General features: G+C 44.5%; 39 protein-coding genes, 1 tRNA gene and 2 rRNA genes (2 of these 42 cut by a window edge). 7 read left to right on the top strand and 35 right to left on the bottom strand.

Features of this window, described 5'->3' with window-relative positions:
• The 5 genes from ACWPVL_RS05920 to rpoE all read right to left on the bottom strand — a co-directional run.
• A 23S ribosomal RNA gene (locus ACWPVL_RS05920) occupies nucleotides 1–157 on the bottom strand; it reaches 2,741 nt to the left of the window's first position.
• A 126-nt stretch (nucleotides 158–283) separates the two neighbouring features.
• Nucleotides 284–356, bottom strand: a tRNA-Ala gene (locus ACWPVL_RS05915).
• Nucleotides 357–409: 53 nt separating this feature from the next.
• Nucleotides 410–1,956: ribosomal RNA gene (locus ACWPVL_RS05910) — 16S ribosomal RNA — on the bottom strand.
• Together the 16S and 23S rRNA genes with 1 tRNA gene alongside form the textbook arrangement of a ribosomal RNA operon.
• A gap of 295 nt (nucleotides 1,957–2,251) precedes the next feature.
• Entirely contained in the window at nucleotides 2,252–2,734 is a 483-nt protein-coding gene (locus ACWPVL_RS05905) for a sigma-70 family RNA polymerase sigma factor (protein ID WP_454387149.1), read from the bottom strand.
• A gap of 188 nt (nucleotides 2,735–2,922) precedes the next feature.
• Nucleotides 2,923–3,513 carry a DNA-directed RNA polymerase subunit delta gene (gene rpoE, locus ACWPVL_RS05900; RefSeq protein ID WP_015604416.1) on the bottom strand — a complete coding sequence of 197 codons (591 nt, stop codon included), beginning with the start codon at nucleotides 3,511–3,513 and terminating at the stop codon, nucleotides 2,923–2,925.
• Nucleotides 3,514–3,770: 257 nt separating this feature from the next.
• Between rpoE and ACWPVL_RS05895 the strand changes: the two genes are divergently transcribed.
• Nucleotides 3,771–4,736 (top strand): aromatic acid exporter family protein, encoded by a 966-nt coding sequence (locus ACWPVL_RS05895; protein ID WP_454387551.1) that lies wholly within the window; start codon nucleotides 3,771–3,773, stop codon nucleotides 4,734–4,736.
• 79 nt (nucleotides 4,737–4,815) lie between these two features.
• Here ACWPVL_RS05895 and ACWPVL_RS05890 read toward each other — a convergent pair whose 3' ends face one another.
• From ACWPVL_RS05890 to pnp, 8 genes are all read right to left on the bottom strand, one after another.
• A complete protein-coding gene (locus ACWPVL_RS05890) occupies nucleotides 4,816–6,663 on the bottom strand; it encodes an APC family permease (protein ID WP_454387549.1) in 1,848 nt (615 codons plus the stop codon).
• 443 nt (nucleotides 6,664–7,106) lie between these two features.
• Nucleotides 7,107–7,538 (bottom strand): DUF6892 domain-containing protein, encoded by a 432-nt coding sequence (locus ACWPVL_RS05885; protein ID WP_454387547.1) that lies wholly within the window; start codon nucleotides 7,536–7,538, stop codon nucleotides 7,107–7,109.
• 19 nt (nucleotides 7,539–7,557) lie between these two features.
• A complete protein-coding gene (locus tag ACWPVL_RS05880; protein ID WP_045497774.1) occupies nucleotides 7,558–7,950 on the bottom strand; it encodes a Mini-ribonuclease 3 in 393 nt (130 codons plus the stop codon).
• Entirely contained in the window at nucleotides 7,943–9,286 is a 1,344-nt protein-coding gene (gene cysS / locus ACWPVL_RS05875) for a cysteine--tRNA ligase (protein ID WP_454387545.1), read from the bottom strand. The genes ACWPVL_RS05880 and cysS overlap by 8 nt, the downstream gene beginning before the upstream one ends.
• A 17-nt stretch (nucleotides 9,287–9,303) precedes the next feature.
• On the bottom strand, nucleotides 9,304–9,825 hold the full coding sequence (locus ACWPVL_RS05870) for a dihydrofolate reductase family protein (protein WP_000301974.1): 522 nt from the start codon (nucleotides 9,823–9,825) through the stop codon (nucleotides 9,304–9,306).
• Nucleotides 9,826–9,833: 8 nt separating this feature from the next.
• Nucleotides 9,834–10,598 (bottom strand): nucleoside phosphorylase, encoded by a 765-nt coding sequence (locus ACWPVL_RS05865; RefSeq protein WP_454387543.1) that lies wholly within the window; start codon nucleotides 10,596–10,598, stop codon nucleotides 9,834–9,836.
• Nucleotides 10,599–10,774: 176 nt separating this feature from the next.
• Nucleotides 10,775–11,392: a serine O-acetyltransferase gene (cysE, locus tag ACWPVL_RS05860; RefSeq protein WP_005591130.1), complete on the bottom strand. Its 618-nt coding sequence runs from the start codon at nucleotides 11,390–11,392 to the stop codon at nucleotides 10,775–10,777.
• Between the two features lie 88 nt (nucleotides 11,393–11,480).
• A complete protein-coding gene (pnp, locus tag ACWPVL_RS05855; protein WP_454387541.1) occupies nucleotides 11,481–13,679 on the bottom strand; it encodes a polyribonucleotide nucleotidyltransferase in 2,199 nt (732 codons plus the stop codon).
• A 367-nt stretch (nucleotides 13,680–14,046) separates the two neighbouring features.
• Here pnp and pepF point away from each other — a divergent pair, with 367 nt between their 5' ends.
• Entirely contained in the window at nucleotides 14,047–15,843 is a 1,797-nt protein-coding gene (gene pepF, locus ACWPVL_RS05850) for an oligoendopeptidase F (RefSeq protein ID WP_454387539.1), read from the top strand.
• Between the two features lie 90 nt (nucleotides 15,844–15,933).
• Here the strand turns inward: pepF and ACWPVL_RS05845 are convergent, their stop codons facing one another.
• Complete coding sequence (locus ACWPVL_RS05845) at nucleotides 15,934–16,278, bottom strand: hypothetical protein (protein ID WP_045497799.1); 345 nt, start codon at nucleotides 16,276–16,278, stop codon at nucleotides 15,934–15,936.
• A gap of 221 nt (nucleotides 16,279–16,499) precedes the next feature.
• Between ACWPVL_RS05845 and ACWPVL_RS05840 the strand changes: the two genes are divergently transcribed.
• Nucleotides 16,500–17,168 carry an MIP/aquaporin family protein gene (locus ACWPVL_RS05840; protein ID WP_454387537.1) on the top strand — a complete coding sequence of 223 codons (669 nt, stop codon included), beginning with the start codon at nucleotides 16,500–16,502 and terminating at the stop codon, nucleotides 17,166–17,168.
• 87 nt (nucleotides 17,169–17,255) lie between these two features.
• On the opposite strand, the gene trxA is transcribed toward ACWPVL_RS05840, so the two are convergent.
• Together trxA and ACWPVL_RS05830 are read right to left on the bottom strand one after the other, a co-directional pair.
• Nucleotides 17,256–17,570, bottom strand: coding sequence for a thioredoxin (gene trxA, locus ACWPVL_RS05835; protein ID WP_001029581.1), 315 nt, complete (start codon nucleotides 17,568–17,570; stop codon nucleotides 17,256–17,258).
• Nucleotides 17,571–17,584: 14 nt separating this feature from the next.
• A complete protein-coding gene (locus ACWPVL_RS05830; RefSeq protein ID WP_045497807.1) occupies nucleotides 17,585–17,806 on the bottom strand; it encodes a DUF4649 family protein in 222 nt (73 codons plus the stop codon).
• A gap of 237 nt (nucleotides 17,807–18,043) precedes the next feature.
• Here ACWPVL_RS05830 and hslO point away from each other — a divergent pair, with 237 nt between their 5' ends.
• Both hslO and dusB read left to right on the top strand, forming a co-directional pair.
• Entirely contained in the window at nucleotides 18,044–18,916 is an 873-nt protein-coding gene (hslO, locus tag ACWPVL_RS05825) for an Hsp33 family molecular chaperone HslO (RefSeq protein WP_454387534.1), read from the top strand.
• On the top strand, nucleotides 18,903–19,880 hold the full coding sequence (dusB, locus tag ACWPVL_RS05820) for a tRNA dihydrouridine synthase DusB (RefSeq protein ID WP_125387936.1): 978 nt from the start codon (nucleotides 18,903–18,905) through the stop codon (nucleotides 19,878–19,880). The genes hslO and dusB overlap by 14 nt, the downstream gene beginning before the upstream one ends.
• Before the next feature lie 58 nt (nucleotides 19,881–19,938).
• On the opposite strand, the gene ACWPVL_RS05815 is transcribed toward dusB, so the two are convergent.
• The 9 genes from ACWPVL_RS05815 to ACWPVL_RS05775 form a co-directional block, all read right to left on the bottom strand.
• Entirely contained in the window at nucleotides 19,939–20,700 is a 762-nt protein-coding gene (locus ACWPVL_RS05815; RefSeq protein ID WP_454387532.1) for a hypothetical protein, read from the bottom strand.
• Nucleotides 20,701–20,933: 233 nt separating this feature from the next.
• A complete protein-coding gene (locus ACWPVL_RS05810; RefSeq protein ID WP_148888861.1) occupies nucleotides 20,934–21,722 on the bottom strand; it encodes an NUDIX domain-containing protein in 789 nt (262 codons plus the stop codon).
• 57 nt (nucleotides 21,723–21,779) lie between these two features.
• Nucleotides 21,780–22,595 carry a nicotinamide riboside transporter PnuC gene (pnuC, locus tag ACWPVL_RS05805; protein ID WP_454387529.1) on the bottom strand — a complete coding sequence of 272 codons (816 nt, stop codon included), beginning with the start codon at nucleotides 22,593–22,595 and terminating at the stop codon, nucleotides 21,780–21,782.
• Between the two features lie 21 nt (nucleotides 22,596–22,616).
• Nucleotides 22,617–23,675: an AAA family ATPase gene (locus tag ACWPVL_RS05800; protein ID WP_454387527.1), complete on the bottom strand. Its 1,059-nt coding sequence runs from the start codon at nucleotides 23,673–23,675 to the stop codon at nucleotides 22,617–22,619.
• A gap of 183 nt (nucleotides 23,676–23,858) precedes the next feature.
• Complete coding sequence (locus ACWPVL_RS05795; RefSeq protein ID WP_454387525.1) at nucleotides 23,859–24,260, bottom strand: DUF4430 domain-containing protein; 402 nt, start codon at nucleotides 24,258–24,260, stop codon at nucleotides 23,859–23,861.
• Nucleotides 24,244–24,726 carry an ECF transporter S component gene (locus tag ACWPVL_RS05790; protein WP_454387523.1) on the bottom strand — a complete coding sequence of 161 codons (483 nt, stop codon included), beginning with the start codon at nucleotides 24,724–24,726 and terminating at the stop codon, nucleotides 24,244–24,246. Before ACWPVL_RS05790 ends, ACWPVL_RS05795 begins: the two co-directional genes overlap by 17 nt.
• 85 nt (nucleotides 24,727–24,811) lie before the next feature.
• Complete coding sequence (locus tag ACWPVL_RS05785) at nucleotides 24,812–25,252, bottom strand: GNAT family N-acetyltransferase (RefSeq protein WP_454387521.1); 441 nt, start codon at nucleotides 25,250–25,252, stop codon at nucleotides 24,812–24,814.
• A gap of 14 nt (nucleotides 25,253–25,266) precedes the next feature.
• The gene (locus tag ACWPVL_RS05780; protein ID WP_454387519.1) at nucleotides 25,267–27,696 is read right to left on the bottom strand and encodes an ATP-dependent Clp protease ATP-binding subunit; all 2,430 of its coding nucleotides are present in this window, start codon (nucleotides 27,694–27,696) and stop codon (nucleotides 25,267–25,269) included.
• 4 nt (nucleotides 27,697–27,700) lie between these two features.
• On the bottom strand, nucleotides 27,701–28,159 hold the full coding sequence (locus tag ACWPVL_RS05775; RefSeq protein WP_454387517.1) for a CtsR family transcriptional regulator: 459 nt from the start codon (nucleotides 28,157–28,159) through the stop codon (nucleotides 27,701–27,703).
• 285 nt (nucleotides 28,160–28,444) lie between these two features.
• On the opposite strand from ACWPVL_RS05775, the gene ACWPVL_RS05770 reads away from it, so the two are divergent.
• Entirely contained in the window at nucleotides 28,445–28,795 is a 351-nt protein-coding gene (locus tag ACWPVL_RS05770; RefSeq protein ID WP_454387515.1) for a hypothetical protein, read from the top strand.
• A gap of 266 nt (nucleotides 28,796–29,061) precedes the next feature.
• Nucleotides 29,062–29,934: a helix-turn-helix domain-containing protein gene (locus ACWPVL_RS05765; RefSeq protein ID WP_454387513.1), complete on the top strand. Its 873-nt coding sequence runs from the start codon at nucleotides 29,062–29,064 to the stop codon at nucleotides 29,932–29,934.
• A gap of 109 nt (nucleotides 29,935–30,043) precedes the next feature.
• Here ACWPVL_RS05765 and ACWPVL_RS05760 read toward each other — a convergent pair whose 3' ends face one another.
• From ACWPVL_RS05760 to ACWPVL_RS05715, 10 genes are all read right to left on the bottom strand, one after another.
• Nucleotides 30,044–32,155, bottom strand: a complete 2,112-nt coding sequence (locus ACWPVL_RS05760) for an ATP-dependent Clp protease ATP-binding subunit (protein ID WP_454387685.1) — start codon at nucleotides 32,153–32,155, stop codon at nucleotides 30,044–30,046.
• A gap of 431 nt (nucleotides 32,156–32,586) precedes the next feature.
• Nucleotides 32,587–33,351 carry an amino acid ABC transporter ATP-binding protein gene (locus ACWPVL_RS05755; RefSeq protein ID WP_454387511.1) on the bottom strand — a complete coding sequence of 255 codons (765 nt, stop codon included), beginning with the start codon at nucleotides 33,349–33,351 and terminating at the stop codon, nucleotides 32,587–32,589.
• 12 nt (nucleotides 33,352–33,363) lie between these two features.
• The gene (locus ACWPVL_RS05750) at nucleotides 33,364–34,050 is read right to left on the bottom strand and encodes an amino acid ABC transporter permease (RefSeq protein ID WP_454387509.1); all 687 of its coding nucleotides are present in this window, start codon (nucleotides 34,048–34,050) and stop codon (nucleotides 33,364–33,366) included.
• Between the two features lie 3 nt (nucleotides 34,051–34,053).
• Nucleotides 34,054–34,746, bottom strand: coding sequence for an amino acid ABC transporter permease (locus tag ACWPVL_RS05745; protein WP_454387507.1), 693 nt, complete (start codon nucleotides 34,744–34,746; stop codon nucleotides 34,054–34,056).
• A gap of 21 nt (nucleotides 34,747–34,767) precedes the next feature.
• A complete protein-coding gene (locus ACWPVL_RS05740; RefSeq protein ID WP_454387505.1) occupies nucleotides 34,768–35,652 on the bottom strand; it encodes a transporter substrate-binding domain-containing protein in 885 nt (294 codons plus the stop codon).
• A gap of 15 nt (nucleotides 35,653–35,667) precedes the next feature.
• Nucleotides 35,668–36,666 (bottom strand): uroporphyrinogen decarboxylase family protein, encoded by a 999-nt coding sequence (locus tag ACWPVL_RS05735; protein WP_454387503.1) that lies wholly within the window; start codon nucleotides 36,664–36,666, stop codon nucleotides 35,668–35,670.
• Nucleotides 36,667–36,907: 241 nt separating this feature from the next.
• Complete coding sequence (locus tag ACWPVL_RS05730) at nucleotides 36,908–37,957, bottom strand: LLM class flavin-dependent oxidoreductase (protein WP_454387501.1); 1,050 nt, start codon at nucleotides 37,955–37,957, stop codon at nucleotides 36,908–36,910.
• Between the two features lie 111 nt (nucleotides 37,958–38,068).
• Nucleotides 38,069–38,599 carry a hypothetical protein gene (locus ACWPVL_RS05725; RefSeq protein WP_454387499.1) on the bottom strand — a complete coding sequence of 177 codons (531 nt, stop codon included), beginning with the start codon at nucleotides 38,597–38,599 and terminating at the stop codon, nucleotides 38,069–38,071.
• 100 nt (nucleotides 38,600–38,699) lie between these two features.
• Entirely contained in the window at nucleotides 38,700–40,511 is a 1,812-nt protein-coding gene (gene glmS / locus ACWPVL_RS05720) for a glutamine--fructose-6-phosphate transaminase (isomerizing) (protein WP_454387497.1), read from the bottom strand.
• Nucleotides 40,512–40,732: 221 nt separating this feature from the next.
• Nucleotides 40,733–41,127 carry the 3' portion of a YjdF family protein gene (locus tag ACWPVL_RS05715; RefSeq protein WP_454387495.1) on the bottom strand. The gene runs 19 nt beyond the window's last position, so 395 of the gene's 414 nt are visible here — the last part of the coding sequence; its start codon lies off the right edge, out of view — the gene reads right to left on this strand; the stop codon is at nucleotides 40,733–40,735.

Here is a 41,127-nt window from a genome sequence, read left to right as displayed (position 1 = left end):
CAGAGATGGGTAACAGGTAGTACCTGTTGGGTTCCCCCATTCGGACATCCCCGGATCTGCGCTTACTTACAGCTCCCCGAGGCATTTCGTCGTTTGTCACGTCCTTCATCGGCTCCTAGTGCCAAGGCATCCACCGTGCGCCCTTACTAACTTAACCTTATTTTTGACCTTTCAGTCTTAAACTCATTAATATTCACAGCGTTTCGGTTTATTTTCTTGTTACTATTTGATATAGTTATTCAATTTTCAATGGACAAGTTTAGAATAGTTATCACTATCCTAATGGAGCCTAGCGGGATCGAACCGCTGACCTCCTGCGTGCAAAGCAGGCGCTCTCCCAGCTGAGCTAAGGCCCCACAAGACCTCTCAAAACTAAACATGACGACCAATGGCTTCCGTTTTTCCTTAGAAAGGAGGTGATCCAGCCGCACCTTCCGATACGGCTACCTTGTTACGACTTCACCCCAATCATCTATCCCACCTTAGGCGGCTGGCTCCTAAAAGGTTACCTCACCGACTTCGGGTGTTACAAACTCTCGTGGTGTGACGGGCGGTGTGTACAAGGCCCGGGAACGTATTCACCGCGGCGTGCTGATCCGCGATTACTAGCGATTCCGACTTCATGTAGGCGAGTTGCAGCCTACAATCCGAACTGAGACTGGCTTTAAGAGATTAGCTTGCCGTCACCGACTTGCAACTCGTTGTACCAGCCATTGTAGCACGTGTGTAGCCCAGGTCATAAGGGGCATGATGATTTGACGTCATCCCCACCTTCCTCCGGTTTATTACCGGCAGTCTCGCTAGAGTGCCCAACTAAATGATGGCAACTAACAATAAGGGTTGCGCTCGTTGCGGGACTTAACCCAACATCTCACGACACGAGCTGACGACAACCATGCACCACCTGTCACCGGTGTGCCGAAGCAAAATCCTATCTCTAGGACGGGCACCGGGATGTCAAGACCTGGTAAGGTTCTTCGCGTTGCTTCGAATTAAACCACATGCTCCACCGCTTGTGCGGGCCCCCGTCAATTCCTTTGAGTTTCAACCTTGCGGTCGTACTCCCCAGGCGGAGTGCTTAATGCGTTAGCTGCGGCACTGAGTCCCGGAAAGGACCCAACACCTAGCACTCATCGTTTACGGCGTGGACTACCAGGGTATCTAATCCTGTTTGCTCCCCACGCTTTCGAGCCTCAGCGTCAGTTACAGACCAGAGAGCCGCTTTCGCCACCGGTGTTCCTCCATATATCTACGCATTTCACCGCTACACATGGAATTCCACTCTCCCCTTCTGCACTCAAGTTAAACAGTTTCCAAAGCGTACTATGGTTAAGCCACAGCCTTTAACTTCAGACTTATCTAACCGCCTGCGCTCGCTTTACGCCCAATAAATCCGGACAACGCTCGGGACCTACGTATTACCGCGGCTGCTGGCACGTAGTTAGCCGTCCCTTTCTGGTAAGATACCGTCACAGTGTGAACTTTCCACTCTCACACTCGTTCTTCTCTTACAACAGAGCTTTACGATCCGAAAACCTTCTTCACTCACGCGGCGTTGCTCGGTCAGACTTCCGTCCATTGCCGAAGATTCCCTACTGCTGCCTCCCGTAGGAGTCTGGGCCGTGTCTCAGTCCCAGTGTGGCCGATCACCCTCTCAGGTCGGCTATGTATCGTCGCCTTGGTGAGCCGTTACCCCACCAACTAGCTAATACAACGCAGGTCCATCTGGTAGTGGTGCATTTGCACCTTTCAATTGACTATCATGCAATAGTCAATGTTATGCGGTATTAGCTATCGTTTCCAATAGTTATCCCCCGCTACCAGGCAGGTTACCTACGCGTTACTCACCCGTTCGCAACTCATCCAGAAGAGCAAGCTCCTCCTTCAGCGTTCTACTTGCATGTATTAGGCACGCCGCCAGCGTTCGTCCTGAGCCAGGATCAAACTCTCATTAAAAGTTTGAGTTCTCACTCATTTCTGTCACTGACAGATTTATTGTTTTTTCTTTGTTCAGTACTACAACATTTGTTGTAGCGCCCTGCACATTGGTTCGTCTTGTTCAGTTTTCAAAGGTCTTTATCGCTCTCTCAAGCGACAACTATATCAGTATATCACCTATCCATTACCTTGTCAACACTTTTTTGAAATTTTTTTATCTTTTTTTCAATTTTATTTCCTAACACAATCAATATCACTGATAAATCAATAACTAAAAGGGAAAGGTAACCTCTTCTTCCCTCTCCCTTATTCTCTATATCACCGTGCTGCTAAAGTCTATTAAATATTCCTCTAACTCTCGCAACAGTCTTTTACGCCCCTTAAAACGTTCGCCGCCTAGTAAGCGGTGGTATAACTCTAGTTGTTCTTTGTCTAACTTGGAAGTGTAGGCTGCTAACGAACTTCGAAGAGCGACTAAATCATCTAAGGCTAGTTCGCGCTTGCTCAGTCTATGACTAATGGTACTGACTTCCTCATAGCATTGACGATCGAAGCGGCGTTTTTGGCTCTCTTGCTTTCGAAGAATGTCATGAATATGATTCCGAAATTTTGTCTTGAAGTAGCGATAGAGGCGGCTTTCATCTTGACTGATATCTGGATGACTTTCTTCCAGCTGGTGATAAACCAGCATACCCTCTTGTTCCCAGTCACTGTTTTCCCATAAATGTACATAATAATCCCGTGCACAGCGCCGGACGATCCACTGCACTTTCTCATAGCGTTCCTTGAAGTTCATGTTATCTCCTTTTTCTTTGATAATATGATTCTACAAGAAAAACTCTTCTCTCAGGCCTCCTGTCCCTATCCTGTCTATTTTATACCCTAACTGGTAATCAACGAAAATATTTATGACATCTCAGGGACTTTTTATGACATGTTAGAACGCAAAAACAACTGCTTCAAAAAGCAGTTGTTTTCTGGATATTATTCTTCGTCTTCAACATCCTGATCATCGTCAGAATATTCATCGTCTTCTTCATTTAACTCAACTTCTTCGCCGAGATCATCTGGAGCTATTTCATTGATTTCAGCATCGTAGGCTTCAACCTCACTCTTTTCATCATCTGGATTGTCTTCGTCATATGAAAGAGCTGGATCCTCTTCATATGAGTCCTCATCTTCAGGATCATCATCGCTGTAATCAATTGCATCTTCGTCGCCGTCCATAAAGGCATTAACGCGTTTTTTCTTGCGTTTCTTAGGCTCATCTTCCTCGTCCGTTTCTTCCAAAGCGATGATTTCTTCATCGACTTCGTCAATGGCATACCAAGAACGAAGACCCCATTTATTGTCACCAAGTGGAATGAAACTGCCATCTACATTCAGTTCTGTATAAAATAGAGGCAGCGCTTCTCGGATTTCGCTATTTGATTTTTCCAGATAATTTTGAATTTCATTGACAAGCTCATCGAAATACATTTCATGGTCACGCCCGCGCAATTCTAAGATGGCACGTGCTACCTCAATCATCGAAAGCTCACTTTTTTCTTGTCCTGCAAATACTTCTAATTCCAAAGTTATTCTCCTTAAGATTACACAGGCATTTAGCCAGGCGTTTTTTCGCTACTTTCTATTGTACGATAAATTTGCCGTCTAGTCAAAAAAATTTCACCTAGAGTATCCGACTTTTCAACTCCAGCCATTCTACCATAATCGTAGCATCTACGGAGCAATACCTTCCTGCAATTTTTAAACATTGGCATATTTGTCCTCACAAGTCTTCGACTAATCATGATATAATAGAAAAAACTTTATGAAATAGAAAGAAGCTTATGCCTCTCCTCCAACGTACCATCAAACTAGCTCTTGCAACATGTCTTGCTGCGGCTCTAGCTGCTTTTTTAGGTTTAAGCAATGCTATATCAGCCGGTATTATTGCTATCCTCAGTGTTTCTGACACCCGCAGAAGCACGATCAAACTAGCCCGCAACCGCCTTTTGTCTACTATTTTAGCACTAGCCATCGGGAGCTTATCTTTCATCCTTCTAGGATTTAACCTTTGGAGCTTAGGGATTTATATCCTGCTCTACGTTCCCTTAGCTTATCTCTTTGGCTGGGAAATAGGCATCACCCCCAGCACAGTTTTGGTCACTCATCTACTGCTGGCCCATTCTGTTTCTTGGTCTCTTTTGGCTAACGAAATGGCTGTTTTCTTTATCGGAACGGGATTCGCTCTCCTAGCTAATTTATATATGGTCTCAAACCAGCGAGATATTGATAACTATCATATTCAAGTTGAAGAGCAACTGAAGAAAATTCTACTGCGTTTTGAATATTTCTTAAAAGCTGGAGACGGTCGAAACGATGCAACTCTAATCAAGGAACTAGATACTATCCTTCAAGAAGCCTTACAACTGGTCTATCTGGACCACTCCAACCACCTCTTTCATCAGACCAACTACCATATTCATTATTTTGAAATGCGCCAGGCGCAGAATCGCATTTTAGAAGACATGGCAGGAAATATCAATAATTGCCAATTAGCAGCCAGTGAGAGCTTGATTTTAGCCCGTTTGTTTTCCAAGACAGCCCAGCAACTTAGTCAAGAAAATCCCGCTCACGAACTAGTTGAAGAAATCAAAGCCTGTTTGGATGTTTTTCGCGAGCGCCCACTTCCTAAGACTCGGCAAGAATTTGAAACTCGTGCCACACTTCTGCAACTTTTACGAGACTTGGAAACTTTTATTAAGATTAAAGTAGAATTTTATCAAAATTACCAAAAGGTACAAGCAAGTTAGCTCTGTGCTATTCCCAATAAATAATAAAAGGAGTTGAAAAATCTTCAACTCCTTTTTCTCATTCAGTAAAGGCGATCGCTTATTCTTTTAAGTGATAAGAATAGCTTGCAACCACGACATCCTCATACCATTTCAAATAGTATTTTAATTTTAAACTCATCTGGTTATGCAGAATATTCTGCCACCTCTTTTTAGGTATAAACTGAGGTACTAGGACTGTCACTGTTCGTCCTTCTTTTTTGGCTCGCTTGGCCACTTTAATCACATACTGAACTGTCGGACTAATGATATTGCGGTAGCTAGTCGTGACTGTCTCAAAGCGAATATCTGGGAAGTAGTCAGCAAATTCCTCGGCGACTTCAGCATCTTTTTCAGCAGTTTCTGCTGTAGAAACGTGCATTGCCACAACTTCATCTCCGATGCTGCGAGCATAGCTCATCGCTCCTACACTGACTCTGGTAACATTCCCGACCAAAACAATTACTGTATTACCAGTGTAATTCTGACGCTCAATGTGGTCATGCAATCTCAACTGTTTAGCGACTCTATTATAGTGCTGCTTGATAGACAAAAACAGCCAAGTCAAGACGATGATAATAGGAAAGAAAGGCCAGATATCTTGAAGACGGAACAAGAGCAAGATAAGGACAATCCCGTAACAAATGATCGCACCAAGGATATTCGCAATCGAATGCTTCAAGAAATTATTTCCATATTTTTTCTTCCAATGGACAACCATACCGGTCTGAGAGAGAGCAAAGGGTACGAATACACCAATCGTGTACAGGGGAATCAAACGTTCTGTATTTCCCTTAAAGATGAACAAAAGAGCAATGGCACCAAAAGCCAAAGTGAAAATACCATTAGAATAGCTGAGCCGATCTCCTTTTTCCATGTACATATGAGGCATGTATTTGTTCTTAGCCATATTGTAGGAGAGCATAGGAAAGGCTGAGAAGCCTGTATTGGCTGCCACTGCTAAGATCAAAGCAGTCGACAATTGGAAAACATAGAACAAGATACGACCAAGGGGAGAAGCCCCCAAAATCGCTTGCGCCATCTGAGCCAAGGTCGTTACACCTTTGACAGGCACGATGCCAATCCAATAATTCAAGAAGGTAATGCCCGCAAACATGATTCCTAGGATTAAGGCCATAATCGATAGGGTAGCTGCGGCATTATGGGCTTTGGGTTTCTTGAAAAAAGGGACCGAATTGGAAATAGCTTCCACTCCTGTCAAGGAAGCAGAGCCGCTGGTGAAGGCACGAAGCAGCAAGATTAAACTGACTCCAGTAATCGGACTACCAATCCGCGCAGTTGCGTGATAGTCTAAATTTCCTGTCAGGATTTGCACAAAACCAAAACCAATCAACAATAAGGTGCTGACAATAAAAAGATAGACAGGAATCATCAAGGAAGTGGCCGATTCTTTTAATCCTCGGAGATTCATTAGCATCAACAAAAGAACTAAGAAAATGGAAATATGTAGATTGTAAGGATGTAAGACGGGAATTGCAGAGGTAATTGCGTCCGCTCCAGAAGCGACCGAAACGGCTACTGTCAACATGTAATCTACCAGCAAGCTTCCGCCAGCAATCAAACCTGCCGTTGGAGATAGATTTTCTGTCGTCACCATATAAGCTCCTCCTCCTTGAGGATAAGCATGAATGACCTGACGATAGGAAATCGTTAAACTCGCTAACAAAATCAATACGACAATTCCTATGGGAAGCGACCACCAAATGGCACCAACAGAAACAGAAGTCAAGACTAAAACAACCTGCTCTGGTCCATAAGCAATCGAAGATAAAGCGTCACTGGAGAGCATGGCTAAAGCTTGCATCTTAGTCAATAAATGGCCATCTTCTCCCTCTTTTCCAGATTTTAATGGGCGTCCAATAAAAAAGCCTTTTAACTTGGCAAACATAAGTTCCTCCTTTAAAACATGAGCCATTCTACTCTTTTTCAGAAAACATGTCAATACTTTTCTGAAAATAAATTTTCGTAAATTTAAACTTTCTGCTTTTTATCCAAATGCTTGATGAAAACCATCTCAGTAAATATCAACACCATTCTCCAATCTTACTAGCAAAAATGAAGCTGAAGAAGGTAGGAATCTCAAGATCGGGAGCTAGAAAGTAGTCAAACAATCTATTTAAAGTTTCAAACACACTCTCCTACAAAATCTTCCATTTTTTTCTGGAGACAGCATGCTTGTTTATATAGGAGTATCAAAAAAACGAGCTTTATGTAAAACTCGTCTTTGATATATAAGTTTCTCAAACCTTCGTGGTTGTTAATAAAAGAGTTTAATCTCAGAATAAACAAGATGACAATCAATAGAAACCTTCAAAGCATTACTAGTTTATGTCACTCTTCAATCTCAATTCCTTTGGATTCGAATAAATCACGTACTTCTTTAGAAAATGGGAAAATTGTTCCGTCAATAGTTTTCAAATTCGAAAACTGCGATAGTTCTTTTTCAGTCACATATTCCAAATCAAATTGATCATCTTCCCCATCCCACAAAGGAATCAATTGTGCATAGATCTCATTTCCTCCATCAAAGAAGAGGCTTTCCACATTCTGCGCATACTCTTTAGGTATTTCCAACTGTTCGAAATAAGCCTCTACTTCAGGAATCGGTGTCTCATAGAAGTCTTCTGGATCTACTGATAAGTTCTCAGATTCACAAAAACTATAAACGTCAAATCGTGGCTCAAGTACATTTTGTTCATACATCAACTCCTGAATAATAGCCAACTTAAAATTAAAATTATCAAATTGTAAGAAATCACTCATAAATTACTTCCTTTCAAAATCAGGACGAAGCCTCTATTTTCCGAATACACCAGTCAATCAGCTCTTCCAGTCGCTCAATAGCTTCGGTCATATGCAGGTAACCCATGACTGCCTCAAAGCCAGTAGACATACGGTAGGTGACGATGTCCGTATTCTTAGCTTTGGTGTGGCTGTTGGCATTGCGACCGCGCTTGTAGATATCCTCTTCCTTCTCCGTCAGGATTCCTTCTTCCAGCATGAGAGAGATGAGATTAGCCTGAGCCTTGGCAGAAACGTACTTGGTCGCTTCCCTGTGCAGCTGATTTGGCTTGGTCAGCCCTTGAAAAATCAGGTGCCTCCGGATATACATGGAGTAGACAGCATCTCCCTCAAAGGCGAGAGCGATACCGTTAATCAGGTTGACATCAGTCACGGGTCCACCTCACTCCGTCCTTAGTATCCAAAAGCTTGATGCCCTGAGCGGCCAATTCATCCCGAATACGGTCTGCAGTCGCAAAGTCCCGATTAGCCCGCGCTGCCTGGCGTTCCTCAATCAAGCGCTCAATGTCCGCATCCAGGACTTCTTCTACAAAGACGATACCAAAAACTTCTAAGAGCTTGGCAAAGGCTGCCTTAACTTCAGCGGTGTAATTGCCAGAGTTGATCCACTTGGCTAACTCGAAGACAACCGTGATACCGTTAGCAGCATTGAAATCTTCGTCCATAGCAGCGGTGAACTTGTCCAGAAAACTCTGAAGCTGAGCAGAGTCTGCCTGACCAGTGAAAGACTGCCCATAGGTATTTTTCAAATACTTGAGATTGGTTGCTGCATCATGAACAGCTTTTTCTGTGAAATTAATCGGCTTGCGGTAATGCTGGGTAGCAAAGAAGAAACGCAACACCTGACCATCAATGGTCTTGAGGGCATCGTGGACAGTGATAAAATTGCCTAGAGATTTGGACATCTTGACGTCGTCGATGTTGACAAAGCCATTGTGCATCCAGTAGTTGGAAAAAGTCTGACCAGTCTTGGCCTCTGACTGGGCGATTTCATTAGTATGGTGAGGAAACTCAAGGTCGGCACCACCACCGTGGATATCAATGGTATCGCCCAAAATCTCTGTCGACATGACCGAACACTCGATATGCCAACCCGGACGACCAGGTCCCCAAGGACTGTCCCAAGAAATCTCGCCCGGCTTAGCCGCCTTCCAGAGAGCAAAATCTACCGGATTTTCCTTACGAGCAGTCTCATCATCTGTCCGACCAGAAGCACCCAACTCCAAGTCTGCCAAGGTTTTGTTGGCTAATTTGGCATAATCACGAGACTTTTCGACGCGGAAGTAGACATCGCCCTCTGACTCATAGGCGTAGCCTTTGTCAACCAAGTCCTCAACAAAACGGATGATGTCAGCCATAAACTCCACCACCCGCGGATGACGAGTCGCAGGTTTTACACCCAGAGCTGAGACATCCTCACGAAAAGCTGCGATATACTTGTCAGCCACTTCTTTTGGTGTGATGCCTTCTTCCTTGGCCCGATTGATAATCTTATCATCTACATCTGTAAAATTGGAAATATAGTTGACCTCAAATCCCCGATACTCAAAATAGCGACGAACCGTGTCAAAAGCTACTGTTGAGCGGGCATTCCCAACGTGAATATAGTTGTAGACGGTTGGCCCACAAACATACATCTTAACCTTACCGTCCTCGATTGGGACAAATTCTCGCAAATCACGAGACATGGTGTCGTAAATTTTAATCATGCGGTCCACTCCCTTCTCTATTTCTGACTTTTTCGGCTGAAAACCAGCTCTGCAAAAGGGCCAAATTGTCTGAGGCTATCCAGTTGGTAAAAGCGCTGCCCTTCCTCTTGGGTAAAGAGGGGAACCCCCTTTCCTAGGATAAGGGGTGCTATCTGAATAATGAGGTGGTCGAAAAGATCCGCATCCAAGAGCGGTCCTACCAAGGAATTACCACCAATTACAAAGACATTTTTGCCTTTGTCAATCTGGTGAACAAAGTCCACCACATCCCCAGCTACTGGCTGGTAATTGCTGACAGGCAGGTGCCTATCATGCGTAAAGACATAGTTTTCCGTAGCTTGATAAAAACTTTCTACGTCTTGCAAATCTTGGATTTCCTCAAAGGTCCGCTTGCCCATGATGGTGATATCCATTTGCCTGTAGAAGTCATCATAGCCTGTATCCTCTACAGAACCAAGTTGATGCAGCCAGTCTATCCTGTGCTGGCTGTCTGCCAAGTAGCCATCCATGGTGATACAGCCGTAAAAATATACTGCCATTCTTGTAGTTACCTTTCTAGTTCCTTTGCTATTGTCAAAGCGATAATGAAAAAAGTCATGGCATCAGCTGTCCGCTCTTCATGGCGGGCATCCCAGATTCTGTTATGGTGATCCACATAGTCAGCTGTGTAGAAGAACTGATAGACCTTGGTCTTGCGAAATTGACTCCAAGCCATGATCGCCGATGCTTCCATGTCCACCACTTGAGCCCCAGCAGCTAAGCGACGCTTGACCTTATCAGGCGTTTCCCGATAAAAGGCATCAGTCGTCCAGGACTTGGTGCGGATATGCTCAATATCGTGCTTGTCAAAGATGGCTTCTAGCTTAACTAACAGAGACTCGTCATAAGCGACTTCATCACCCGGTGGGGCATAGTGGTAGCTAGTGCCTTCATCTCGCAAAGCAGCAGCCGGCAGGATAATCTTGTCCGCCTCAATTGAGCGATCCAAAACGCCACAGGAACCCAGAATGATGAAATTCTTGAAGCCTCTGGCTGCCAACTCCTCCAGTTGACCAACTATCATGGGTGCCCCAATCGGAGCCAACATAACTGCAAGCTTGCTAGGTTCTTGCCCATAAATATACCATGGATGCTGTCCGTTTATGCTTTTCAAATAGCCTCCTGGATAGACATCTTCTGACTCAATCAAACGTTTCAGAATTTCTCCGTTAAAGGACAGGATGATCGTTTCGCATACCTCACCCTTGTCATGGACTGGCTTTTCAGTTGGCTCAATGACTGCTGCTACATCTTCAAATTCCTCTAATAACATAACTTCACTTTCTTTAAGACTTTAGCAAAGCCATCCTCGTCTTTTTCTTTGACAGCAAAGTTTGGTCTCATCTTTTCGGCTTCACTTATAGTGAGCCCATTGAGCTACAGTTTGCCAAATTATTCCTTGACAAGACCTCCGTAAGATGTCTTGTTACTGTTCAAAACAAGTCTTTCTTAGAGCTCCGACGAATGGTGGCTGGCTTCACGGGCATGCTCCAGCTTGTCCAAATAATATTCTCGCTGTTCTTCCACCTCGTGGATGGTTGGCTCATCTTTCTGACCATGAACACGCACGATCTTAGCCGGGATACCAACTACGGTTACATCACTAGGTACATCGGCCACAACAACTGCTCCAGCTCCAACTTTGGCATTTTCACCAATTTCAACTGGGCCAATGACTTGAGCATGAGCAGAGACCAAGGCGCCCCGACGCACAGTCGGATGCCGTTTTCCTGTATCCTTACCAGTTCCGCCTAAGGTCACGCCATGATACAGAAGCGCACCCTTTTCCACGATGGCCGTTTCACCGATAACCAATCCACCACCATGGTCAATGAAAACACCTGACTCAATCTGAGCACCTGGATGAATCTCAATCTGAGTCCAAAAGCGCCAAAATTGGCTGTGCATGCGTGCCAGTAGCTTAAAACCTCTCTTCCAGAGGAAATGAGAAAGACGGTGGGCTGCCAAGGCCTTGACACCTGGATAAGTCAGAATGACCTCCAGCGAAGTACGAGCAGCTGGATCATTTTCTTTTACAATCTCAATGGCTTCTTTCCACCAGCCCATCTTCTTCTCCTTTCATTAGGTAAAATAAGGGAGTAGGCCCTACACAAAGAAATTTGTAAGGTAATCGAGCCTGATCACTCCCTTTTCATTATTCTTCTGATTTAGCTTTAGGGGCTTCTTCATGTTTCTTATGAAAATGCCCTTTTTCCTGATGTTTATCGTGGTCTCTCTTTGGTTTGTCTGGCTTAGGCGGACGTGGCAAGAGAGCTTTCATAGAGGCATCTACACGGCCTTTTTCATCAATCTTAATGACCTTAACATCGACAAAATCACCAATTTGCACCAAGTCTTCGACATTGTTGGTTCGAGTCCAAGCCATTTCAGAAATGTGAACGAGGGCATCGGTCTTGTCAAAGAGGTTGACAAAGGCACCGAATTTTTCAATCCGAACAACCTTGGCATGGTAAACTTCATCCACTTTAGCTTCGCGGACCAAGCCAGCAATGATTTCCTTAGCACGATTAATGGCCGCTTGGTCGCTAGAGTAGATCGATACATTCCCTTCTTCATCAATGTCAATCTTAACACCGGTCTCAGCGATGATCTTATCGATGGTTTCCCCGCCTTTTCCGATGACAATCTTAATCTTGTCCACATCAATCTTGATGGTGTCGATTTTCGGAGCAGTTGGAGCCAACTCAGGACGTGGAGCCGGAATCGTCGCTTCAATCAAGTCCAGAATTTCAAAGCGGGCTTTCTTAGCCTGAGCCAGAGCCTCAGTCAAGATTTCCGCTGTAATTCCTTCAATCTTGATATCCATCTGCAGGGCGGTAATCCCTTCACGAGTACCAGCTACCTTAAAGTCCATATCGCCAAAATGGTCTTCCAAACCTTGAATATCCGTCAGAACCGTGTAGTTGCTGCCATCTGAAATCAAGCCCATGGCAATTCCGGCAACCGGTGCCTTAATCGGCACACCACCTGCCATCAGAGCCAACGTACCCGCACAGATAGAGGCTTGAGAAGAAGAACCATTTGATTCCAAGACTTCTGCTACCAGACGGATTGCGTATGGGAATTCTTCCAAGCTTGGCAAGACTTGCTCCAAGGCACGCTCCCCAAGAGCACCGTGTCCGATTTCACGACGGCCAGGAGCCCCATAACGACCTGTCTCCCCGACGGAATATTGCGGGAAATTATAGTGGTGCATGAAGCGTTTCTTGTATTCTGGATCCAAGCCGTCCACAATTTGCGTTTCCCCCATTGGTGCCAAGGTCAGGACAGACAAGGCTTGAGTTTGCCCGCGAGTAAAAAGACCTGAACCATGCACGCGCGGCAGGTAATCCACTTCCGCATCCAGCGGACGGATTTCATCAACCTTACGGCCATCAGGACGGATCTTATCTTCGGTAATCAAACGGCGAACTTCTGCATGCTCCATTTGCTCCAAGATTTCAGCTACATCACGCATGATACGGTCGAATTCTTCATGGTCCGCATATTTCTCTTCATAAACTGCTGTGACCTGGTCTTTTACAGCCTGAGTTGCGGCTTCACGCGCCAGCTTTTCTTCTACCTGAACAGCCTTTTGCAAATCGCTGTTGTAGGCTGCGACAATCTCCGCCTGCAGCTCCTCATCAACATGCAGTAATTCTACTTCTGCTTTTTCCTTACCGACTGCTGCAACGATTTCTTCTTGGAAGGCAATCAATTCTTTGACCGCTTCGTGCCCTTTGAGAAGAGCTTCCAGCATGATATCTTCAGACAGTTCCTTAGCTCCAGACTCTACCATATTGATAGCATCTTTGGTACCAGCAACTGTCAATTCCAAAAGCGAAACTTCCTTTTGTTCCTTACTCGGGTTGATGATGAATTCACCATCTACATAGCCAACCTGAACTCCTGCGATAGGACCGTTAAAAGGAATATCTGAGATAGAAAGAGCCAGAGAACTACCGAACATAGCGGCCATTTGAGGCGAAGCATCTTCGTCATAAGAAAGAACAGTATTGATAACCTGAACTTCATTGCGGAAGCCTTCTGCAAACATAGGGCGAATCGGACGGTCAATCAAGCGGGCAGTCAAAGTCGCATCTGTTGACGGACGGCCTTCGCGCTTGTTAAAGCCACCAGGATACTTCCCAGCCGCATACATTTTTTCCTCATAGTTGACCTGCAATGGGAAAAAGTCCCCAGTAGCCATCTTTTTGGACATGGTTGCCGCAGTTAAAACGGTACTTTCTCCATATCGAACAACGGCGCTGCCATTTGCCTGCTTTGCAACCTGACCGGTTTCAACTACCAGTTCACGACCTGCAAAAACGGTTTTAAAAACTTGTTTTGTCATAAAGACTCCTTGCCGAGCACATGCTCAATTTTTTTCATACGCCTTGGCTACAAAGATCAAGATACTAAACCTTTAAACAACTCATCGGACGTGTTCAGTTAGCACTTTGACTTTAATTTCATGATCTTAGTAGCTTATTATATCCTCATCTTTGTATCAAGCACGTATAGACCCTATTTTACCACAATTTCAGCCAAAAGAAAAAGACTGGAAATGGCTTTTTTCCATAAAAGTGTCGAAAATATATTTTTCTTTTTTATAAGCAGACATCTGAAATCATATTTCCCTAATTTTTTCCTATAAGCAAGGCATTTTGAAGGAATTTTTGCTATACTGAATATAGCTATTTAATCAAAAGGAGTAGACTATGGAACAAAAACATCGTTCTGAATTTCCGGAAAATGAACTCTGGGACCTAACGGCCCTTTACCAAGACCAGGAGGACTTCCTGCGAGCCATTGAGAAGGCCAGAGAGGACATCCAGAAATTCGTCCGTGATTACCAAGGCAAGCTCAGCACTTTCGAAGATTTTGAACGGGCATTTGCTGAGTTAGAGCAGATTTATATCCAAATCAGCCACATCGGCAACTATGGCTTTATGCCACAGACCACTGACTTTGGTGACGAGAGCTTTGCGCAGATTGCCCAAGCGGCCATGGAATTTGAGACAGAAGCCAATGTCGCACTCAGCTTCTTTGACGACGCCTTGGTCGGTGCAGACGAGGCTGTCTTAGAGAGACTAGGCCAAGAGCCCCATTTGACCTCAGCCATTCGCCAAGCTAAAATCAAAAAAGCCCACTATCTGGGAGCGGATGTCGAAAAAGCCTTGACAAATCTAGGCGAGGTCTTTTACAGTCCACAGGATATTTACACCAAGATGCGGGCCGGCGACTTTGCTATGGCTGACTTTGAAGTAGACGGCAAAGTTTACAAAAACAGCTTTGTCACCTATGAGAATTTCTACCAAAACCACGAAAATGCAGAAATCCGCGAAAAATCTTTCCGCTCTTTCTCTGAAGGGCTTCGTCAGCATCAAAACGCCGCTGCTGCTGCCTATCTGGCTCAGGTCAAGTCTGAAAAACTACTGGCTGACATGAAGGGCTATGACTCTGTCTTTGACTATTTGCTAGCTGAGCAAGAAGTTAATCGCTCTATGTTTGACCGGCAGATTGACTTGATTATGAGCGAATTTTCCCCAGTAGCCCAGAAATACCTCAAGCATGTCGCTAAGGTAAACGGACTTGAAAAAATGACCTTTGCCGACTGGAAGCTGGACTTGGACAGCGAGCTCAATCCTGAAGTCAGCATTGATGATGCCTACGATCTCGTCATGAAATCAGTCGAGCCACTTGGACAAGAGTATTGCCAAGAAATCGCCCGCTATAAAGAAGAACGCTGGGTCGACTTTGCAGCCAATGCAGGAAAGGACTCTGGAGGCTATGCTGCTGATCCTTATCGAGTTCACCCTTATGTTCTCATGAGTTGGACTGGCCGTATGAGCGATGTCTACACTCTGATTCACGAGATTGGTCATTCTGGTCAGTTTATCTTCTCTGACAATCACCAAAGCTATTTCAATGCCCACATGTCCACCTACTATGTGGAAGCACCGTCTACCTTTAATGAGCTCCTGCTCAGTGATTATCTGGAACACCAGTTTGACAATCCTCGCCAGAAACGCTTTGCCCTGGCTCACCGTCTGACGGATACCTACTTCCACAACTTCATCACTCACTTGCTGGAAGCTGCCTTCCAACGCAAGGTCTATACTTTGATCGAAGAAGGCGGAACTTTCGGGGCAAGCAAACTCAACGCTATCATGAAAGAAGTCTTGACAGAATTCTGGGGCGATGCCGTTGAGATTGACGACGACGCTGCTCTGACTTGGATGCGCCAAGCCCACTACTACATGGGGCTGTACAGCTACACTTACTCTGCAGGCTTGGTCATCTCTACCGCTGGCTACCTACATCTGAAAAATGACGAAAATGGTGCCCGTGACTGGCTTGAACTGCTCAAATCTGGCGGCAGCAAAACGCCGCTTGAGTCAGCTATGATTATTGGAGCAGACATTTCGACGGATAAACCACTCCGCGACACCATCCAATTCTTGTCCGACACAGTTGATCAGATTATTGCTTACAGCGAAGAGTTAGGCGAGTAAAAAAAACAAGACTGAGACATTTTTGTCTCAGTCTGTTTTTACATGATTCAATTAAATCTGCTCCTAGAGATAGACTTGGAAGCTAAATTTTTAAAAAAGTTTGAAGAAATATAGATAAACCAAAATATAGATTGTAAAACAGACGCTAAATATAAGCCACCTTATCCAGAACTGTGACTTACTATAATTTTTAGCACGTAGGAGGCCAATAAAGAACCAGATAAGACCCCAAAAAAACATTCCCAACAGTTGAGGAGCATAATATGAAATCAAAACCAAGCAAAAAAGGACAAAGCTTAATACAGCCATGATGCTTTTTTCCGTTATTTGCGACCTAGGAATCATCCAGCCCACAAAGAAACAGAAAATCGGCACCGCAATAAACGGTGTAAAAACCATCAAAATAAAGCCAAACTGCGATAATGACTCAAGCATAAACAGCGCCCTTTCCATACCTTATAATTTACCTTCTTCCTATTATAACCTAAAAACTATATTTTCCAACAAAAAAACTGAGAGTTAGGCTATTTCCTCTATAATCGCCTATAATAAAAAAGGATATTCCAACCAAAATATATGTTCAGAGCACTTTTCTTGAATCCACCTGTTTGTTTTGATAGACTAATACATAGATTTTTTTAAAAAGGAGATAGAAAATGAAAAAATTTGTCGCTGAATTAATCGGTACTTTCATGCTTGTGTTCATCGGAACAGGAGCTGTTGTTTTTGGAAATGGTGTTGAGGGTCTTGGACACCTTGGAATTGCTTTGGCATTTGGTTTGGCAATCGTAGTCGCAGCTTTCTCAATCGGAACTGTTTCAGGCGCTCACTTGAATCCAGCTGTTTCAATCGCTATGTTTGTAAACAAACGCTTGTCATCAAAAGACCTTGTCAACTATATCCTTGGACAAGTGGTTGGAGCTTTCCTTGCGTCTGGTGCGGTCTTCTTCCTCTTGGCGAACTCAGGCATGTCAACTGCTAGTCTTGGTGAAAATGCCTTGGCAAGTGGTGTAACTGTCTTTGGTGGTTTCCTGTTTGAAGTTATCGCAACTTTCTTGTTTGTTTTGGTGATCATGACCGTGACTTCAGAAAGCAAGGGAAATGGTGCGATTGCTGGTTTGGTGATTGGTTTGTCCTTGACAGCTATGATCCTTGTGGGATTGAACATCACTGGACTTTCAGTGAACCCAGCTCGTAGCTTAGCGCCTGCTGTCTTGGTAGGTGGCGCAGCCCTTCAACAAGTATGGATTTTCATCCTTGCCCCAATCGTAGGTGGTGTTCTTGCAGCTCTTGTTGCTAAAAACTGCCTTGGCACAGAAGAATAATAAACAAAAAGAGTCCTGTCCTCAGTTTGAGGAACAGGGCTTTTTCTATGAAAAAACACTCCCTTTTCGAATGGGAGTGCTTTGCTTTTAACTCAATTCCGCAACAATCGCCTTGATTTGTTCTGCAGTGTGAACACCAGCGACTTGCTTGACCACTTGGCCATCCTTCTTAAAGAGAAGGGTTGGGATAGACATGATTCCAAAGGCACGAGCTGTGTTTGGATTTTCATCAACATCCATTTTGACGATTTTCAAGACATCTTCTGAAAGCTCTTCAGACAATTTATCCAAGATTGGACCTTGCATACGACATGGGCCACACCAAGTTGCCCAGAAATCTACCAAGACCAAACCGTCTTTTGTTTCTTGTTCAAATGTTGCATCTGTAATTGCTTTTGCCATTGTAGTTCTCCTTTTTACTTATATTGGCTCAAATCCTGTTTCATCAGGAAAAAGTACACATCTCCATAAGTCCCATGGTAGTCCAAATCATGGCCATTATAAACTAACTTTTTAACTGGATGATAATCCGCCACCCCGATCAGGCAGGCTTGCTGTGATAGTTCAAACTCCTCATAAGACTCGAAAGTTATCTTCCGTTCTGACTTAGCTGCATCTAGATAAGTAATTTCAATCATAAACTCTCCTTTTTGATTCCATTCGTAATTTATGATTTAATTGTAACCAAAAAAGTTACATTTGTCAAATCAAACGCATCCGCTACTGCTAGATCGTAGGAGGATGCCTTTGAATCCTGATTGATCAATCTTCTCCTTTTTGTTTGACTTGATTCTAGCACAATGTAAAGAAGAAATCTTTGACAAAACAAGCACAAAGGCTACGTTTGTTTTTATTTTTATGTTAGAATAAAAGGTATGGACAAAATTATTAAAACTATCTCAGAAAACGGTTCTTTCCGTGCTTATGTGCTGGATAGCACAGAGACGGTTCGGACCGCTCAAGAAAAACATCAAACTCAAGCAAGTTCTACCGTGGCACTCGGCCGCACACTGATTGCCAGCCAGATTTTGGCGGCTAATGAAAAAGGCCAGACTAAGATTACCGTCAAGGTTCTTGGTAGCAGCTCGCTAGGCGCAATCATCACCGTGGCAGATACCGAGGGCAATGTCAAGGGCTATGTGCAAAATCCCGGTGTGGATATTAAAAAGACAGCCACTGGCGAAGTTATAGTTGGTCCCTTTGTCGGCTCTGGTCAATTTTTGGTTATCACGGACTACGGTACTGGCAATCCCTACAATTCTATGACACCACTCATCTCTGGTGAAATCGGCGAAGACCTGGCCTTCTATCTGACTGAAAGCCAGCAAACTCCTTCTGCCGTTGGCCTCAATGTTCTCTTAGATGAGCATGATAAAGTCAAGGTTGCTGGCGGTTTCTTGGTACAGGCTCTGCCTGGTGCCAAGGAAGCTGATATTGCTCGCTTTGAGAAGCGGATCCAAGAAATGCCTGCTATCTCAAAACTGCTAGAATCCGATGACCATATCGAAGCACTGCTGGCTGCCATCTATGGAGATGAACCCTACAAACGCCTGTCTGAAGAGGAAATTCGCTTCCAGTGCGATTGCAGCAAAGAGCGCTTCTTGAATGCCTTGGCTACCCTGCCAAAGGCTGACTTAGAAGAAATGCGTGATCAAGACCACGGGGCTGAAATCATCTGTCAATTCTGCCAAACAGCCTACCACTTTGACCAAAATGACTTGGAGGAACTGATTCGTGACAAATCTTAATACCCCTTTTATGATTGGGAATGTTGAAATTCCCAACCGTACGGTTCTGGCGCCTATGGCTGGCGTAACCAACTCTGCTTTCCGAACCATTGCCAAAGAGCTGGGAGCAGGCCTGGTCGTGATGGAAATGGTCTCTGACAAGGGCATCCAATACAACAACGAAAAAACCCTTCACATGCTTCACATCGATGAAGGCGAAAATCCTGTTTCTATCCAGCTTTTCGGTAGTGATGAAGATAGCCTGGCCCGCGCAGCGGAATTTATTCAAGAAAATACCAAGACGGATATCGTCGATATCAACATGGGCTGCCCAGTTAACAAAATCGTGAAAAACGAAGCTGGAGCAAAATGGCTCAAGGATCCTGAGAAAATCTATAAAATCATCAACAAGGTCCAGTCCGTTCTGGATATTCCTCTGACAGTCAAGATGCGGACTGGCTGGTCTGACAGCTCACTAGCTGTAGAAAATGCTCTGGCAGCTGAAGCCGCTGGCGTCTCAGCCTTAGCTATGCACGGCCGTACCCGTGAGCAAATGTATACAGGTCACGCAGACCTCGAGACCTTGCACGACGTAGCCCAAGCCCTGACCAAGATTCCCTTCATCGCTAACGGTGATATCCGCAGCGCGCAAGAAGCCAAACAACGTATCGAAGAGGTTGGTGCTGACGCTGTCATGATTGGCCGTGCAGCTATGGGAAATCCCTACCTCTTTAACCAAATCAACCACTATTTTGAAACAGGTGAAATCCTGCCAGACTTAACCTTCGAGGACAAGATGAAGATTGCTTATGAACACCTCAAACGCTTGATTAACCTCAAAGGTGAACACATTGCTGTTCGCGAGTTTCGTGGCCTAGCACCCCACTACCTTCGTGGGACATCTGGTGCAGCTAAACTTCGCGGTGCCATTTCACAGGCCAGCACATTGGCAGAGATTGAGGAACTCTTGCAACTCCAACATTAAAGAAATAAAAAAGGAAGCATCTACAAAGGTGCCTCCTTTTTTGCAAATTTCTTTTTTCTTATTTGATCAATTGAACACTGGCTACTTTACCGTCAGCGCCAGTAGTGATTTGGATGCCCAATTTAGGAGCAGATGGCTCAGCAGAACCCAGCTGAGCTGTATAGCGACCATCATCCAAAGTATAGGCATATGAAGCAACATGGTAAGTATTGACAGTTCCATTCGCTGACTTGACGCTAAATTGTCCGCCTGCTGAAACAGTCACTGTACTACCTCCTGCATCTGCCCAACTACCAGCCGCTGCAGAGAAATTTCCATCCACCATATTCAAAACGCCTTTATAGCGAGCATTTGTTTCTGCCTGCTTGTTTTGAAGCTGACGATCAGTGGCTGGATTTTGAGCTGGTTGACTTGGTTGAGCTGGCTGAGTTGCTTGATTTGGTTTAGTTGGTTGAGTCGGCGTAGTTTGTTGACTAGGAGCTTGTTGAGATTGGCTTGGTTGAGCCTGTGTATTTTGTTGAGCTTGAACTTGCTGATCCACTCCTTGTTGCGTTTGGTTTTGTGAAGGTTGAACGGATTCCACAGCTTTCTGTACTTGTTCTGCTTGCCCTACTGTTTTATTTGAAGAAGCATTGCTGCTGGCTTTTGGAGCGCTGCTAGCTTTGCTAGATGAAGTAACTTTAGAGCTAGAAGAAGTTTGTACTGTCTTATTAGCACTTGTGCTAGTCTTGGTTTCTTCTTTGTGACCACAAGCCCCTAAAAGTAAGCTAGAAGCTAGAACAGTAGCAGCCATCAATTTTGTATAAGTCTTAGTTTTCATTTTTTCTTCTCCTTCGTAACATTCGGAAATCTTTTTGTAATATTATTGTAACACTCGTAATAAAGTATGTCAACTAGATAAATGGAATTTCTCAAAAAATTTTGAAGCAAATAGCATCCAGAACTTAGGTCTCCTCTCTTCTTCAGCAGATATGTCGCTACTTTTATATTCGTAATAAAAATAAAAAAAGCAGAACATTTTTGTCCTGCAAGTAAACTATATCATCATTTTTTTTAATCCGATTTTTCTGTCTTCAGTTTATAAACTTTTCTTGGTTTCTTCTTTGGCACGCGCTTAACGCCAGCCTCTTCCAAATATTCTCCAAATTTTACTAGAAAATTATTGCTGACGATAGGCCGTCTAGGCGAGATGAGATTGACCAGCTCGGTTCCTTCGTAGACGGTAAAGGGCGATTCCAGCAGATGGAGAAAAGTTGGATTCCAGTCCAGTCGCCCCTGAATCCGCTTGATAGATTCCAGCAGGATTTGGTAGTGGTCAAAGGCAAAATCCTCTGCTGTTAGAAGCCGCTCGCCATCCATAAAACTCCTTGTCTTAAAGTCCACATCAAGAAAGGTGACTTCCTTAGCATCATCACCAGCCTTGACTTGGTTGATAGCAATTGCCGGCAGATAGACCAGATGGGCAATGGTGATAACCCAACCACGCGGATCACGTCCTGGAGTGGAGACTGTCATCAGCTGCTCCACCTTTTCTAGCGGTATCTCGAGGTCTACTTCTTCCTTGACCTCGCGAATGCAGGCTTGATAGGCATCCTCATCTTTGTCCACAAAACCTCCGACCAGGGCATATTTATTCTGGTAAGGATGAGCCTTACGCTTAATAACCAAGAGTTTCAGCTGGCCTTCTACGAAGCAGTAGGCTACCATATCTGCTGTTACGCTGGGTGTCTCATACTTGGGCAAATCCTGTGTCTTGTACCATGCCAAAAAGGCGGACTCATCCGCCATAGTTTCATAGTACTCTTTTTCTGACATTCCCGCTGGGATATCCTGTTTGGTCATGAGTTTTTCTTCCTTTCCTAAGCTATCATTTCTATCAAAAATCCTCCAAATCTTGCTCTAAGCTTTCTTCACTGCCTTTGTCCACTGATACCAGCCGACGATACTATTGAGGGTATAGACCCAGTACATGGCCTGGATGTGAAGGTTACTACCCCACCAGAGATAGATACTGAAGAGATTGGTCGCGATCCAGAAAATCCACTGCTCGCGGTAGAGACCAGTCATGAGAAGCTGGCCGATGCCATTGGTCGCATCTGTCACGCTATCGCGGAAAGGCCGGTGACTGTGAATACTCTTATAGGCAAAGCCCATACCAATCCAAATCAGAGCAGTCAAGGCCAAATATTTAAGCCAGCCACGCCAATCTAACTTCTTAGCTTCAAAATGAGACGGTTCTTCCTTATCTTGTTCATTGACTCGGTTGGACAACCAAGTATAGAGACCAATCGGCTGCATGATAAAGAAGTAAACCGTAGTCAGCACTTCTCCATAAAAGCTAGCCTGAAAGGACAAAATGAGATAAATCGCCGAATTAACAGCTCCAAAGAGGTAATTGCTGGCCCGCCCCTCAGCTACTAGGATGACGCAGACGATGCCTGTCCAGGAAGCGAAGAGCCCCAGCCAGTCATGCTGCTCCTGCCCACTGGTGAACTCCAGAATGAAAGGCAGACTGGAAAGAGCAATCAAGTAGAGCCACTGCGACAAGCTGCGCCCGCCAAATAAATCCTGCCAGAGCAATTTGGCAATACTGCTAAAGCCCTGTTCTTTAGCTGCTGCACAGACATTCTGAAAATTCCGAGCAAAGGTTTGAGATTTTTGTTTTAGTCCTGCGGGGAGAGCTGCAGGTGAGAGTTTTTGATTTTTTACTACCATTCTATTTTACCACTTTCTTTTTTAATCTGCTTGATAAATCATGTCGATCGCTTCTTTAGCCGCCTGATAATTGTCAAAATAACTGCCAGCCAGATAGACCGTCGGAATATGAGCTAAACACTCCTCTTTCAGCTTTTTCAAATAGCTAGAAAAATCACTGCGGATAGCCTCGTCTGCCATGCTCATATCTCGAAAGCCATCGTTGACATAGGCTCCGACCGGCTCAGCAAAGAGAATCAAATCCCATTTTTCCTTGGATAAGATGCTGGCAAATAGATTGTCAAAAGTATCTGTCTCCTCATCTTGAACGGGACTTTCTTTCAGATAATAATCATAGTAAGCCTTGGTTACTAGCGAATTTGTATCAGCCACGACCAGACCACGGTTGGCGCTGCTATCAATCAAGCGGGAGGTCTGAGCGTACTGTCCCAGGAGCAGATAATAGTAGTCCTTAGGTGTCAGCTCATCGTCTCGCACATTATTCTGAATCTGGTATTCCCGAGCATATTCTAGACTAACCGGAGCATCATAGTAGCGAGCTAAATCTTTGGCCAAGGTTGTTTTACCATTGCTGGCGCTGCCCATAATCAGCACTTTCTTGGTAAAGTGACGGCGGAAAGGTTGGGCGATATATTTCCAATAACAACTAGGATTTTCCCGAATCATGGTAGCTGAAATCCCAAACTGCCGCTCCTCAAAAGAAGTTTTGAAGCCTCGCTTTTCCAACTCCGCCTGATAATCAGCCTCTCCGACAAAGAAAATCAGTTCCTCGCTTTCTGCATCATAACCCACCAAATCTAATAAAGCTGGCAGCCACTTGTCCCAACCCAGAGGGTAACGAGGAAAAGAAGTTTCGTCCAGTTTGTAAACCTGGGTTAGTTCATCATCTGCGAAAGTCTCCCGCGTATAGCGGAATCGCTTCTGTAAAGATAGGCCTACTTCCTCGCCACGGTCGCCCTGATAGCCAGAAACCACCACGCGCACCTTGTCATAAGAACGCTTCGCCTTCTGAATCAAATCGATATGCCCCTGATGCAAGGGAGCAAAGGTCCCAAAGACGATTGCAATTTGCTTTTTCATGATTCCACCTTTTTATTGTTTTTTATATTTATTCTTTCTATATTTTTATTATAAACTATATTTTTATTTTGTCAATAGTTTTTTATAAAGTTTTATAAAAATATTTTTCCGACACTTTAAAACTGTATCGAGGGTACAAAAAAGAATCTAATGTCTTAGCATCAGATTCCATTTATAAAAGATTTATTGCTGATAGACTTCTTGGTAGAATTCCAGCTTGTCTCCATCCTTGACAGTGATTTGATTGGCTGCCTTAGGAGCCATTTCTCCGTTGACCTTAAACATCCAGTAGAGACCCTTTGCTTCATCCTGAGCATGACCATCAATAGAAGTGATAAAACCATCTTTTTCTTCGACCTTATAGGTCTTCTTCAATGCGTCCATCACTGTCTTTCCTTCTTCAACAGCCACCGTTTTCTCGCTCTTCTCCTGACCTTCTGGTGCAATACTGATGCTGATTTTCAGTTCCTTTTTGACGGAAGAAGCAGCCGAACTAGAGTTGGTATCAGTTTTTGTTTGGCTATTGCTACAGCCCACTAAAAAGAGAGCAAAGGCAAGCGTAAGTAAGCTAAAGATTTTTTTCATGATAAAGTCTCCTTAAAATAAAATACAAAATAGGATAAAAGAGCATTGTGGACCAGGCGTGGGCTAGATTGAAGCCTGCTCCCGCTGCCACATAGGTCCACCAAGGCATTTGATAAATCAAGGCTGTGATACCATCAATCACAAGACCATAGCTAAAGGCCAAAAGCAAGGCCAACATACTCTGGCCAAACAAGCCCAGTCGCCGATACAGCAGGTACCATAAGCAAATGACCACCGCAAAGGATAAGATCTGGAAAAGGACCCAAGGCCCCATTCCAAAGAGGAAAGAAGATACAAAGATACTGATAGACATGACTAGAAGAGAGCCCTTCAAGTCCTCAAAATCCACCAAGAGAAAATAAAGCGCTGTAATCGGCTTGACATTGGGCAGGCCAGCAAAAGCATAGCGAAGCACGACGCAGAGCGCTGCTAAAAGAGCGATTCGAGTAAGATAACGAAGAGACACAGTTTCTGCCTTTCTAAACGATATTCTTCAGTATGATAACACGGTTCTGATTAGCCTAGCAAGAATGCTAAGTAAATCATCTTTTTTATGTATCCTGTCGAACCATCTCCGTTAGCCCCTGATCTCGGTAAAGCAGATCATTTCTAACTGAAAATCCCAGTTCCTGCCAAAAACGGTTGCCCAGTTCATTTCTTTCAAAAACGACCAGCGATACTTTATGGATACCAAGTCTTTTCACTGCTGACAAGGCCTGTTCGACCAGAGCTCTGCCTACTCCTTTTCTACGAAAATATGGATGGACAGCTGTATGATAAATGTACGCTCTACGTCCATCTGTGCCAACTAGAATAGCACCTATAAAGCTCTCCCCTTCCAAGGCAACCAGACAGGTCTCAGGATTGCGCTTCAAAAAGCGGGCAATCCCTTCTTCAGAGTCATCTAAGTTATTGAGCCCCATACCAGCGCAAGAGAGCCACAGCTGGTAAACAGAGGCATAATCCTTTTCTGTCATCACACGAATTTCCATTGCACACATCCTCCCTAAGCCATTTCAAATTTGAGTTGACCGCCTTTGACGCCAACTTTGAGCGTTTGACCAGCTGCCAAATCTCCAGTCAGGAGCAACTCAGACAGCTTGTCCTCCACCTGCGTCTGCAGGGTACGGCGCAGCGGCCGCGCTCCCATTTCTGGATCGTAACCTTCCTGAGCCAGTAATTTCAGGGCACTAGCTTGAAATTTAAGCACGATGCCTTGCTCTGCCAGACTCCCAATCAACGGTTGCACCATAATCTTGACCACTTCCTGCATATCCTCAGCAGACAGACTGTGGAAGACCACCTTTTCATCAATCCGATTGATAAATTCAGGCCGATAGGTCTTTTTCAATTCTTCCAGAATACGTTTTTCCATATTGGCCTGATCAAAGCGGATGTCACGCGCCCCAAAACCAACCGTCTTATCATCCCGCAGGGCCGTTGCCCCCAGATTGCTGGTCATGATAATGATGGTATTGGAGAAGTCCACCTTGCGGCCCTTGCTATCAGTCAACTGGCCGTCATCCAAGACCTGCAAGAGGACATTGAAAATATCTGGATGAGCCTTTTCTACTTCGTCAAAGAGAAGAACAGAATATGGACGGTTGCGAACCTTCTCCGTCAACTCGCCGCCTTCCTCATAGCCTACATAGCCTGGGGGCGCCCCGTTGAGACGACTCGCTGCGAATTTCTCCATATATTCACTCATGTCAAAGCGAATCAGGGCGGATTCATCATCAAAGAGAACTTCTGCCAAGGCCTTAGCCAGCTCAGTCTTTCCGACACCCGTCGGTCCTAAGAACATAAAGGAACCAATGGGGCGTTTGCCGGTGCGGATGCCCGATTGATTGCGACGAATAGCTCGGCTGACAGCCGAAACTGCCGCATCCTGCCCGATAACTCGTTTGTGTAGTTCTTTTTCCAAATTGAGATATTTTTTGGCATCTGTCTGAGTTAATTTCTGCACAGGAATACCTGACAAGCGACTGAGAGTCTCTAAGATATCCCCTGCTTCCACTTTCAGCTTGTAAACAGTTGACTCCTGCTCTTTTGCCAGTAGCTGGCCGACTTTTTTAAATTTTCCAGCCATCAAAGCCTGATCCACAGGCGTCAAATCCGACTGTTTATAATTCTGCGGTCCTTTATTCTGCACCGTTGCACTAGCTTCATCCAAAAGGTCAATGGCAGAGTCTGGCAAATGCTTGCTGGTCAGATAGCGATGAGCATACTTGACCGCTGTTTCAATGGCCTGATCACTAATCTGCACCTTGTGGTGATCCTCATAACTCTTTCTCAAACCCTGCAGAATAGCAATGCTGTCGGCCACAGTAGGTTCTTCAATAGTGACCTTGGCAAAACGCCGAGACAGAGCAGCGTCTTTTTCGATATGCTTCTGGTACTCTTCCTGCGTCGTAGCACCAACTGTCCGCAAGGTTCCCCGAGCCAGAGCAGGTTTCAGGATATTGGCCGCATCCAAGGTCGAATCAATCCCGCTGCCAGAGCCCATGATGGTATGCAGCTCATCGATAAAGAGGATGACATGGCCGTCTTCTTCGATGTCATTGATGATATTGTTCATCCGCTCTTCAAAGTCTCCGCGGAAACGAGTCCCAGCGACAACATTCATCAAATCTAATTCCAAGACGCGCATCTTGGCAAGCTCTGCCGGAACCTGCCCAGCTGCCACGCGTTGAGCCAAGCCTAGTGCCAAAGCAGTTTTACCGACCCCCGCATCACCGACAAGTACTGGATTATTTTTAGTCTTGCGGCTGAGGATCTGAAGCATTCGAGAAATTTCCTCATCCCGCCCGATAACTGGTTCCAGACGACCAGCCCGAGCCAGTTCTGTCAAATCCCGAGTATAGTCTTCCAGGCCACCGCTAGTTGAAGGAGGCATGCCCATCATATTCGCCATGGTTTGTTTGGCAGAGGCCGTGTTTTTATTTAGCGAGCGGATCGACTTAATTTCCTCTCTGCCCCAGCCAGCACGCTGCTCTAAAACCTTTCGTAAATCACTGAATCGAGGGGCTGAACTCTTATCATCACAGCCGAAACCTGCAGCTTCTAGCACACGAGCTGCCAAGGTCCCACGATCAAATAGCATGGCTAGGAGCAGGTGCTCTGTTCCTAGGCTTTTAGCGTGGACGGCCTCCGCAATCTGTCCTGCTTGAGCAAAGAGCTCCTCCAAACGGTGAGAAAAAGGCAATAAGTCAAAACCGCCTTGTTTTTGATACTCTTTTCCAGTAATGTCAAAGGCTGCTTCTTCCAGTTTATCCACTTCAATAGGGAATTCATTTAGAGCTGAGCCTGCCACGCTGTAGGGATTATTAGCCAGAGCCATCAGCACTTGCCACGATTCTAAATAATCTGTAGCAAAATGACCGGCTAAGAGCTGAGCCGCTTCCAAGCTTTCTACTAAAGCTTTTGAATAATTCATATTCTTAATTTCCTTTTCTATCTAATTGCTGCAAAATTTTCCGTAACATTCTAGCTCGAATCCTCGGAGCCTCTGCCCCCAGGACAGCATCGCTGGCACTCGCTAGGAGCAGCTCTCCCTCACGCTGGCTAATAATTTTTTCATCAAAGAGCAGCTGCAAAACATCTGAAAAAACTGGCTGGCTGAGCGACTCACCGACATTGGTCAACAAATCAGACAGCATTTGGTGCTGATCGGAAAATTCAATCTTACCAATCCTGATATAGCCACCGCCGCCGCGCTTGCTTTCAACGATATAGCCCCGACTCTCCGTAAAACGTGTCTTAATCACATAATTGATCTGACTCGGAACCACCTGAAAAACATCGGCTAACTCACTGCGCTTGAGCTCGACCATGCCCGCCTGCGCTAAAATTGTTTTGATATATTCTTCTATACTATCCGAGGTATTTTTGATGCCCATGATATACCTTTCTATCTGTTATATCTAAAAATAAGCATTCAAGTCTTCTCTAACATTGACTATCTTTGACTATTATACCGAAAAAATCTATTTTTTGAAAGAAAAAGAAGTCCCAGGAGACTTGAAAATATCTGATAATTCAGAGTAATGAAAAAGATTGACAGGCTGAGTAAATATGATTGTAATCGCTTGCTTTTTACTTTTAAAGACTTATAATAAAGGTGTGAAAGTGTGGTGTTTACACCATCAACCGTATCCAAACAATCATCAAAAGGAGGTTTTCCAATGAAAATAAATTGGCTCAACTATACCCATCATATACTTAGCTGCCTGTTTATCACTCTGAGTATCTTGACAATTTTTTCTGCCGAGTATGTCGTTTTCCCAACGAGCCTTCTTCTAGGCTGTCTCCTCATTCCTCTGCTCTTTGAGCAGCACTTACTCAGTCGCCGAATGACTTGGGGCCTCAGCGTTTTCTTTGCCATTCTTGCCTTTGCCCTTCTCTTTGTCATCAAAACCAATCATATCTCCCTTAGCTATCCAGCAACAACCCTTCTTCTTTTTGTACTAGCAAGCCTGAGTTTTTCAAACTCCTTTATCCTTCACAAACATAAAGAACAAAAAGCCGCTAGATAAAGCTATCCAATAAAAAGTGTGGAAGCAACATGAGTTCGAAAGAGCCATGGATTCCACACTTTTCTTATTCTATAAGGAGCTGGATGGTAGCCAAATACTCTTAAATGGTTCGTCCACACTGCCAGCCTAAACCAGACTTTCAGAAAATTTTCTTCTCTTTATTTTCCTACTTTCATTTTCTTTTTAATTATATTATAATAGTTGGCAAACACATTTTCTAGTCTAATTATTTTAAAAAATGATAGTATTCTACGAAGGAGGGCACTATGATGGATTTGGGGCAGTTGCACAAAACTACTGAGTATAAGAATCAAGGAACCCCCTATTCTCTGACGCGGACCATTACGGAAAACGGCCAGCCTGACATCCTTTTCCACTGGCACACCGATGTTGAAATCATTTACGTTCACGAAGGCAGTGCCCAATTTCATATCGACGATCATTATTTTAACAGCCACAAAGGCGATATTGTCCTGATTCGTCCCAATGCCCTTCACTCCATTCATCCGATTGAGCAGCAGCGCCACTACATGGATGCCATTAACTTTCACTTGGACTTAATGGGCTATTCGGCCATGGATCATGCTAGTATCCACTACCTACAACCTCTCTACAATGGCCAACTGGACTTTGTCCATGTCATCAAGCCGACTGATCAAGCCTATGAGGAAATTCGTCAATGCCTGCTGGCTACTATGGAAACGGGTTATTGCCAAAAGAAATACTATGAATTTCAGCTCAAGACCCAGCTCAATCAGCTCTTCTACTTGCTCTTTGAGAACGACTATATCGTTTCTAAGGAGCTATCTGCCGAGGGCTACCGCAAGGAAGAGAAAATTCGGTCTATCATCGACTATATCAATGAGCATTATCAGGAAGAACTCTCTATTGATCAGCTGTCTGGTATTTGCGGCTACAGTCCTACGCACTTCATGAATTTCTTCAAAAAACATCTGGGTGTTTCTTGCATTGAGTACCTAATCCAATTTCGCCTGCGCAAGGCTGCCGAGCTCCTCCAGCACTCTACTCTGTCGGTTCTAGAAATCTCCAGCCAGTCTGGTTTTAATAACCTTTCTAATTTCAACCGGCAATTTAAAAAATACTATCAAATGACACCCAGTCAATATCGAAGAAAATAAGAAAATCTCCAGTCAACTGATTGGAGATTTTTTATATGAATATGATTAATAAAAAAACGAACAGACTAAATATCTGTTCGTTTTACGGGATTTTGAAAGTTATAGGTAGTTATTCTGCTAATTTTTCACGGATCACCAAGGTTCCATCTTCCATATCAGCTGTCAAATGCTTAGCATCTAGATTATCCAAGTGGAAGTCAGTCACCTTGTCACGGATTTGTTGCTCGATAACTCTACGGAGTGGACGAACACCCATGACTTGGTCATAACCAGCGTCACGTAGGAATTCCTTAGCTGCATCAGATACTGCAAGATCAATTTCTTTTTTGCTCAAGGTTTGATTTACTTCAATCAGCATGAGATTGACAATCTCCATCAAGTCTTCTTTCTTGAGATGAGAGAACTCAATGACTGCATTGAAACGATTGAGGAACTCTGGGCGGAAATAATGTTTGAGTCGGTCCATTAGATCAGGCTTTTCTGCATCCTCTTCCAGACCTGCTTCATAGCCAAATCCTGCATTAGATGTCGCGATAATAACCGTGTTCTTGAAGTTGACTGTATTTCCTTGTCCATCTGTCAAGCGACCATCATCCAGAACTTGAAGGAGAAGGGTAATCACTTGTGGATCAGCCTTTTCAATCTCATCCAAGAGAATGATAGAGTATGGATTGCGGCGGACACGCTCGGTCAGGGTGTTGTTGTTATCATCATAGCCGACATAGCCCGCAGTCGTACCAATCAGCTTGGAAACGGCTGTACGGTCACTGTATTCAGACATATCCAGACGGATGATAGCATCCTTGGTACCGAACATATCTAGAGCTAGTTGCTTAGCCAACTCAGTCTTACCGACACCAGTTGGACCAACGAAGAGGAAGCTTCCGATCGGACGGTTGCCTTCGTCAAAGCCTGCACGGTTACGGCGAATGGCTCTCGCCACAGCTTCTACAGCCTTGTCTTGACCGATAACTTTAGCTTTGAGACGGTCATTCATGCCCTTGAGGCGCTCAATGTCGCTAGCCCCCATTTGAGATACCGGCACACCCGTCATCCGTTCAACAGATTCTGCTACATCGTTGACTGTCGCCGTTACCTTCATATCCTCTGTGTGGTTTTGAATTTTCTTTTCCAGCTCTTCAATGCGGGTCTTGGCATTCAGAGCTGCTTCATAGTCTTCTTTTTCAACAGCTGTTTCCTGCTTAGCCTTCTGCTCAGCAATCTCATGCTCAACTGCATGAACATCAGTCACTGGATGTTGGGCTGCCAAGTGGGCAGCAGTCACATCGACCAGGTCAATCGCCTTGTCTGGTAGGCTCCGTTGTGGAATATACTGAACTGAGTAGTCCACAGCCGCTTTCAGCACTTCATCCGGCAGGATAACATTGTGGTGCTTTTCGTACAAATCCCGAATACCTCGAAGGATCTGATAGGTATCCTCAGCAGACGGTGCGTTGACCTTGACTTCATTGAAACGACGAGCCAGAGCTGCATTTTTAAGGATAGTATTGCGGTACTCGTCCTGAGTAGTCGCCCCGATAACAGTCAGCTCACCACGAGAAAGCGCTGGTTTAAGAATATCCGCCAAGCCCTTAGAACCGCTATCTCCGCCAGTAGATCCTGCCCCCAGAATTTGATGAATTTCATCAAAGAAGAGGATAACATTGCCGGCTTCCTTGACTTCATTGACCAAGTTTTGGATATTTTCTTCAAAGCTACCACGATACTGGGTACCAGCTTCCAAGCCAGAAATATCAACAGAAATAATTTCCTTGTTCTTGATAGCCGCTGGCACATCACCATTAACGATAGCCTGAGCCAAACCTTCTACGACAGCTGTCTTACCAACTCCGGCATCTCCGACCAGAACCGGATTATTCTTGGTCCGGCGTGAAAGGATTTCAGCTGTTTCTTGAATTTCCTTATTGCGTCCAATGACTGGATCCAGCTTACCATCACGCGCTTCTTGAGTCAAATTGCGACCTAGCTTAGCCAGAATGCCATCTTGCTTAGGCCCATGCGCTCCAGCTTGCACATCCTGTTCGCCAACCACCTGACCAGGAAGCTTGCCAGTAGCTCGGTACTGAGCAAACTCTTCCGGTGTGACCTCTCTACCATTGATCAAGTAGCGTCGATGTTCGCTGTTGTAGCCACCCATGCGCCCCATGAGTTGGTTGAAAAGGTCGTCCATACTGTTAAAATTGTTGTAATTGTTGTTCATCATTTTTCCTCACTTTTTATACGTTTTATATCATTTTTTCATTTGCTAAAGTTTCAGATAAGAAATCTCTTTCTTACCTACTATACATTTATGTTCATATCGGAGATCTTCTCCTATCTATTATTTTACATAACTTATTCTATTTCCAAAAATTAAGACTCCTTCAGTCTCTTGTTTTATGGATGAGTTGGATCTATTTCAGAAGAATATGATGTTACATAATTTTTAATCCTCCCAAAAATAATCGCCTACTGGCTATATCCTCATCTTCTGAATAAATTCTGTGTAAACTTTTTGTTTACAGTTGTAATTATACATCCTTTTTTCCCCCTTGTCAATAGATTTTAACAAAAAATTTACATAATTTTTAAAAAGTCAAAAAACTTCCCCCACATAGAAATGTGAAGAAAGCTTCTCTATTTTGATACAAGTTAAATCATATACTCTACACTATAGCTGGCATCCGACAGAATGCGAGATAGAAACTGCTTAGTTCGCTCTTCTTTGGGACTAGTGAAGAATTCCTGCGGAGGATTTTCTTCGATGATGTGACCTCCGTCCATAAAAATGACATGGTTGGCCACATCACGGGCAAAGCTCATCTCGTGGGTCACAACGACCATGGTCACTCCCTCCTGAGCCAGCTGTTTCATGACACTGAGAACTTCACCGACCAGTTCCGGATCTAGAGCCGAAGTTGGTTCATCCAGCAGGATGACATCTGGCTTGACAGCAATGGCGCGGGCAATCCCGATCCGCTGCTGCTGGCCGCCTGATAGCTGCGAAGGATAGTAGTCCTTGTAGGCCAAGAGGCCCACACGCTTCAAGGCATCTTCCGCAATCTCAAGCGCTTCTTCTCGCGGTATCTTACGAGCGATTACTAAGCCCTCTAAGATATTTTCAAGGGCTGTTTTATTGGCAAAGAGATTATAATGCTGGAAGACAAAGGCTGTTTTTCTACGAATTTCCAAAATCTCCTTTTTGCTAAGTTTAGCCAAATCATAGTCCTTACCAGCCAAAGTCAGCTGGCCGCCATCCGCTTTTTCTAAGTGATTCAGACAGCGCAGAAATGTTGTTTTACCAGAGCCTGAGGGACCAAGAATTACCACAACGTCGCCTTGATTGACCCTGAGACTGACATCTGCCAGCACCTGGGGCTCTCCAAATCGTTTGGAGATATGTTTTACTTCTAACATAATCTTTCCTTCCTAAGCAAGAGCGTAGCGCTTTTCCAAGCTTCTAAACATCCACTGAATCAAGCCACAGATAATGAGATAAATAACAAAAATCACTAAGTAAGACTCTGAATACTGATATGAATGAGAGGCTTCAACCTTGGCCAAAGCAGTAATATCTTTCACTGTCATGACAAATACCAGTGAGGTCCCCTTGACTAGATTGATAACCAGATTGGCCAGATTGGGCAGGGCAGAGCGCAATGCCTGAGGAAAAACAATCCTCCGATAGGCTTGAAAATTCGTTAAACCAATCGCTTGAGCTGCTTCTAACTGTCCTTTATCTACTGTCAAAATAGCAGAGCGCAAGATTTCCGATAAACTCCCTGTTGTCATCAAGCTATAGATGATGAAAGCATAGTAAAGCGGATTGAACTTAAAGACATCTACCTGACTGCCTAGACTTTTGAAAAATTGATTCAGCAAGCTAGGAAATAGACTGTAGAAAAAGAGGATAAGTAAAATGGGTGGCGTCGCCCGAATGAAGGCCAGATAAACTACCGAAAAGGTCCGCACACCTCGAACTTTATAAATCTGACCTAGAGCCAAGAGCAGAGCCGGAATAAAGCTGAGTAGAATAGCCACCACCATAATAATCAGGGTTATCGGTATGCCTTTCAACGTTACCAGAAAGGTATTTACAATATAATTCAAATCCATGCTTTACCTCTCTTTGATTGTCAGACTTTTTTCCAGAAGCTGGGAAGCCAGCGAAACCACTAGGGCAATCCCCCAATAAATCAAGGCCACCGCTGTATAGGTTTCGAGGGAATAATTGCCCAGATTCCGGCTGATGAGATTTTGTCCCGCTCCCATGACATCAACTGCCCCAATCGTATAGGCCAGCGCAGCATCCCGCATGAGATTAAGAAAGGCGGTAGTCAGATTGGGCAGGGCAATACGAAAAGCTTGTGGCAGAATGATCCGCAGAAAAGTCTGCACTGATGTCAGGCCAATACTGAGACCTGCCTCAGTCTGTCCCTTGGGAACAGCCAGATAGGCCGCCTTGAAGACTTCTGCAATCATGGCCGCAAAGAGCAGAATCATAGTAATGATGACAAATACGGTCCGTGACCAATTATTGATATCTAGTCCCAACCACCATTTTAAAAACTCTGGAATGCCATAGAAGACCAAGAAGAGCAAGACAATAGGCGGTGTACACCGAAAGATAAATATATATCCTCTAGCCAGACCAGCAAAAGTCTGCTCCTCCACAACCTGAGCCCAGGCCAACAGACCACCTAGCAAGGAGCCAATTAAAACCGTCACGAACATAATCCATAAAGTAGTCGGCAAGGCCTGTAACAAACCAGGCAGTAGGCCAAAAACACGGGACAAATCATAAGCGACCATACGGTCTCCTTTCTCCAGCTTTTAGTCTTTATCTACATAAGAAAAGACATCTTCACCAAAGTATTTTTCCGATAATTTAGAGAGTGTCCCATCTTTTTCTAGCTCTTTAATAGCCTTTTCATAGGCTTTGGCAAACTCTTCATCCTTTTTATCTTTATGAATGAGTGGATAAGTAGGGATACCCTTATAAGGGAACCAGCTCAACTGGTCCGCATACTGATGATAGGAACCTGCCTTGTCTGTGACAGCTTTTTCAAAGGACAATTTGATATCAAAGAAGGCGTCGTAGCGTCCTTCCAAGACCCAGGCATAAGCATCCGCTATCTGAAAAGACTCTGCTGCGGTCAGCTCAATTGGGCTAGCACTGTGCTTTTTGTTGTACTCTTCAATCACCGTCCATTGGGCATTCTGTGGTGAAATCGGCACCAATTTCCCTTTTTCTTTGGCAAAATCATCAATATTTTTAAATTTATTTGCATCCGCTTTTCGGATGGTAAAGCCGATGATACTAGCTCCGATAGGACTTTCTGGAATGATGAACTTCTTCGCCCGCTCTTCAGTGTACCAAGCTCCCTTGGTTCCGATATCATATTTCCCAGATTCCAAACCAATCAAAAGATCTTCGTCACTGGTGCCAGTATATTCGAACTGATAATCTAGCAATTTTTCATCAATGGCCTTGAGTACCGCTACTTCATACCCATCTGACTGGCCTTTTTCGTCCAAGAAGTCGTAAGGAACGTAGTTTTGCGTATGAGCTACTTTTAAAGTCGTGACCTTGTCATTGCCTGATGTCGCACTGCTCGCCTTGCTGGATGAAGCTCCCGTCAAGGTCCGTCCCAAATAAGTCGCAGCGACAATAGCAATCACAGCTACTCCACCGATAATCCATTTTTTCTTACTCATTCTTTTGTCTCCTTTTTATGCTAAACTCGCTGCTTGGCGAACCCACTCAATCCGCTCTGGATCAATATCGCTTGGGATGGTGCAGTCAGCCCCAATAATCAAAGCATCCTTACCAGCCTCTGCTATCAAGCGCTTAGTTTCATTTTGAATAGCTTCTTGGCTACCTGTGTAGAGCAAACCAGTCTTGCCATTTTCAAAACCACCGAGAACAGTGCGACCGCCAAATAATTTGCGACCTTCCGCCAAACTGATACCTTCTGGCCCCACTGCCCAGTTAATAACTTGAGCTGGATAATCTGTGAAAAGATGAACGTCATTTCGCGCGCCTTCGTAGCCACAAATATGCAGAATATTCACTCCGCCAGCTGCATTGGCTGCTTCCAGCACCGCTAATTCACTAGGAGCAATGAAAGCCTTATAGTCTTCAGCCGACACCCGCGCATCCTGAATGCTCTGAACGCTGAGGTAAATTCCATCCGCACCGGCTTCCTTGATGATCCGCTCTGTCAGAGCCGCAATATCTTGAGCAATCACATCCAGCACCCGCTTTGTCACTTCCGCATCCTCTGCTAGAAAATCTGCAATGATGTCATCTCCTCCAGCAACCTTGCCAACCAGCCATTTGAAGTAGGTCACCGGCACAAAAATATTGTAAATAGCAACCAAATCCTCTGTGAAGCCAGCCCTAATCTTTTGAACCAGCTCCACCTGCTCACTGATCCAAGGATGGTCAGCGCCTAACGGCTCGATACCTGCCAAGTCCTTGATAGATTGAACTTTTTTCAAGCGCTCATTCGGATAGGCAAAATAACCATCGCTCATCAGTTTGACAAAGTCTGGCTTGACTTCTGATAAAAATGCTTGATGGCCTGCCAAATTTTTATCAATAATAGTCTGATTGCCAAAACCAGCCAGCCACTCATCCTCGCTGGTAAAATGATGCCAGAAACCAACTGGCACTCGGTCAACTTTTTCCCCCTTAAAGGCTTTTAAAACCAACTCTCTTTTAGACATATCTTGCTCCTTTTCAATTTGATTGCTATTATCATATCACTGAAAAGTGAGCTTTCCAAATATATATTTCCTATCAGCCCGATTAAAAATATTTATAAGAGTAAATTAAAAAAGCTAGCTTTATCAAGGTTTTTCAGCTTTCTATGAAAAACTTGTTTTTCTTACTATTTTTAGAAAGGCAAGATATATATTTTCTATGGGAGAGATAGGCAATCTTTATCAAAAGACCTCTACTTCGATTTTACTTACCCTTAGCTGCAAAATACTCCCGCACAAGCGGTGCAACCTTGGTGCCAAAGAGTTCGATAGACTGGAGAACCTGCTCATGCGGAAGCGATCCCAACGGCAGATGCAACATGAAGCGGTCCAGTCCCAGCTCCTCTATCATCTTGATCAATTTCTGAGCGACCTTTTCAGGACTGCCGACAAACATGGCTCCCTCTGGTCCTACCTGATCTAGGTATTGCTCATAAGTCATCTCCCGCCAGTGAGGGCGGTCCTTGGAGATAGCATCCACTACCTGCTTGGTCGGATGGAAGTAAGTCCGGATCGCCTCCTCATTGTCCTCCATGACCCAGCCCCAAGAGTGGGCAGCGATCTTCAACTTTTCATCTGAGTAGCCACTTTCCTGCCCAATCCGGCGATATGCATCCAGCAGAGGCTTGAAGCGCTTAGGCTGTCCACCGATAATGGCATACGCAATTGGCAGGCCTTTCTGGGCGACCTTAATGGTGGACTCGACATTTCCCCCTGTCGCTACCCAAACTGGCAATGTTTCTTGCACCGCCCGTGGGTAGACTTCCCGATTGTCAATAGTTTGCGTCAGCTTTCCCTTCCAATTTAACCGCATCTCGGCACTGGCATAGAGGAGCAAGTCCAGCTTTTCATCAAAAAGCTCTTCATAATCCTTCAAGTTATAGCCAAAGAGCGGAAAGGACTCGATAAAAGATCCCCGGCCAGCCATGACCTCTGCTCTGCCATTTGACAAAGCATCAATCGTCGCATACTGCTGGTAGACTCGAATAGGATCCAAGCTCGACAGGACACTGACAGCACTGGTCAGGCGAATCTTCTCCGTCTTGATCGCACCAGCCGCCAGCACAATCTCCGGCGCAGAGACCGCAAAGTCCTCCCTGTGATGCTCTCCGATGCCATACACGTCCAGCCCCACCTTGTCTGCCAGCTCAATTTCTGCTACCAGCTGCCGAATGCGTTCATCATGACTGTAAATCTGCCCAGTCGCTTCCAGAGCAGTTGTTTCACCAAATGTTGAAATTCCTAATTCTACCATTCTGTTTCCTCGCTATCTCTTTTAGTTTTTAGGGCATTTTATCACTAGTTAGTTCTATTTTCAATGAATTTGCTCATTAGAAAAAGCCTAGATGAACTAGACTTTCTTAGTTTATTCTACCTGTAGTTTATTGTCTTTCAATGTTAACTTCGAGTTTTCTGTCAATTCTGTTTGTTCAAAAGTGTAAATCGTCTCACCCTTTGTATCAATCATGTACCAGGCTTGGTCTTTACGGACAACCAGGGCAAGCTCCGTACTATTTGTATCCTCGTTTTTGACAGACAAAGGAAAGGCCTTGTCCACACCTTCCAGAGCTACTTTCTCCCCTGTTTTTAATTCTACTAGGTAGTGTACTCCATCCTTGGTACCAAAACTGTAGTCCGCATTAATCTTTGTGTGGCTATCGTAGTCTTTCATTTGAATGGAAGTTCTATCTATACCTTCAAATGTCTTTTTAAATTGTTCTTTCTGCTCTTCAGCTTTCTTTTGATCTTGAGACTGAATCGTCTCTTGCACTGCAGCAATCCGTTCCATGTTTTGCTTTTTCGCTTGTCTCTCCTGATGGATCAAAACTGTCCGGATTAAGAAAGAACTAGATAAGGCGATACCAACCAGCAGAGCAATAATGTTTTTTTTCTTCATTTTCTTCTCCTCATAAAAAATTAAAGCCAAGCAAACATACTCCTCACTCAAGTATACCAAGAGAGAGCAAAAAAGTCTAGATGAACTAGACTTTCTTAGCTTATTCTACCGTTACAGATTTAGCGAGATTGCGCGGTTTATCTACATCCAAACCGCGGTGCAGAGTTGCAAAATAGGCAATCAATTGAGTCGGTACTACCATAGAGATTGGTGACAGGTAAGGGTGAACTTGGCTCAGGACAATATCGTCTCCATCCTTAGCCACATTTTCCTCCGCAATGGTCAACACCTTGGCTCCACGCGCCACAACTTCAGAAACATTTCCGCGAGTATGGCTAGCCAAAACCTCGTCTGAAAGCAAAGCTAGAACAGGGGTTCCCTCTTCAATCAGAGAAATAGTACCATGCTTAAGCTCTCCTGCCGCAAAGCCTTCACACTGAATGTAGGAAATCTCCTTAAGCTTAAGGCTGGCTTCCATCGCCACATAATAATCCTGACCACGACCGATATAAAAGGCGCTGCGAGTTTCTTCCAACAAGTCACGAACCTTGCTTTCGATCAGTTCTTTTTCAGAAAGAGTAGACTCGATAGACTGAGCTACGATAGACAGCTCATGAACCAAATCAAAATTCTTGGCTTTTTCGTTGCCATTGGCATCACCAACCGCCTTGGCCAAGAAAGCTAGGGCAGCGATTTGTGCAGTGTAGGCCTTGGTTGAAGCCACGGCAATTTCTGGTCCAGCATGGAGAAGCAAGGTATGCTTGGCTTCACGAGACAAGGTTGAACCTGGCACATTGGTTACTGTCAAGCTAGGAATGCCCAATTCATTGGCCTTGACCAAGACTTGACGACTATCAGCTGTCTCACCAGATTGGCTGATAAAGATGAAAAGTGGCTTCTTGCTCAGAAGAGGCATAGCATAGCCCCATTCTGAAGAAATGCCCAGCTCAACTGGCGTATCCGTCAACTCTTCCAGCATTCGTTTAGAAGCGTAACCAGCATGATAAGAAGTTCCAGCAGCAATGATATAAATGCGATCCGCTTCTTGGACTGTCTTGATGATGGCAGGATCAATCAGCATCTTATTATTTTCATCCGCATAAGTGCTGATCAGCTTACGCATCACGGTCGGCTGCTCATCAATTTCCTTCAGCATGTAGTAAGGATAAGTACCTTTGCCGATATCGGACAAATCCAACTCAGCTGTATAGCTACCACGTTCAAGAACATTGCCTTCATAGTCCTGCACTTCTACGCTATTAGCCGTCACGATAACCAGCTCTTTATCATGGATTTCCATGTATTCGCTGGTCTCACGAATCATAGCCATGGCATCGGAGCAGACCATGTTATAGCCTTCGCCCAAGCCAATCAAAAGCGGAGATTTGTTTTTGGCAACGTAGATCGTAGAAGGATCTTGGGCATCTACCAAGGCAAAAGCGTAGGAACCTTCGATAATGTGAAGGGCCTTGCGGAAAGCGTCAAGAACAGAGAGGCCGTCTTCTTCCGCGAATTTCCCAATCAAATGAACTGTAATTTCTGTATCTGTCTGCCCTTTAAAATCATGGCCAGCAAGGTAGTTATTTTTGATATCCAGGTAATTTTCAATCACACCGTTGTGAACCAAAACAAAACGGCCTGTCTGAGAAGTGTGAGGATGGGCGTTATTCTCACTTGGTTTCCCGTGGGTTGCCCAGCGGGTATGTCCAATACCTGTTGAGCCTGCTACATCTATGCCAATCTTGGCACGAAGATCTGCAATCCGACCAACAGACTTGATCAAGCTGGATTTTTCTCCTGTTGTCACAAAAATTCCAGCCGAATCATAGCCTCGGTATTCTAACTTTTCAAGTCCTTGCATCAAAATATCTGTTGCATTGCGGTTTCCCACAACTCCGACGATTCCACACATAGATTTATTTCTAGCCTTTTGCTGGCAAAAAGCTAGTTCCTCCTTTATTGAAAATTGGTATAGTCTTATTTATCTTTTTATCGAGAGACAAAGACATTATACACGCCGATTTGACATTTGTCAACATAAAATTGGTATAGTTTCGAGACAGGGAAATTTGTTTAAGAAACAAAAAAGTCTCCCATCGGAAGACTTTCCCATATAAATAAGAAAAACAAGGCTCAATGCCCCTTGTGCTTTTCCAACCGTTTTTGCTGTTTGAGTTCGAATTTCCTTTGCTTAGCCAGTTCTTTCTGCTGCTTGCGCTTGACTCGAGCGATTTTCTTTTGCTCTTCAAATTGCAGCTTCAGCGCTTCCTGAGATTTTGAAGAACGTGAAGCCATCTGCTCTTTTTTAGCCTGTCTCTGCAGGCGTTTAGGACTGACCGACTTAGTCTTCTCCTTCACCCTGATGCTAGGACTAAACTGCAAGCGATGATAATAATGGTTTAGAAAATCTAGCAGTTCCTGCGTGCTAGGCTCTGCACCAAAGGTGACTCGGCAAACTCTATAAGATTGAGCATGTTCCTGCTCAAAAAGACCGTGCCAAAATCCCTCTTCAAAATAAACTGTCAGCG

This window comes from Streptococcus sp. Marseille-Q8145, from assembly GCF_965112035.1.
Note: the sequence above shows the minus strand (reverse complement) of the source record. Positions and strands in the feature narration are given on the sequence as shown.

Bases quoted from the DNA above. Each gene is read 5' to 3' on its own strand.
- ACWPVL_RS05870 (WP_000301974.1), bottom strand. From the start codon at position 9,825: ATGGCAGTATATTTTTACGGCTGTATCACCATGGATGGCTACTTGGCA.
- ACWPVL_RS05760 (WP_454387685.1), bottom strand. From the start codon at position 32,155: ATGAACAACAATTACAACAATTTTAACAGTATGGACGACCTTTTCAAC.
- pnuC (WP_454387529.1), bottom strand. From the start codon at position 22,595: ATGGTAGTAAAAAATCAAAAACTCTCACCTGCAGCTCTCCCCGCAGGA.
- ACWPVL_RS05905 (WP_454387149.1), bottom strand. From the start codon at position 2,734: ATGAACTTCAAGGAACGCTATGAGAAAGTGCAGTGGATCGTCCGGCGC.
- ACWPVL_RS05730 (WP_454387501.1), bottom strand. From the start codon at position 37,957: ATGGTAGAATTAGGAATTTCAACATTTGGTGAAACAACTGCTCTGGAA.
- ACWPVL_RS05775 (WP_454387517.1), bottom strand. From the start codon at position 28,159: ATGGGCATCAAAAATACCTCGGATAGTATAGAAGAATATATCAAAACA.
- ACWPVL_RS05740 (WP_454387505.1), bottom strand. From the start codon at position 35,652: ATGAGTAAGAAAAAATGGATTATCGGTGGAGTAGCTGTGATTGCTATT.
- ACWPVL_RS05770 (WP_454387515.1), top strand. From the start codon at position 28,445: ATGAAAATAAATTGGCTCAACTATACCCATCATATACTTAGCTGCCTG.
- ACWPVL_RS05750 (WP_454387509.1), bottom strand. From the start codon at position 34,050: ATGGATTTGAATTATATTGTAAATACCTTTCTGGTAACGTTGAAAGGC.
- ACWPVL_RS05830 (WP_045497807.1), bottom strand. From the start codon at position 17,806: ATGATTGAAATTACTTATCTAGATGCAGCTAAGTCAGAACGGAAGATA.
- ACWPVL_RS05795 (WP_454387525.1), bottom strand. From the start codon at position 24,260: ATGAAAAAAATCTTTAGCTTACTTACGCTTGCCTTTGCTCTCTTTTTA.
- pepF (WP_454387539.1), top strand. From the start codon at position 14,047: ATGGAACAAAAACATCGTTCTGAATTTCCGGAAAATGAACTCTGGGAC.
- hslO (WP_454387534.1), top strand. From the start codon at position 18,044: ATGGACAAAATTATTAAAACTATCTCAGAAAACGGTTCTTTCCGTGCT.
- ACWPVL_RS05885 (WP_454387547.1), bottom strand. From the start codon at position 7,538: ATGAGTGATTTCTTACAATTTGATAATTTTAATTTTAAGTTGGCTATT.
- ACWPVL_RS05745 (WP_454387507.1), bottom strand. From the start codon at position 34,746: ATGGTCGCTTATGATTTGTCCCGTGTTTTTGGCCTACTGCCTGGTTTG.
- ACWPVL_RS05735 (WP_454387503.1), bottom strand. From the start codon at position 36,666: ATGTCTAAAAGAGAGTTGGTTTTAAAAGCCTTTAAGGGGGAAAAAGTT.
- trxA (WP_001029581.1), bottom strand. From the start codon at position 17,570: ATGGCAAAAGCAATTACAGATGCAACATTTGAACAAGAAACAAAAGAC.
- ACWPVL_RS05765 (WP_454387513.1), top strand. From the start codon at position 29,062: ATGATGGATTTGGGGCAGTTGCACAAAACTACTGAGTATAAGAATCAA.
- ACWPVL_RS05785 (WP_454387521.1), bottom strand. From the start codon at position 25,252: ATGGAAATTCGTGTGATGACAGAAAAGGATTATGCCTCTGTTTACCAG.
- ACWPVL_RS05755 (WP_454387511.1), bottom strand. From the start codon at position 33,351: ATGTTAGAAGTAAAACATATCTCCAAACGATTTGGAGAGCCCCAGGTG.
- ACWPVL_RS05815 (WP_454387532.1), bottom strand. From the start codon at position 20,700: ATGAAAACTAAGACTTATACAAAATTGATGGCTGCTACTGTTCTAGCT.
- cysS (WP_454387545.1), bottom strand. From the start codon at position 9,286: ATGATTAAAATTTACGACACCATGTCTCGTGATTTGCGAGAATTTGTC.
- ACWPVL_RS05890 (WP_454387549.1), bottom strand. From the start codon at position 6,663: ATGTTTGCCAAGTTAAAAGGCTTTTTTATTGGACGCCCATTAAAATCT.
- ACWPVL_RS05845 (WP_045497799.1), bottom strand. From the start codon at position 16,278: ATGCTTGAGTCATTATCGCAGTTTGGCTTTATTTTGATGGTTTTTACA.
- ACWPVL_RS05895 (WP_454387551.1), top strand. From the start codon at position 3,771: ATGCCTCTCCTCCAACGTACCATCAAACTAGCTCTTGCAACATGTCTT.
- ACWPVL_RS05810 (WP_148888861.1), bottom strand. From the start codon at position 21,722: ATGACCAAACAGGATATCCCAGCGGGAATGTCAGAAAAAGAGTACTAT.
- ACWPVL_RS05800 (WP_454387527.1), bottom strand. From the start codon at position 23,675: ATGAAAAAGCAAATTGCAATCGTCTTTGGGACCTTTGCTCCCTTGCAT.
- ACWPVL_RS05865 (WP_454387543.1), bottom strand. From the start codon at position 10,598: ATGTTATTAGAGGAATTTGAAGATGTAGCAGCAGTCATTGAGCCAACT.
- ACWPVL_RS05725 (WP_454387499.1), bottom strand. From the start codon at position 38,599: ATGAAGAAAAAAAACATTATTGCTCTGCTGGTTGGTATCGCCTTATCT.
- pnp (WP_454387541.1), bottom strand. From the start codon at position 13,679: ATGACAAAACAAGTTTTTAAAACCGTTTTTGCAGGTCGTGAACTGGTA.
- ACWPVL_RS05780 (WP_454387519.1), bottom strand. From the start codon at position 27,696: ATGAATTATTCAAAAGCTTTAGTAGAAAGCTTGGAAGCGGCTCAGCTC.
- cysE (WP_005591130.1), bottom strand. From the start codon at position 11,392: ATGGGCTGGTGGAAAGAAGCCATTGAGATTGTAAAAGAAAATGATCCA.
- glmS (WP_454387497.1), bottom strand. From the start codon at position 40,511: ATGTGTGGAATCGTCGGAGTTGTGGGAAACCGCAATGCAACAGATATT.
- ACWPVL_RS05840 (WP_454387537.1), top strand. From the start codon at position 16,500: ATGAAAAAATTTGTCGCTGAATTAATCGGTACTTTCATGCTTGTGTTC.